Genomic DNA, 57,671 nt, shown 5'->3' with positions numbered 1-57,671 from the left:
AATGACCGAAAGAAGGCCCCCCATGGAAAGGCCTACCAGAACATCGCAATCGATTTTTTGAACGGCCAAAATCCAATCTTCAGCCCTATATTTGATCAGGTCTTGGAGGTGAGTCGCATGGCCAGGAAGAACGAGGCTCTCGCAAGGGTACCCCGCCGCCTCAAAAGCTTGATGCAAAGGCATCAAATCAGCGGGATGTCCCGTGAATCCATGAACCAAAGCGATTCGCATCAATGGATCACTTCAGAGCCAAATTCGTTTGGCATTTCGATGTAACGACGCGTCCCAAAACCTTCTTCCACAGGGTGCCAATAACAAACATTTTCATCTCCGGATTGCCAGCACAGATAGATGAGTTGTTTATGGCGTTCCGATAAAAAATCCAGCCGGGCCGGAAAAACGCTTTTCACAATCGCCCCATATTGTTGCATCTCGAGGATTTCGCTGCGAATGTGATCTTCGATGCTTTCGAGGCCTGATTTCAGAGATTTGGCCTCCTCTGGAGGGTAGGACTGTCCCGATGTGTCGACTTGTTCGCCCTGAACCGCAATTTTTGAATGGATCAGCTGGCCTTCCGCGACAAGAGTCTGTATTCTGGAAAAGTGCTCTTTTAGGATTGGCAGGAAGACGTTGGCTTCCTGAAGTGTAATCGATCGAAAGATCATGCCCTTATTCTAAGCGCCTGACCGTCTAAGGCAAGGAAAGTTTTCATGAGTGAAACGCAAAAAAAGGCTGAATCGATCGGATACCCCACACTAGAATCCTTGATCGAGCAAGTGAATCCAGACTTTTCAGAGATGAGGGAACACCAACGAACTCTTCTCAAGTTAAGCAAAAGCGCGCAGTCGGCCAAGGAGAAGGCTTCGGCGAGCCAAGCGGCACTGGCTTATCAACGATTTTTCGAGCTTTTTGATAAAATATTAGAAATAAAAAATAAAATAATGAACGAAAAATAAAATAACAAGATAAACTGTATGAATGGTAAGCAGAATGAGTGACCCAATCATTGGTTCTTTGAAATTAGATACAACCTCTCAAGGCTCGGTGAAAACCAGTAGCAATTTGAGCCGTGGTCAAAAATTTGCTCAGGCTCTCGATGAAGGAGCCAACGCTTTGTCATCGGTTGCGGGCGGCCTTTCTGGGATCTTCCCGGGAACCGGAGGCGCGGTACTTTCTGCGGTGGCCAGTGGCTTGAGCAGCGTGACAAGTTCCGGCCCTTTTGGGGCCTCTTCTTCCGGATTAAATGGGCTTTTAGGAGGAGGGAACGGCTTTGCGGGAGCGATGGGAGGCGGTGGGTCCGAACTCGGAGGGGGCTCGGGTGTTTTGGGGATCGGAAACTTATCGGCCAGCACAGCGGCTGGGAGTACCAGTAGCGCAAGCTCTGGATACCAACAACAACTGAGTTTACTTCAGATGCAGCAAACCATGCAGAACCAAAGCATGATGATCAACCTAATCTCTTCGATCTTAAATATTCAGCATCAGACCGCCATGTCTATTATCCAAAACATTCATTAAACAACGCGGGGGAATATGCAATCAGCAACAGATCGCCAAAAGCAAACCATTCACGGCCTACTGGACATGCCGCGATGGGAAGCGGTCGCGCTCTTAGAAGCGGGCTACTTTTTCATGCAGCTCGGAAAAAAGCGTGAGGCACGCGAGATATTTACGGGAGTCGCAGCCTTATTTCCACACAGCGATGTCCCCTGTGTCGCGCTCGGAAACTTTTACCTATCGGAAGGAAAGCCGGATTCAGCCATTCAGGAACTACTTCGAGCCCTTCAAAGAGTGCCCCAGAGCGCTACGGCCCAGGCTCATCTCGGAGAAGCTTTGCTTTTTGCAAAACGAATTCAAGAAGGCGTTGAGGCTTTAAAAAAAGCGATTGAACTCGATCCAAAGGGTTTCGCTGCAAAATTGGCCCATGAGCTCTTGCGTGCAAACGATTTGCATGTTTTTGATGGCCCATAGGTTTTTTGGCTTATCGAGGAACAAATCATGCGTATTGGACCCCATTCACGGACTGCATTCCAAAACATTTCTCGCTCTTCCTCCAACAACCCGAGCTCGAGTACGTTCCAGAATGTCTTGAAATCTCAAAAAGCCCCCATGCTTCAGGCACTCAAAGAAGATCTTCAGAAACTCTCGCAGGAACTTAAATCGGGCAAGATATCTGCAGAAGAAGCGAGTAAGCAGTTCGTCGATTTGGTGATTGCGAAAAAAAATGAATTTGGCTTGAACGCAAAAGACATGAAGCGAGTCCAAAGCGCTGTATCGGAAATAGTGAGCCAAGATCCCTTATTTTCGATCAAGTTGGAAAAAGAACTAAAAAGAATTTGAATCAACCCACTTGCTAAATCGTTTCATCTAGGTACTCTTCCCCGGTCTTAAGTCCCCGTCGTCTAGAGGCCTAGGACATTGCCCTTTCACGGCAGTAACACGGGTTCGAATCCCGTCGGGGACACCATCTCGATCCATTTCGGAGCGTAGCGCAGCTTGGTAGCGCACTAGACTGGGGGTCTAGGGGTCGCAGGTTCAAATCCTGTCGCTCCGACCATTAAATCAAGCATTTACCTGCGCCGAAAACGAGCTCGCATACCCAATCTCATGTGAGTTCAGGCTCTACTTTACGCTGCCGCTAGCGCTATACTAGCAGGTCTCACACCGATGATCAGGCCAAACGGCTGTAAAAGACGGTTTAAGGTCTGTTGAGTAGGATTATACCGCGGATTGATCGAACGAATCACATTGGGACTCGCCATATTTGCCAGTTTGGCGAATTCAATGACGCCATAAAGACGGATGACTTTTGTCAAAGCTTCTTGAATCGTGGCACCTTCTTCGATGGAAGCCATAATGAACTCTGCGGCAAAATCCAAATCTCGCAGTTCTTTTGCAAGACTTTCATTCCAATCTTTGCTTCTATTAGCCATCATTTTTCTCCAAGCAGGTATTCTTTAAAGCTGCATTAGTCTCATTATTGATAATTATCAAAACAGATATTTACTGTCAAGGCTATTTCGCTCCGTAGCGATAGGCACAAACCGACCATCCTGCTCAAAGTCTCATCAACTGATACGCTAAAAAATTCAAAAACCTTTGCAAACTTGAGCGGCTTTCCCATTCAGGCAGACGTATTTCTCGAGAGGCTTTGACATCTACTTGAAACTGGGATTCCAACTGCTCTGTTAAGTTGGGATCCACCATGCTCACATTCACCTCTAAATTGCGCCGCGCAGACCAGTGGTCCAAGTTATAAGATCCGATGGAAGCATACACTCCATCGATCGCAGCGGTTTTAGCATGCAATGTGGAACCAAAATATTCGTAAATTCGAATGCCAGCTTTCAGAAATTGAGCATAGACATGATGGCTTGCAAATCGCATTAAAGGCACATCGGATAGACCTGCCGTTAAAATTCGCACATCTACACCGCGCTGTGCTGCTTCAATCATGGCTCGACGCAAAGAGTCGTAAGGTAGAAAATACGGCGTGGTAAAAAAACAATAATCCTTGGCTTTTTTTAAGATCAACTCCATCGACTTTTGGATAGAAACCAATTTGCGACGTTGATTTGAACCGAGAACCTGGACCACAACGCCCTGCTCAAAATTGTGAAGTGGAAAGCAGACTCGATTCGATTCACCGGTTGTCTCGAAAAGAGAGTCTAAAAAAATACCTTTTAGATCAGCCACAGCCGGCCCCTGGATTCGAACAACCGTGTCTCGAAATCGGGATTGAGCAATGTTGTAACTGCCACAAAATCCAATTCGATCGTCTATAATCACAATTTTTCGGTGATCTCGAAACAGCAAAGGACCCTTTCGTCTCCAGGGCCAAATCGGATTAAAGTCGATAGCTCTGGCCCCAGACTGAATCAGCGGCTCTAGAAACCCGGTGCTAAGCCCGCTCGAGCCAAAGTGATCGTACAGCAAAATAACCTCGCAACCTCGTTGCGCTGCTGCGCACAACGCATCACGAACTTGCAGACCCACCGCATCGGGTTCAAAGATGTATGTCTCCATCCAAATCCGATTTTGAGCTTGCCGAATGGAGTGCAGAATCTCTTCTTCGATCTCTGTGGTTTCCGTAAATACCCGAATTTGGTTCCCACTGGACATCCCTCCCAGAGGCAGAAGCCTTTGAAATACCCTTTCAAATGTGTGCAAACGCCGGCGCCAGTTTGGATCGGAGATGCGTTCTAAGAGTTCGCTAAAATAGGACATATTTTCACGCGTTCAATCTTTGTGTCAGCAAACACTCGCGTGAGCAGCAACACGCAAAAGCAAAATAAAAGAATCATCCATCGACTGTGTCAAACCCTATCGTTTCTGACTAGACCTGTGTTTGCAGGGTCGTTTTTATCGCAGAACTCGCCTGCTCCACCAGTTTGCTCATAGTCTGTAGCTCAAAGGTCACTTGGTACGTAGCATGCTGCAACAAAAGAAGTTGAGAAGGCGTGAAATTTTGTCCACTCATCGCCACTTTCATGATTTTGGACATCGAACTCTGGTCCTTAGACCAATGGTCAAACAACGATTTTAAGGCAGAAGGCGTTTTCTGAAGCTTAGAAGCAGGAAGAGCCAAGCTCCCATTCGGCTGAGAGAGGACTTTTAATTCCCCTTGCTTTTTCAATACGGACGAAAATGTTTGAGTCCCTACCTCTGGATACGATGATTTGGACAAATTTTTTACCAATTCAGTCGTTTGTTGAACACCAGGAATCACTGGGGAAATCGGCATAGAGAACACCTCTCTTCAATTATAGCTTAAATACATAAAAAACAAATTTCAAATAAGTTTTTATTTCTAAAATAATGCGGTTGTCGCTTAAACAGATTGAACCCTAAGAGCGCGAATCAAGCTTCCAGCACTTTGTGCCACGTGCTCAGGCACTTTGTGCCTTCATCAATGCACTCAGTCTCTCAATCACCTGAGCGTGCTTGCGGCAGGTCCAAGATTTGGATACTCCTATTTTTTTCCCAACTTCTTCCAAGCTCAGATTCTGGAAATAGTACATTTGAATGAGCTCCAGATCGGCTCGAGGCAATTTCTTCAAAGCCTTCTGTAAATTAGCGCGCAACTCAAGGTCGAGCAATCGATCGTCTTGCTTCGGTTGTCGATGATCTTCAAATTCCTGTCTCTCCAGGCCTTCCAGCGAAGTGACAAAAATGGTTACCAGATTATTCACTTGATTCGCCAAATCTTCTAGGTTGTCTGTCTTGGAAATCGAGTTTTGCTCAAGCAAAGCCGTTGCCTGCTCTTCAAATCGAATTTTTTGATACTCGGTTCGATTGACCCAGCCCATCCCTCTTAAGCCATCGTACATCGCGCCTTTAATTCGATAGTAGCTAAAAGTCGTAAAGCTCACGCCTTGCTTTTGGTCAAACCGCTCAGCAGCCTCTAAAAGACCCGCCATTCCGTATTGAATCAAATCATCGAGCTCAACTCGAAAAGATACATTTTTTTTAATCTGCCGCGCAATCGAACGGACATAAGAGCCGTACTGTTCAACAACTTGGCGATTCTCCATAACGAAGGAAACAGCGCACTCTCAATGCCTATTTCGACAGCTTTAGCAAGAATTCAAGATTATTATCCTGCTTCGAAAAGTATTGAAGAAGCCAGTCGTCTAGCTGAGAAGTGGTTCGGATTTCAATCGGAACCACCATGATATAAGACCGCTCTCGATGGATTCGGACATGTCCGCGATCGGCCGCAACCGCAAAATAAAGCCACAAATATTGCCGGGGAGTCAACAAGGGTCTTTGAACCTGATTTCGCTGTGTTGGCCATTCTATTTTTTTGAGAACCACGCGTGTTCCGAAGGGGATTGTTTCATCGGAAGCTGGAGGAACAATCCGATCGCCTGAAATCGAGTGAACGTAAGACGTTTCATCCAGAGGGATGGGGCTCATCATCCCATAGCGATCATCATCGTAGAATACGCCTGCAAATAATTTCTTCTTGACCCACAGAAGGGTCGAAGGAGCAGAAGCCTCCAAAGACTCGCTTTTCATGTGGGCACAATTGACACTTAAAACCAAAAACAAAACCGATGTCCATTTGCCAAGCCTCATTCCTTCTCCTAATGCCGCTCAGCATAGGACAAAAACGGCGTTTTTCAAATACCAAGGCCCCAGAGAAAAATAACGATTCACTTAGCCAATGGAAAGCTCTATGTTTCACCGATCCGGCTTGCCAAGTTTTTGAAAGTGAGGTGCTGATCGATGAATGTTTTTGGAGAACTTGACAAACGAGATCATGAACAAGTCGTCTTTTGCAACGACCGCGAAAGCGGCCTCAAAGCAATCATAGCCATTCACAATACCACTCTAGGCCCCGCATTGGGCGGTTGTCGAATATGGCCTTACTCAAGCGAAGAAGATGCTCTCAGAGACGCTTTAAGACTTTCACGCGGAATGACTTATAAATCCGCCGCTGCAGGCCTCAACCTGGGCGGAGGAAAAGCCGTCATTATCGGTGATCCAAAGACTCTCAAAACGGAACAACTGTTCCGAGTATTCGGCCGCTTTGTGCAATCCCTTGGCGGACGCTACATCACAGCTGAAGACGTTGGAACAACGGTTCAAGATATGGATTGGATCTGGCTGGAAACCGATTATGTCACTGGAATCAGCCGTACCCGCGGAGGTTCTGGCGATCCAAGCCCCGTCACCGCTTACGGAGTCTTTCAAGGCATCAAAGCAGCCCTCAAATATCAGACGGATTCGGACTCAATCAAGGGTCAAACGGTAGCGCTCCAAGGTGTCGGCCAAGTCGGTTACCACCTGTTGCACCACCTAGTTGCTGCGGGTGCGAAGGTGGTTGCAAGCGATGTCAACCCTGCGAACCTTCAACGAGCTCAATCCAAATTTTCGGATATCGAGTTTGTTGCGGCCGAAGAAATCCTTGACGTTCCGGCTTCCATTTTTATACCTTGCGCTTTGGGAGGCGTTGTCAATGACGAAACCCTGAATCGCTTTCAGTGTCCAATCATTTGCGGGAGCGCAAACAACGTTTTACAAGACGAAGAGAAACACAGTGCGGAGCTCCACAAGCGAAATATTCTGTACATTCCTGACTTCATTGTGAATGCAGGCGGGCTTATTAACGTTGCCAACGAGCTCGTTCGTTATGAACGTCGTCAAGCCATGCAGCAAACCAGTAGAATTTACGACGTTGTCTTGCAGGTCTTGAAGACTGCCGAGGAAAAGCGAATCACAACCCTTCAAGCTTCTAAAATCTTGGCAGAGCGTAGGATCCATAACGTTGGCCGAATCAAACATACTTACGTAGGCACTGCTTTAGCACGGCCGAGAACCCTCCGAGGTCTCAATTGACCCATCAGCTTCTCGTCAATACAACTTCTTTTGAGACACGAGTCGCCCTGCTCGAAAATGGACAACTAGTCGAGCTGTTGTACGAACGCAAAGTCGATCGTGGCCTGGTTGGAAATATCTATCACGGCCGCATTCAACGTGTGTTGCCGGGAATGCAGGCTGCTTTTGTCGATATCGGCCAGGATAAATCGGCTTTCCTCTTTGCAGGGGACATTCTGCCCCGCGAACCTTTCGATGGGACCTCCGAATCTGAAAGCTCAGCGGCTGCCGCACTGGTGCCCATTCAGGAGTTGATCAAGCCGGGCCAAACTTTATTGGTCCAAGTGGTCAAAGATGCCATTAGCACCAAAGGACCTCGAGTCAACTGCAATCCTTCCCTGCCCGGACACTACGTCGTTTTTGTCCCAACTTCGCCCCACATTGGGATTAGTCGAAAAATTGTCGATGAAGCGGAGCGAGAGCGACTCCGATCAATTCTTCAAAGCTGCTCTCCACCTGGCACTGGATTCATTGCGCGCACCATTGCTCAACATGTTCCCATCGAAGTGCTGGAAGAAAACTGCCGTTTTCTCGTATCTCTTTGGAACGATATCCAGCACCGCGCCAAACTTCTGCCCGCTCCCTCGCTCGTGCAACCCGAACTCGGCTTAGTGGCAAAATGTGCTCGGGACATGACCAACGAGCATCTGGAAAAAATCATTATTGATAGCGAAGAAGTCACCCAACACATCCAGCAATTCGTTGGGCTCGTAGATCCCAAACTAGTCCATAAGATTGAGCACTATAAAAGCTCGATTCCGCTCTTCTCGCACTATGGAATCGAAAACGAAATCACGCGAGCGATGAGCCGTCGTGTATGGCTTCGTTCAGGCGGCTACTTGGTCATCGACCAAGCAGAAGCTCTGACGGTCATTGATGTGAACACCGGTCGTTTTGTGGGGCGGAAAAATTTTGATGAAACGATTCTAAAAACAAACTTAGAAGCGGTTCGTGAGGTCGCCTTTCAACTTCGATTACGGAACATCGGGGGAATGATCATCATCGATTTTATCGACATGGAAAGTCAGGCAGATCGCGACAAAGTGGTTCACGTGTTCGAAGAGCTCCTTAAGAAAGATAGAGCGCGATGCAACGTCGTCAAAATCAGCGAACTCGGCCTGGTCGAAATGACCCGTGAGAGAAAACGCGAAAGTCTCGAAAATTATCTGCGAGAACCCTGTTCCTATTGCCATGGAAAAGGGAGCCTCAAGTCGAAGCAAACAGTTTGCTACGAAGTATTCCGAGAAATCAGCGAACGTTCCTGGAACGCCTCAGAGCCCTTTCTTCACATCCATGCGCACCCAGAAGTGATCGATTACATTCAAGGGCATGAGCAAGATAATTTGCTGGTGCTTGAATCAAAGACTGGAAAAAAGATAACGCTTCAACCACGAGGTTCTTTTCATCAAGAACAATTCGATGCATTCGCGTCTTCAACACCATGAATGTTGCAGAGCTCACCCGGACACTTGGCTGTATTCCTCTCGCCACAAAAGAGCATGTACTCAGGAGTTCAATTTGATGTATGCTCTCCTTTTGTTGAACTTTCTCTGGGCCATTAGCTGCCAGTCTCCATTAACCCTCGATCCATCCAAAGCGACCCCTGCCCTCACCCATCCTGTTCTTTACGCACGCTACGAAAATCTGCCACCCTTATACCGTGAAAGACAGGGTGCTTGTTCCCAAGCAAAAGGCTATCAAGGCAACGGCCGCATGTTCCACTCACCCGTTGATCTTTGCGGCCCCGACCTACGCAAACAAGACACCTTGAAGGCTCCTTGGACGCTTCCTTCAGGGGTTAAAAGCATTCTTTGGGAACAAGACCTCAAAACAGCTAGCACCCCTCAAATAGAGGTGATTGGGCACCAAGGGCTTCCTCTGCCAAGCACAAGCCAAATGAGCCAACTGGGCTCTCGAGCGCTTTTGGAACTGAAACCTAAGCTTCTTCTCAAAAACACGCTTTACACGCTAGTTGTTTCGGAGATTTCAGCGACTGGAACTCGGACGCAGACCTGGCGGATTCCGTTTCGCATCCAAGATGGTTAAGGGCTCAGAAACCCTCTCAGGGAACCAAGTTATTGGTGGGAGAAGTTAAGGTCCTCGGACGCAGCGAACGCGTAATGGAGAATTAGCAAGAACCCATGCAGTAACAGCTCCAGCATTGAAATCCACGTACCACGGGTTCGAAAAACTACTCGCCCACGTCGATGGCCAAAACGCATCCTGCGGAGTGCTCGGAAAAGCAGTTTGGTTAATAGTCGATCCGGGATTTACTCCCCTTTCGTCAAGCAATGTCGAGAGTTCCTTCAGGGTTGGAACACGCCAAGAAAAACCATCCAAGGTGAGATTAAAGCAGTAGAATTGAGCAGCACTCCAATTGTAAAGACCTGTCACGGCTCGTTGCCATATCAATCCCGTAACTAGGTCTCTTACCTGTGTGCTTTCCGGTGTTAATCCATCCCCGGCCTGATCTCGATATCGATCCACTGTATTTTTAGCACTTCCCGGGCGAACGCATCGAACATAACCTAGCATAGGAACGTTGGCGCACCCTCCACCAAAACCTTGACTGCAAATGAGGCCTCCAAACTGACTTGAAAGACTGTCATTATTGCCAAAGCTGACGTACCACCATCCATTTCCAAATTGGCTGGATACGGGAGTGGAGGTCCAGAAATAGCTGCTAGGCGTATTGGGAAAGGTACTCGCATCTAAGGTCGGACCTCTCCAATCAAGCGTGTAGTCCACAAGACTCTGCAACTCGATCAACGTGGGAAGCCTCCAGTCTCCATATCCGCTCTTAAACAAGTTGCTACAATGAGCAGAAGCATCGGCCCAAGTCACTTCACCAATATCGCTTTGTTGTTCCCATTGTAACCCAGTGAACGTGTCTTTCATAACACCAGGTCGACCCTCAACATAACGCCCAGTTTGATTCGTAGCATCTTGGTAAACGCCAATTGAAGCGTTCCAGTTGGCCCAATCGGGGTTCATAACAACATCCGACGAGCGGACACAGCGAGCATAGTATGAATCAGTAATGAGTACACCACCGCTGACAATATAACCGGAGTTAAAATTGATGTTCCATGCGTTGGAAGAACGGCAACTATAGGAGCTCGATGTCCAAAAAACACTTTGCGTGCCTGGAAATGCCGTTGTGTTGATCGTGGGACCTGGAAGAGCTATACTAACGTCAAGAAGTGTTGATAGTTCCTTAACTGTTGGAAGTCGCCAAACAAACCCATCAAGGTTCAAGCTGCTACAATAAGCTTGAGCAGAGCCTGGCAGCCCTATTTCACTCCAATAATAAGTTCCAGATACAATTCGTTGCCAAATTAAACTCGTCATAACGTCAATCACCTGGGTGCTGCTGACTACATAACGATCGTTCAAACTCATAGCTGATAATGGGCGCACGCAACGAGCAAAACCCGTGACAAATGGTCTCGCACACCCACTATAACCCTGACTGCACACTAGCCCTCCATATATTCCACCCGTACCAAAACCAACCCACCAGGCATATCCAGGGTATCCTATCAAAGGATCGGAAGACCAATAATAACTTGTTGTATCCGTATCGGAGAAGAAACCTTGGTTGAGTGAAGGGCCAGCACAATCAAGCGTGTAATCGACCAGCATTTGTAGTTCCACATGCGTCGGCAACCTCCAATTCGCATATCCCGACAATACAAGGTCATCGCAATATGCCTGAGCCTGAGTCCAGTTCATGGTTTGTTGACTCGCATACTGCTGCCATTTTAGTCCGGTCATTCCATCGGCCACGATGTTCGGCTCTGTTACAGCATACCGATTGGTTTGGTTGGTTTGGTCTTCGTAAACTCCAGTGGTCACATCCCAATTCGCCCAGTCGGGGTTGTAAATAACTGGAGTACGAACGCACCGAGCAATGCCATCTGTTGCACCGATTCCTTGTAAACCAACTCGGCCAATATCAAAGCCAGTACGCCAAGCAGACATCGAATCTACCGCAGCCACTGTCGAGCTCCAAAACTGTCCTAAGCCAGTGTACGAAAACACTGTTGCATTGAGCGTTGGACCAGGAGATGCAATTGAAACATCGATTAGCGTAGCCAATTCCTTAATCGTTGGTAAACGCCAAGCATAAGGGTTGGCGATACTTTGATCCAAAGTAAGATTTTGACAATAAGCGACTGCTTCAGACCAATTGCTCGAAAGAGAAACCCCTCTCTGCCAAGTCAATCCCGTCACTAAATCTTGAACCTGAGTGCTCCCGGGTACAAGTGGGTAACCAGATTCATCTCGATAGCGATCGACCAACGAAACCCTTGCCAAAGGCCTTACGCAACGAACGTATCCTTGACTATTGACAGCGTCACATGCTCCAACAAATGCTTGACTGCAAATGAGTCCTGAATAGTACGCTTCTTGCCCAAAACTGACATACCAAGCCTGACTAGGATGGCCTGGCACAGACACGGAACTCCAGTAGTAGTTGTTTGCAGAATTCGGAAACGCAGTCTGGTCTATCGCAGACCCACTTCCTGAAATCGCATAGTCCAATATGGATTGCAATTCGATATGGGTCGGCAATCTCCAATCGGCGTAACCCCCTAGAATCAGTTCCTCACAATAAATTTGCGCAGCCGTCCAATTATAAGTATTTTGGGGAGTCTGTTTTTGCCACTGTAGCCCAGTTGCGGTATCACCGACAACAACACCTGGAACCTGATCGACGAATCGACCTGTTTGATTGGTAGCATCTTCATAGACTCCCATCGATTGATCCCAGTTGGCCCATTCAGGGTCAGGAATAGTTGCATCGCGAACACAGCGGCAATAAAAACTGTCGTTGATATTGTGCACAAAGCCAATACTACCATCCGCAAAATCCAGCCCCCATCGATACGTAGAATCACAGCTGTAAGATGTTGAAGACCAAAATCCGTACTGCGGTGTATCTGGAAATGCTACTGTATCAATCGTTGGGCCAGGTTGGGGTATTGCCGTATTTAAGAGAGTAGATGATTCTTTGACACTTGGAAGACGCCAAGCTTGACCACCTAGACCTAATGCCTTGCAATAAGCTTCAGCAGTTAACCAGTTATAAACTCCGGAAAAGGCTCGCTGCCAGATTAGTCCCGTTTTTACATCTTTTACTTGCACACTCCCCGTTGCCAATGGATTACCGACTTCATCTGTATAGCGAATCAATGGCTGGATTGTGGATAGTGGACGGACACAGCGAAGATAGCCTTTGTCAGCAATATCAGTACGCCACGCAAAGCCAACATAGGTAGCATCTCCACCAAAACTTACATACCATTGATATCCCAAATCTCCTGCTGATGATGTTGAAGTCCAAAAATAACTGGGGGGAGTCTCAGGAAATATTGAAGTATTGAGACCTGGCCCAGTACAACCTACAGTATAATCCACTAAATTTTGCAACTCAATCCTCGTTGGCAATCTCCAATCTCCAAATCCTGATTGGAACAAGTTGCCGCAATAGTCTGCAGCTGCTGTCCAGTTGTAAGTGGCACCACTAACCGTTTTTTGCCACTGCAACCCATTCAGCGTATCTGTTAAGACTTCTGCTACTGCCTCAATATACCTCGCAGTCTGATTCGTCGCATCCTTGTAGACTCCGAGCGATTGGTCCCAGTTCGCCCAATCTGGGTTGACAACAACGGGAGATCTGACACAGCGAACGCTATGGGGTGCCTGGATACCTTGTCGAAAATCAACGACCGAAGCCCAAAACACAACATACCATGCCGTTGTGGCATCCATATTCAGCGTAGAAGACCAAAACACCGTTGCTGGGGTATCAGGAAAAGAAGTTGTGTTAATTGTTGGATTAGACCAAGGGATTGAAATATCGAATAGCGTTGATAACTCTTTAATAGTGGGAAGCCTCCATACATACTTCCCCAGATTAAGATTATTGCAGTAAGATATCGCATCACTCCAGTTATAGGCTCCAGCTACAAAACGCTGCCATACTAAGTTTGTAACTTTATCTTGAACCTGTAAGCTAGAATTTGTTAAAATTTCGCCATTCTCATCGAAATATCGGTCAATAGCTTGATTCGCCCGCGCAGGGCGTACACAACGTGAATAGGCAAATAATGACACGTACGGCACAGAGCAAGGTGCTGTACCTTGAGTACAAGCCAAACCACCGCATTGCCCATCATGAGAACCAAAGCTCACATAGTAGTGCAAACTGCTATTGTTTGGGTAAGCATCTGAGGCCCAAAATAAAGTATTAGGAGTATCTGGAAATGCTGTGCTATCAATGGTGGGTCCGATGCAATGAATTGTGTAGTCAACAAGAGTTTGCAATTCAATAACTGTTGGTAACCGCCAATCCGCATGTCCTCCAAGCATCAGACTTTCGCAGTACTGTGTCGCATTTGTCCAGTCGCACACCCCAGAAGCGGTCGCTTTTTGCCACTGCAACCCTGTTCTCGAATCGGTTACAATACCAGGAATGCTCTCATTGTATCGCCCTGTTTGATTTGTCGCATCTCGATAGGCACCCGTGGCTACATCCCAATTAGCCCACTCAGGGTTCCAAACCACGGGAGAACTGGGACTCAGGCTTGTACTGAACGATGGGTACTGGGTAGAACTCAAAGTTTGAGAATGAGACAGAGATTCTGTTCCAACTGAATGGCTTGGAGCCAATGATGGAGTAACCGTTGGGCTAAACGACACGCTCCTGCTCGACAACAAACTCTCTGTGAGACTACTTGGGCTAACAGAACCTGTGGTGCTATTCATCGGGCTTGCGGAATCTGTGTCGGTTTGAGCGCTATGGCCACTTATGGAATTTGACTGTGTTACAGATTGTGAAAGCGTCGGTGGCAATTTATCATACAACCAATACATCGCCTGTGGATGTTGCACAGGCGCCAGACCCACGACAATGCGCGTCTGGAGAATATTGCTCTTGTGTAACTGCGCCAAATAACCCACTGGAAACCGTTGCTCGGCTTCGCAAGATGTCGAAATTGCTTGAACCTCTTCAAATTGCGCATCACACACAACCTGATCAATTTCGGCATCGAAAAACACAGAGCAGTTTGAACTAAAAGGCTTCTTACAACAACCCGGTAAGGCTTCAAGATGAGGCCCAATGAGAAACCATAATCCTCTCATCGCATTTTGTGTGACGAGTTCTTTGGATAAAGAGCTCGTTTGATTCTTCAGCTGAGTCAGATTTGAAAACTGTTGACTCAGAACTTCAGAGAAGCCATCCCGGAGCACAAAACCGGCTTGAACCGGTAAAGACAGCAATAACAGCCAGGAACCCAAACATCGATTCATCGTTCACACCCCTTCTCGTGGACGTGAAATTGAATCAAATGTATATTATACTTAAATTCAAATATGATACAATTAAAATGATCACTTACCCCGCACCCACCCGACGTGGGCAGGAGTGCAAACGAAAGCTCAGATCTGAAGCAGCTTTCTCGATACACTCTAAGTGCTCTCCCTAAACGCGACAACAACCATTTCATTCAATGACTCACACTTAGAACCTGCTGGCATGGCTGGCAAGACATTTTTGTACCGGATCATACACCAAAAATACTCTGGATCTGCTGCTGTGACAAGGTTCGAACGCATGTGAGACTGGCGGAATAAAAAAAGAAGCTCTATTAGGAAGTTATGAACACAAGCCCAAAGGAGCCTCTTTTAGGCAGATGAAGTACCTACACGGTTACCAGACCTATCCGATAAACAAGCTTCGCATAAGCCCTCTTGATCCAGTAGCTCTCAATCAGGAACTGCGACCGGTGTTGAATGATTTTACCAAGAGCTATCATTGGGACCGACCTCATGATGGGATTGGTTTACAAACACCCCCAACATTTTCTAGAAGGCCTACCGATTAGATTACCAAAAGATCGAAGCACTCAGGACTTGTTGAGGGAGTTATTTGGATCATTTGAAACGTGCGAATGCGAGAAGACTGACGGAACAATTGATTGCTCATCATCTGATTTGGAAAAAGTACTTGCTATCTAAAGTAGGAGGCGTATTGAAAGCATAGGCATTTGAATTTGAATTTTTTCTACTTCGATGAAAATGCATAGAAATTTAGATAGGAGTTAAAAGTGAAAAACAATTTTATTTTAGCGCGTCTTTTTTTTGTATTTTTGATTGCCAATTCTTTATTTGTTTCATCAGAAGCAAAAGCTGGTGAGGTATGTTGGCCTGCTTGCTGCATCGCATGTACAGCAGTGGGCGCTTCTTCGTTTGCAAAGCAATATGGTCTTGTTTATGATATTCAAGGGTGTGCTCCTATGTGCATGGTTGCTTGTGCTGCTACCATATTTATTCCAGCTGCTTGTTTCTCAAAAAAAACACAAATAAAAGTTCTTCACAACAAAGAAATAGTGGAAAATAAAATAGAAAATATTACTTCAGGAGACATGGTTTTGACTGTAAAAAATAAAAAACCATCTTGGACAAAAGTTTTGAGAAATATTAGGACAGAAGGTCAATTCGAGTTCATCCGGATTACACTTCAAGGTATTGGAAATGATAATCACAGTGAAGTTATGGTTACACCAGAACACGGCTTAATATTAGTCCAGGATAATGGCGATACAAGTATCGATTCTGCAGAAAATCTAGTTATTGGAGATAAAATGATTGGCTCAAGTGGCGAGATTTTTCTAGTGATGAATTTGGCTAGAATCGTTCTAAATGAAAAATACACCTTAGAAACCATTGACGGGACTGTTTTGGCCTCTGACTTATTTATCACAACGCTCTGCAGTAACGAAGTTGTAGGTGGGGAACGTCCTTTTGAGTCTACCATGAAGGACTGGCGTTTAAAACACAACTTTTCTGAAACTTAATTGATGATTTCGTCCGAACAGAGGGCGGCAGTAACCAGGGGAACTGCCGCTCAGTCACAAAGCGAAACGATATTGTGGCTGAAGGAACTTCTGGCTTGTGTGATTTAGACGACTCTCGATAAGAAGCACGCTTTAAGCAGAAGATTGGTTGGACTGCGATGGCGCATCTGTTCAACCAGCATCTCATCTTTGAACCGTTTCGATCAGAAATCGTTGGAGCATGATTTTATCCCACAAGGGCATCCGTTTATTCTTCCTATTCTTTTTTATCGAGGTAATCAAACGTGATTCCCACCTTCGCCAGCTATCCACATGGGTTGGAAATTCTGAACACACATGTCGACAAAAATAGTCCAAGTAGCAGTTGCAAAAATCGTCAACAATACAAAATAGTTCTGTCATCCCATTTTCTCCTGTGTTGTCGGCTTTTACTCAGCTGCAAACACCATAGCATTTGGACAACCCTTGGACCCCAAAAACGGTTTAGCCTTCCTGCGACATCAAGTTACGTGCTGAACTGTCTAGATGTTTAGCCCCAGACTATGTGGCTTGTTTTAACAAATTTTGACCCAATAATGAATTTTTCACTAGCGCCTTATTATGGCCGGGCAACAATAATGATTCCATCTCCACCAAAATCGCAGCCTAAAAATTTGTTTGACGGGTCGTCTATGAATGTTTCAATTGTTGTTAACTGTGGAGCCCCTGACATGTTGGTCAATGTTGAGCTGTTGATTCCGCAAGATCCTTGAGTTCTCCAGAATATCTGATTTCTAAATAACGCTATACCCTCGAAACACTCGAAGAAACACACGTTGCTGCAATCCGTAATATTTACTGGATTTCTCGAGTTAATCGTACATGCATAGTTGATATTTCCACTCAATTGAGATATGTATATTTTATTATTCAAAGAGTCCATGGAAATCTGTTCAAGATTCACACAGCCAGATGTTGCATTTAACAGAGTTCTATCTTCTCCAAGCACCATAGAACTACCGAAATCAAACTTCGTTACATTCAAATAGCAAGTTGATCCTGTACCGCCCCATCCCCAGTAATAGAGATATCCATTTACTACATCAGCGAAGACCCCATATATGGGTTTGCTATGGCTAGTTAAAACGGTTTCAAAGCTTGTCGGTGGTACTGGATCAAAGTAAGAATTCAACCTACCCGACACGATCGAAGAACCCTTTGCGCAGTAAAGGACGCTATTAATTGTATCTATTGAAAATGACTCGCAGAAAAAAGAGCTCGACGGCACTAAAATACGACTCCACGTTACGGTTCTGTTGGCGCCTTCTACATAGGTCCAGGAAATATTGCCGTTTAAATCCATAAAATAGAGCTGAAGCATCGGGATCAGAGAAAAGGACAGTGTATTAGTCTCAGAACCCTGCACAGCACTAGTGAGCATAGACTCTGTTTGTTTACTGTTAGTTATCGATTTACTATTTTTCACGCTCGAAGATTCAAAGCCGGTTGGAGTTGAACTCGCAGAGGTTGATGCGTACGAATCGGTTGGTTTCAAGGTTTCCGAATGAGCTTTACTCGTACTTAGAGATCGGATTAGGCTATTACCACTAGACACGGTCTTAGTTTGTGCGTTGGAAATCGATTCACTCGTGCTACCTATATCTGCGATGAATTCACTTTTTGTTGCGGAATGGGATGTCGTTTCCGGCAACTGAAAATACAACCAATACTGTACCTGGGGATGCTGAAACGATTCATCTCCAACTGCCAGTCGAGCTTGTAGCACATGACTTTTACGCAACAGCTCGGGCAGCCCATTGGATCCGAATAAGCTTGGTACACACGTGGTGGGTTCATCAAGCCACTCGTGTCGTCCAAATGCCACATCACACATCACTTGCCGAATAATCTCTTGAAATAAAACCGTGCAATTCAGTTCAAACGGCCTTCTAAAATCAGGCTGTCGTTGAATGACTGGTGCAGTAAGATTCAAGAGGCTTTGCAAAACTTTTTTGACCTGAAACCCTTCTTCCGAAGAGTATAGCCGATTCTTGAACTGCGTGAGATTTCCTATTTGTTCGCTCAAGATTTCCGAGAAATCACCATCCCAAAGCAAGCTCGCTGATGCTGGGCTTGTAAGTAGAACAAGAATTAAAGTGATTTTCACTGACCACCCTCAGCTCCAGCACATCGCTTTGTGTGTGCCAATTATTCTCCTGCTCATTGAGTCCCCTAAGACCCCTACACCAGCCTGAACAGTTTTATTCAAACTCCAAAAGCAATACTCCTATCTACGCTCATTATTCATTACATAAGTCTTCCCAGCTTCCTGTTCGGCTCATCGCTGCCAGGCGGCCTGTTCTAACTCGTTCGCTCTTCAGCTCTCTCACAAAAAGAATAATTCCTCTGTATCCAAGGTACCGGGAACAAAGACCTCCATTTAGCAAATTAAGGCGCCATTTGTCTCCCATGACCGCGACACCATCGATCAAAGTACTTGACCAAGCAAAATTTAAATCTACTTGAAAATCAGCGCTTCGTCCTTCCAAGAATAGATTCTCTAACTCCCAGATGGTTGGCAAACGCCACCCTGCATTGGCTACACTCCCCGCCACCGCATCTACTTCTGCACTTTCGATGATAGGTACTTGCCTGGAATCTTCAATTCTATCACCTCGGTATACTCGCCACTCTAAACCTCTAAGTTGTTTAAACCCAGCAATAGATTGCTCTTTATGGGCCAACGACACGTTGCGTGGAGGGGTTCGCACCATTTTTGCTGCTTTTAGACGAACACTTAATTCTTCAAACTCCTGCCCTTCCAGACTGGATCGATATCTTTGCTCTTCTAAAGCGACAGATTCACGCAACAGCTGGTTTTCATCAGAAAGCAACGAAGCTGCTCTTTCTATAAAGCCAGAAATCAATAAATGTCTATCGGTAGATTCTTCCATCTCTAAATTTTTACACTCTTGCCTCTCTAATGCTGGAAAATTTTGGGCTCTCATATTCAAATCCTGAAGTTCTTTTTGAAAACGCTCAACAACCGTGTGTTTGAGACACTTATAAGACTCAGAATATGCGTCTTTCACGGCTTGTACATCGGACATACCACCTTCAATAATAGATCGAACTTTGTTTTCTTCATTCATAAACCACTGCCCGGTAACCATCTTACTATGCAAGAAATTGATAATCTGTTCGTATTCCGGAAGCGCTAATCCGATCAGGACTTGCTTTAGGCTATGCGGGTCTAATTCCAAAAATTTTTTGAAACTACATAGACTAGAAATTGGCCTAGATTGGACGTGTAAAAACTCATCCAGGTAGTGTTGCAGATTGCTTTCCAATTGGGTAAGCCGGTGGCCCATGGTTTCACTTTGACGTTTAATTTCCTCAGATACATGACTGAGCTCTTCCTGAAAACTGGATTTAATCTCGTCCAAACTAGGGGCTTGCATACGATTTTTTTGATCCACCGTTAAAGCAAACTGACGATCATTCATAATCATAGTTAAGTCGTTGTGAATCGAATTAAACTGATCCGCTGTCGAACAGGAGTATTGTTGCCAAGTAGCCTGGACGCGTTCCACAAAGGTCCTATTTGAGTCCTGCTGGAATTTTTCAAGCAGCTTAATGGCATCCTCAAACACTTTTTTGAGATCATTGGCTGCACGCTGAGCCAAAGGAGTGTCTCCTTCTTTCAGCAGTTTCATCATGGCCATATTAATCCGAGAGATACGGGCAGCAAGTCTTTCGCTTTCGGCTCTGTTGCTTGCTGCTGTTTGAGCCAAAGAAACCACATTTTGAGCCATAGAAACCACGCTATCGAAAGGAGCAGGAACCATAGAACTTAAACTATTCAGTACTGTTCCAGCAGCACTCAAAATCGTGTCTCGGGTCGATGTATTCACATTAGCTTGTTGCTCAAACTCACTCACCAGCTCTTGAACACGCTCCGCTTGTGGACGCACTTGCTGAGTCTTTCGATATTTTTCTACACAACTTCCACATGCTTTCTTAGAATCCGGATAACCCAGAGTAGGGATGCTAGCTACTAAACAATCCGAACAGACTATCTCTCCGCAGGCACGGCAATTGTATTTTCGTTTAAAGAAGCTAAATTTCTTATGACACTCATGACAATCCGAAGCCAAATCCTGGGGCTGCAATGGAGTTGCGAGCGAACTAGTAGGCGAAGAGCTTGAACTGGCAGACTGACCTGGGGCCAGGCGCACGCCTGGTACCAAATGCTCGCGCCCATCCCCAAACAAAAACAACTTTCCCGGAGCTGCCTCCATAACGTCCAGATTCAGTTGCGAAGCTTCTTCTTGTTGAAGCCCCTCTGGCAGTGCTCCCAACTCGATGAGTTCCAAAAGTTCTTCTTCAGCTTCCAAAGCCTCCGAAGCTTTTCCCTGCTGCCGCTTGCTCAGAGCTTCTCGGCGCAGTGCATTGATACGCTTATACCGCTCGTTGATCTGTTCATGGTAGTTTGCGCCAATACGGCCCAGGGGAGTCAAGGCCGATCCCAGAGAAAAGAATTTCACTTCTCGCAGGCTTTCTCGGATTTGTTGACCGATTCGAGCAGTCTCGGCCAAAGCGTCATGAAGCCAAACAGGACGCTCTCTAACAAGGCCCCAGGCCATTAGGTTCGTAGACGAAACAGAAACAAGCAAAACAACAGAAAAGATTCGATTCATAGAACGAGTAAGCTCCTCTCATTAACGAGGTGATTTAAACACCAATCTAATCTGCTTCTATACCGTTGACTTAGGACTGTAAATACTTTGTGTCTGGATTCAAAGCATTTGAGACTGGAACGTGTTAGCTACACAGGATTTACAAAGAACCGAAACGTCAGCTGTCGGGATCTGAGAGCAAACTTAGCTTAAAGCGAAGCTTCTGAGCTAACCCATTTGCCAAAAATAATGTTCTAAATAGCAAACGCCAAGGCTTCGAATCGATCTGCTGCATTATTCATACAATCAATCGAATTGCAGTCTCCAATGAACCCGAATCAGCGAGACCAGTCCCGACGAGTTCATCGGCCGTTCCATGCGCCGGGCTCGTTCTCGGAATCCGAAGACCCCAAGTCACATTGGCGGCTTTTCCTGCCGCTAAGAGCTTATAAGGCCCTAAGCCTTGATCGTGATACATCGAAAACACAGCATCGTACTGGCCTTGATGATGAAGCCAGAATCCATCCGCAGACAAAGGCCCCCGTACTCGGTAACCGCTGTTTTGAAACTCGGCGACCACAGGTTCGATCACTTCGATTTCCTCTGTTCCCAGCAGGCCAGACTCGCCCGCATGAGGGTTGAGCCCTAGAATCGCCACGCGGACTTCTTGAGGCGGTTTTTTAAAATACTCTGAAGAGCCTTTCAGCAGCCGATGCAATTTTGCTCTTAAAAGTGGCTTGGTCAAAGCATCTGAAACTTTTGAGATCGGCAGATGTACAGTTGCAAGACCCAATACAAAAGGCCCTCCTATGAATACCATGAGAGGAGGCTCTTCATCGACGCCTAAATAAGCATGCAAAAATTCTGTTTGACCGGCGTAAGATTGGCCGTCTAATTTTTGAAGAGAAGCTTTGTGGACGGGTCCCGTGACAAGCCCCTGAATCTCTCCTCTTTGAGCTCGATTCACCGCCTCCATCAAATTGGAACATCGCTTAAAAGACACAGAAGAAGGAATATCGAGTTCTCGAAAGACCCGAGCGAAAAGTTCCGGCCCCACTCCTTCTCCTTCGGTGTAACCAATCACTCTCTTCACAAGGTATCTCCGATTGAAAAGTGCAACTGCAAAAGACTCCAAACATCTGAATAGTTGATCGGATGCGCATCCAGAACACGGACCCCTAAATCCAGGCTTAGAGGCCCAATCGGTGTTTCGTAGCGCACACCCAAACCGGTTCCAACGGACAGAGATTGAAGCGAGAAATGTCGAATATCTTTGAGCAATTCTCCTGCATCCATGAACAAACCCCCACGCCAATCCCCTTGGATGGGAAACTGAAGTTCATTCCGCCATAAAGCAAAATAGTTAGCGCCCAAACTCACTCCAGAGGTATTGGAAGCATCAGCAGGAAAAATTTGATTTTCTGCGAATCCTCGAACACTGGAAGTCCCGCCTAAATAAAACCGTTTGAAAATTGGAACGTAGTTTCCCTGATTCAGATTCCAAATCCCTCCCCCGCGCAGGTGACTCACCCAAGTCCAAGACGAGACAATCGGTACGTAAGTACTGCCTGCCAACAGAGTTTTAAAATACGAAATACCGACCGTTGCATCTTTAAGACCAAACCCATAATCTGCTTCCAGTTGAATGGAGTATCCTTTTCGAGGCAACAAAGCGCTATCTCGACCGTCCCAAAACCCTATCCATCTTGGGGTTGCCTGAAGCACCACTCCTTCATCCGCTCGAATATTTTGATTTGACTCTCCCAACGCACACGCAGAACAGGTAAAATTTGAGTATTCGATCTCCATTTGGCCGGTTAGCCTCAAATTTTTAAGAACTTGAGAATGGAGTGAGCCGTTGCTGGAAGCGCTATTCAGAATGTAAGCTGGTTTTAAGTCTCTTAAATACCCTGCGTCCCAGCTTGCGCTTAAATCAAATGGCACCCCAAGCACTTGAGGATAAGTTAGACCCATATTCGCTTTCCCAGCCAAGTAGTTGGATGTTTGACTCTTCAATGCCTCTTGGACTGGAAGAGGGTAGAAGACAGGCAGGAGATAAAAAGCAGCAGGATAATTAAGTTGCCCTCGAATCCGAAATCCCAGTCCTTTTCCCAAGAGATTGCGATACTGCCAGAGTCCCGACACCCGAGGCCCATCTACCAGCGAAGCCCCCACGCCCAGTTCCAATGAATTCCGTTCTCGTTCTTTCAGCGTTACCATCAGCGTACGCCCTTCTAAGGACAGCTCGACTTCCGAAAAGAGATCCAACTGCAAAAGACTGGATCGGCTCTCCATCCATCTCTCCCATGAGAACCAATCGCCCGGCTTCATTTTAAGGTAATACTCAATCAAAGGCCTTTGGGTCACCTGATTGCCTTGGATACGAATTTCTTCGATTTGAACGCGTTCTCCCGTTTGAATTTTAAAAATCAGTTTGGAGTCCTCGATTTTCTGTTCGATCGTTGCATCTGGATACCCCTCGTTCCAGAAATGCTCGATGAGTTGAACTCGAAGTTGTTCGACCTTCTCAGAACTTAATGGGTCACCCACGCGTATGGCTGAATCCTTTAAATGGACCGAAGCTCCGCGGTATTCAATGGCTCGGATTCGAGTCTGCACTCCTTCATCGATTCGAAATTGCAAATCGATCCAATGATCATTTTCAATTTCACTTTCCTTGGGACCGTAGATTTGGACATCCAGGAAACCACTTTGAATGTAAAGCTCCTCGAGCTCTGCTTTGGCTTTCAAAAATAAGCTTTTATCAAAGGGCATAAAGCCATATTCAAAAAAAACAGGCGATGGCTGTTTCTGATTCGCCAGAGTTGGGTTTAAGAGTTGATCAATTTGAGCTCGATCGACTACGGCAATATCGTATCCAGAAGCATTTTCTAAGACAAAGGCTCGCACTCGGTCTCGAATCCGCTTTGCTGAGAAATAAGTAGACCCTTGAACCTCAATATTTCGAACGAGAATTTGCTTGCCTTCGCGGATGCGGCAAAGCAACTGAGTACCAGAAACCCTGGAAAGATCGACTTTAGCAAAAATAAAGCCGAGCTTTCGGTAATGATTAACGATTTCGGACTGAATTTGCTCAAACAACCGACCATTGCCCTGAGTGCGAGAAGTTAATTTTTTTTGAATCAGCCGGTCAAGATAATGGGACTGAATGGACTTCGCACCTTCAATACGAAGGGTTTGCTTTCCCGAAACAGCCCAGCAAAAAAATAAGGTACAGTAAAAAAAGTATTTCATCGCAAACTAAAAATCCCATCGAACCCGAAAGTCGCCACCCGCATCGCCCCAATTCGTGACGCCTTCAGAATCCCAATTTAATCGCCATCGCCAACGACGGCTCATGTATTTTTCAAGCTCGATTCGCTTTTCTCGATTACCCAAATTATTCTGAACCAGTGAAGTCTGTAAGCGCAGACGCAGGTTTCCAAACACCTGCATGCCCAAAACGACGGAGGGGGTGATCCCGCCCATTTGATTGTACAAAGTCCCTAAACGCAGCTCATCAAAACTGCCTTCTGGCATTAATTTCAAAAATTTATCTCCGAGACCCGATGCCATCGAAATCGCTTCAAGACCAGCACTGCGTGCAACTCCCAAATGATCTTGATAGTTTCTTCCGACAAATCCAAAAAGGACTAAATTCATCAACTCGTTTTGAGCTAAAGAAGGCTTGGAGGAAAGAATGAGCCTCGGGTGTGCCAAGTCTCCTTGCGCGCGCACGGTCACATCGTAGTCCAATATCTGACTGCTCGCTTCAACGTCTATTTTGGGATTGATCCGAAAAGGATTATCGAAACTCGCCCGAGCCTTGTGAATTTGGAAATGGTGGCTTCGGAAATAAGCCTCTCCAGAGAGCACGTTTAACTCTCCTTCCAGGCTAGGAGAACTGGTATTACCCAGCAATTTTAGCCGACCGCTCAGCTCTCCATTAAACGTTCGACTCTCATACCGGATGACATCCTTAAGACCTAAATTCACGTCCAGTGGAATGGATTGACGCTTTAAACTCGATCGCGTTGGGCGAAAAGAGAGGGAATCCAGCTCTTGAGTCAGCAACATATCCGAGAACTGAAGATCACCGGATAAAGTCGGCTCCGTCCATAAACCCCCGAGCCTAAGGTATCCATTCGCGTTTCCGGTCAAAAAAGTGCTGTAGTAAACCGGAACATCTGCGAGTATGAAGCGCAAATCTTCAAAAGACCTCTTCGCTAAGTCGATCTTGCCTGCCAATTGAAGCAAGCCTTGATCTGCTTGCCCGGCTAAAGCAATTTGCGCTTCGTCTCCCATAAATTGAATTTCGCCTCCAACATGGGTTAAGCCTGGTGGGTAGTCTCGCAAAGAAAGGTAAGAATCCGGAGCTATCGAAGCCTTACCGTGCAGCAAGGGGTTTTTCCAGGTCCCAGCCATCGCCAAATCCATTTTAAAATCGCCGTAAGCGCCTTCAATCCGATCATCTAATTGGGCCAACGCCCCTAAATCGGCCTGCACGTTCAAGTCAATCTGTGGACCTGTGCGATCAACGGTTCCTTTGACTGTCACCCTATCCCCCTGTGCACTCGAAAATTGGACCTCGGATAGCTTCAGACTCCCCTGATCGTAATGAGCTTCAATCGGTCGACTGGCGATCATTTTAAGATTTTCCAAATAGAATAAGGCTGGGTAAAGGGATAATTCAGCACGGCTATCTTGCGGTCGCTGCAAGCTCCCGGCTGCACTCAATTTAAGACCGGCTTTGGGTTCTAAGCGTTGGAGTACAGGCGGCAGGTCTAAGAACGCATCCAAAGAACCAAAGGGTTTATGGATGCGAACACGGTATTGAAGCGTGTCATACAGATCAAGCGACAGTTCCGTTTGAGCTTGGGAAGGGGTCATAAAACCTTTGGCCGTTAAGCGATCGTTCTGAATCTGAATGCGCAAAAGCGAACGGTCCAAAACACCCTGCTCAATTTTGAAGTCTCCTGCGCCCTTCAACAAATTGAGACTCCACAGCGTCTGCGTCGCTCCTTGTGCAACAACCCAGTCCGACTGAATCGAGATTTCAGAAAGAGATCCTTTCTCAAGCGGTCCCTCAAATCGAGCTTTTCCAGTCAACTCGCCCGGCACAGAAAGCTCCAGCAAATCGGCCACTAAACCTTTATGAACCTGAACATCAGCCGCCACACGAGTCGGTCCATTGAGAGAAATTTTGAGATCCCCTGTATAGCGCACCGACTTCTTTTGCGCCTCTACCTTGCTGATTCGAATAGCATTGTCTTGATATTGAAAATCGCCACTTAAATTCCCTAAAGAAATCCCTTCAAAACGAAAATCAGCCATTTGGAAAGGCGATTGGATGAAGAGATTCTGGTAAAGCCCTTGGATGGACACATGAGCCGACCCACTTCCGTGATAAGTGTTGGATGCCACTCGATTGTGTATGGAATCCAATTGTAGCCGAGGGATATCCGCGTTGAGCCGTATACCCTTTTTGTTAAAAAAAAGATCGCAATCGATCCGTGCCTGAGTTCTACCGTCTCGCAAGCGCACATTCCAAAAATGAAAAGCTTCGCGGTCTGCTCCGAGATCCAATTCATACTGAATGGGATAAGCGGTATTGAAAATATTCGCTTTGGGACTTTGAACTTTTAAATCACGCGCGAGGCCTTTGGCATGCCCTTCAAGGATAAAAAAGGGCTTGACTTGCCCTCGAACGAAACCGACCGTTCCAAACTTTAATTCTGCCCAACTTTTTTGAATCCCCAAATCTTCCAATAAGTCGTAGAGCGAAGCATTTTGAGCATTCACTTGTGCAGAGAATTGCCAATTTTGGTCAAACTTTAACTGGGCGGCAAGCCCCAACTCCGTTCCTGCAAACTCAACTTTCGCGTTATTGAGTTCCAGTCTTTCCTGGTTCACAAATGCCAAGCCCTTGAGCGAAGCAATCTTGACATCGTCGATTCGAATGCCCATGGCTTTAAGCTCCCCCATGAATTCGAATCCTCGTTCAATGGAGGGATAGCGAAGATGGCCCAAAATCCCGACTTCGCCATTCAGTGGCATATTCAGTCGACGAATCTCAGGGACTTCTTCAAGCTTGCCGGACACACGAATCCGAACATCACTGCCAAGCCCTGGATATTGCTTGTGATGGTATCGAACATTGCCAACGGCATCGATTTTGAGCTCTGGAAACTCAATCGCTAAGTGATTCAAAGCTACGTTTCGAGGAGTCAGAGCCAGATTGGTATCCAAATCGACGATCCGAACCATCTGCCCATTCAGGTTAATCTCAGCCCTACCTCGTTTAATAATCAATTCGCTAATTGAGAATGGAGGGTGAGCCAATGCCACTTTAGAGCGTTTCTGATCGAAGTTTATCTTGGCCATCACTTCCGGCGTATCAATCTCAATTCGGCTAACAGGATTACCATCTATTAAATATTTCAAAGGAGCCAATCGAAAGGACACGCTTTTGGCTTGAACGAATAAGCCGATGTCTTCTTTGATCAGGCGAAAATGATCGACTCGAGCTGTTAAAAAACCTTCGATAGCAATGTCCTGAAAATCCAGTTGAATACCCTGTTTCAGCTTTAAATCAGCGACTAATTCAGCAATCGTGATTCGCACAACTTCGGGCGTTTTTCCCGCAAGATACCCGAGACCCGAAACCATACACACAACCAACACCAAAGCAATAAGCTTACGATATGAAATAGGGCTGAGCATAAAGGTAGGCCGAAATTACTCGCTTTTTAACTTCTTCGCAACCGTGTGATCGTAAAGCGATCCCAAGGTCCAGGTGAGAGGAGTGCCTTCGATATTTTTGGTCGCCATGAGTTCACGATTTCTGTGAAACCCAATCTTTTCCAGAACGACGGACATGTAAGCGGTATCAAAACAGATTTTTGAAAGGTAGTAGTCAGACTCCAAAGGCAACTCTTTTTTAAGGCTGGCCAATGATTTTCGGCATATCGAGGGTCCCAGTTTGTCCAATTTACCGGAAGAGATGGTTCTGAGTTTCAATAAAGAAGCGAGTTGCTCAAAATTATCCACCAGATAAAACTCGCCTTTGAGCTTGGGTTGGCGAATTTCTTGAAGCTTGCTGGCAATAAAGCGTCTGCACTGAACATAGCTCAAGGGTATCTCCTTGCAAGCTTCTTCTCCCAAACGTTTCCAAGCGCTGGACTCACCAAAGCCATCGTAACTGACCGAATAAAGCTGCGAATCCAGTGACTCCGTTTGAACGAGTTCGTTTTTTAAGAAAGTCACTTGCAAAGATGCCCCTCCCATTTCGATCAATCCTGCGCTTTTTCGTTTCTTTTGGATCTGACGATTGGGCCCCAGAGTCTTTCGCAGGTAATTCAAAGCGATCCATTGATAAATTCCTTCTTGCTCTCCCGTAATCACTTCCGCAACAGGACGGTCAAAACCTGACCGCTCCAAGGCTTTCTGAGCTGACTGAATCACGGATTCTTGCTCTGCCTTGGACAAAGCTCGAACCCCTCCCGTCGCTTGAAGCTTAATCGAAACTTGAGAAAGCTCGGTCAACGGTGAGAGCCTTTCTTGAGCAAATTGAATCAAAGGCAAAAGATAGTTCTGAACCCCTTCCGGGTTCGTAGAGAATGTCGAGATACCGGGTTTGATCCGGCGTTTTTCCAAAAGCCGAATCGCGCCCCCACTTCGTTCATAGATGTATAGCCGTGTGCCAGTACTTCCAGCATCGAGCATCACCCCGTATTCTTGTCCCTTAATGATATTTGAAACGAACAGGGCAGGGATTAGCCAAAACAAAATTCTCATGGTAACTCCGGGTAACATGGTTTGGCGCTCACTCAAGTGGACGGTCTCAGGACTCATCGTTTTCATCCTCGTTTTTATTTCGTGGCCCAAATACGAGCTATTCCAGTGCCGATCCAAACAAAGCGAAGCCAAGGCTTGGCTCAGTCACCTCTACCAGGCTGAGAAATTCTACTACGCTCACCATCAACACTATGTAAGCTTAGAGACTTTGATCGAGCAAAGTCTCGTAAAGTCAAACGATCTGAATTACACCTATAAGACCGTTTTTGCGAATGGGCACGCATTTGAGCTGCAAGCCATCGCAAAAAATCTTGACGAAGATACCTGGACCGTCAACCAATCTGGAAAGCTTGTAGCCCGTTTTGATGCTTGCTCTGTCCGATAAAGTGGTTCAACGCTGGAAAATTCCAGATTCTTTAAGCGGAATCCGTGCCGATCATTACCTGGTTTACCACATCGGTCGAATTTCCCGTTCCAAAGCCCAAAAGGTGATTGCATCGGGGGATTTTCGGCTAGAACAACAGCTCCTCAAACCATCGCGTCGCCTCAAAGCAGGCGATTGGGTCGAGCTTTGGCGAGTCCCACCCGATTCTTCCGACATCGAGCATCTTACCATTCCGATCCTCTACCAGGATGAACGCATCCTGGCTCTGAACAAACCAGGCAATATCGCCATACATCCAAGTGCTCGATACCTGTATCAGACTGTCACCCACTGGCTCAAAACCCATTTTCCAGGAAAACCCATTCACCCTTGCCACCGCTTGGATCGCGAGACCAGTGGCATTTTACTTTGCAGTCAAAATCGAGCGACTGACTCCGCTTTGAAGCAAGCCTTCATGAAGGGTCAAGTCGAAAAAACCTATTGGGCCTTCGTCGAAGGGCACCTTGATCGGGAAATCGATTGTGCTCGGCCTCTTTGTTTACAGGGCGGACGCGGCAAAGTTGCCATTAAAATGATCGAAGACTCTTCAGGATTTGCTTCTCAGACCTATTTTCGCCCTCTGCGTTACGACCCTATGACCGATTGGACGCTGGTCGAATGCAAACCCAAAACCGGCCGCCAACACCAAATACGAGCCCATCTAGCCTTAGAAGGATTCCCCATTGTAGGCGATAAACTGTATTCGATGGGAGAAGATTTTTTCGATGCTTATACGCGAGGCGTCGCGGACCTATCTCAGCTGCCACTGCCCAGGCAGGCCTTACACGCTCGTTCCATTCGTTTTGAACTGCAGTCTCAGATTTATTCTTTGGAATGCAGCCATCCTTTTTTTGACGCTTTTTTGACTCCAAACCCAGACGAACCAAGCACGCAGCTTGTCATGGATGCCTTGCCTGGCCTTGCAGAGACGGATGGACTGAGCTAGCAGCTACCTATGGATTTTTCATTCGAAGATATGCAAAAGCTTGCTCGGCTATCGCGGCTGGCCCTCAGTGAAGCGGAGTTGAACGATCGCAAAAAAGATTTGGAACAAATCCTAAGCCATATCACCAGCCTTCAGAATCTGTCGGTCGAGAATATCGAACCCATGACTCATGCTGTTCCCATCGAACTTTTTCAACGTTCCGACGTCGCAATGACCGGAATTGGCCGACAAGGGCTCTGCGGCTCTGCCGGCTTTGAAGAAGGTCTGATCAAAGTTCCCAAAATTATTGAGTAGCACACGATGAAAACACTTTCTGAAGCCATAAACGATTTAAACGAAAAAAAAGCCTCCAGTGTCGAACTCACGAAGGCGTGTTTGAGCCAGATTCGCACTCACGATGAGCAGTTGGGTTGTTACTTGCACGTTGCCGAAGCATCGGCCCTGAAAAGTGCTCAAGAATCCGATGCACGAAGAGCTCAGGGACAGACTCTGGGTGCCTTAGACGGGATCCCTCTGGGGATTAAAGACATGATCTTTTGCCAAGGCATGCCTGTCACAGCCGCATCGAAAATTCTTGAGAACTATGTGGCGCCCTACGATGCCACCGTCATCCAGAAACTGAAGAAACAAGGCGCTATTCTACTCGGAAAGCTGAACCAAGATGAATTCGCCATGGGGTCTTCTGGGGAGAACAGCGCTTATCGAATTTGCCGAAACCCTCTTAAGCCCACCCATACGCCGGGCGGTTCTTCCAGTGGTTCGGCAGCGGCCGTTGTGGCAAATATGGGCTACGGAACTCTCGGAACCGATACCGGTGGTTCCGTTCGACAGCCCGCTTCCTACTGTGGGATCGTCGGCCTCAAGCCGACTTACGGAAGGGTTTCTCGTTACGGTGTGATTGCGTACGCTAGCTCCTTGGATCAAGTGGGTGTTTTGGGGCACGGTGTTCGAGATGCCGCTCACCTCTTGCAGGGCATCGCCGGCCACGATCCCTCGGATTCCACCAGCGTTGATCTCCCGGTGCCCGACTATGCCAGCTTGCTGACAGACAGCATGCAAGGTCTGAAAATCGGAGTCCCCAAAGAATTCTTTGTTGAAGGTCTAGCCCCAGAAGTTCGTTCAGTTCTCGAGGATACGATCGCTCGCCTAGAGAAATCCGGTGCGAGCCTTCAAGAGATTTCTCTGCCGAACACGCAGCACGCTTTGGCCAGTTATTACATCATTGCGACGGCCGAAGCGTCTTCAAATCTTTCCCGTTACGATGGAATTCGTTACGGCCCACGACTGGGCGAAGAAGGCGGGCTTCGATCCGTCTACGAAGAAACCCGTGGGCAACTCTTTGGCACGGAAGTCAAGCGGCGCATTTTATTGGGCAGCTACGTGTTAAGCGCCGGATATTACGATGCTTACTACGTTCGAGCGCAAAAAGTTCGCCGTTTAATTGCCGAAGATTTTCGCCAAGCCTTTCAAAAGGTCGATGTCATTTTAGGTCCTACTGCTCCAACACCGGCCTTTAAGCTCGGTGAAAAAGCCTTAGACCCACTTCAGATGTATTTGGCAGATATTTTCACGATTCCTGTCAACTTAGCGGGGCTACCCGGCATCTCGATCCCTGGAGGCCGGTCTTATGAAGGTCTTCCCATCGGCGTGCAACTGATTGGCAAACCCTTCCAGGAAAGCGACTTGCTAAACGCCGCTTATGCCCTTGAAAGGTTATTGGCATGAGCGATTGCCTGTTCTGCCAAATCGTTTCTGGCAATGTTTCGGCTCAAATTGTCGCTCAAACCGATTCGCTGATTGCATTTCAAGACATCCACCCTCAGGCACCCAAGCATGTCTTGATTATCCCGAAGGAACACATTGAATCGGCCAAAACGATTTCCCAAACTCAAAGCGCTTTGATCGGTCAGATGGTTCTGCTCGCACAAGAGCTCAACCCAGAACGTGACTTTCGTCTCACCATCAATGCCGGTGTCGAAGCGGGGCAGAGCGTATTCCACCTGCATATGCACGTGCTTTCAGGGCGCTCATTTTCTTGGCCACCCGGTTGATATTTACTAACAAAGCCCTAGTGTCTTTGTTCTATGTCTCGTGCTTTTTCGATCGCAGTCGTGGGTGCAACCGGCCTGGTTGGCTCTGAGTTAATTTCAATTCTTGAAGAGCGCTGTTTTCCAGTAAGCCAGTGGACCTTGCTGACCTGTAAGGAATCTGCGGGTGAGCGCGTTCAAGTCAACGGCCAATCTCTTACCATTCAAACCCTCCAGGCTGAGGCGTTGAAGGACGTGGATATCGCTTTTATTGCAGCCGAAGCATCGATCGCTGAACAAGTAGCCGAATGGATCCAAGGAACGAAAACAATCTTAATTGATCAAAGCAATGCGTTTCGATGGGACGAAAAAGTTCCACTCGTGGTCGCTGAAGTCAACCCTGAAGACATTGCTCAGTTCAAAATCAAAAACGTGATTGCTTGTCCGAATGCCAATACCGTTCCGATCGTCCAATTGCTCGCGCCGCTCGACCATCAAGCCGACTTAAGTCGCGTGGTGGTGGCTTCTTATCAAGCCGTTTCCGGGGTTGGTCGAGAAGGCATGGAAGAGCTCGAGTCCCAGACGCGTGACTTGTTTTCCATGCGAGAGATAAAGCCTAAACACTTTGCTCACCGAATTGCCTTCAACATCTTGCCCCATATTCCTGGGGAAGAAGAAGGGTTGTTGCTGGAAACACGTCGGATTCTCAAAAAACCAGATCTGAAAATGGCTACCACTTGCGCTCAGGTGCCGGTCTTTAACGGATACAGCGCCGCGGTTCATATGGAATTTCGAAAACCTATCACCGAAGACACAGCTCGGCCTATTTTGGAAGCCACAAAGGGCTTGCAAATTGTCGACGATGTGAGCGAGGATCTCTACCCAACTCCCGCAGAAGCATCCGGAGGAGATGCGACTTTGGTAGGACGAATTCGAAATGACGACTCCGTTGAACACGGCTTAGCGGCTTGGTATTCGTGTGATAATTTACGAACCGGCTCTGCGCTAAACGCGGTCAAGATTGCTGAAATTTTAGCCAAGGAATATCTTCGATGAAAATATGGATCCTACTCCACACTCTATTCGGTTTGACACTTTTTGCTCAAGGCACAACCATCGTTGGTTTTTCAGGGATAGCACAGCCGTTTCTGAATGATTGTAGCCTTCGTTCGCCTCTTCAAGTTTTACTCAGCGGAGTCCCCAACGGGTCGAATTTGATTGGCCGAGTCATGAGCGATCCTAATTTTCAAAATGCCTGCCCCTCTTCATCGGATACCAATGCTCCGGGAGCGATTATCCCCAATTTTGCTCAAAGCCTCTCCAATGGGCTTGCAAACGTTGCTCCTCAGGACTTATTGAACGGTCTTGGAGCTTGCCAAAGCCCTGCTTCAGGAAAAGCTGCTCTGTGTATCTACGCAGTTGATGCAGAGCCTTTCAAAGCCCAATTCACCTACGACACTTTTCCCGATGCGGTCTCCATCGAAGAGATTGTAGCCGGATCCAAACGACTTTCTATGACTTTGAAAGATCCGAAATCCGCTCACCAAGATTATGCTCCGACTTATGAAGTCTGTTTCGGAACCGATTCTGCACTCATCGGCGCTTTAACCCATACATCGGCTGCGTGCCCCAGTGAGTTGACCACGACTTCAGCAACCCACATCACGTTAAACGATTTAGAAAACTTCCAAGAGTACACGCTGGTCGCCCGAGTCCAGAGATCGCAAAATTTGTGGAGCCCAAGCCTCACGGGAACCCCCATCGACAGCGCTGGTTTCTCGAAAATCTACGACGGCGCCAGCAACCCGCTCTCCTGGAGCTGCACACAGACCCCTTCTGCCCCAGAGTCGTGGGCACTCTTTCTTTTGTTGCTGATTTTAATCGCTCCGATTCGCATTCGCTTCTTAGGCGCTCTTTGCCTCTTATCCGTGCCTCTGTGGGCACACTTGGGTTCGATCAATGTCGGACTTACCGGTTCACCCTATCGCCCCAGTCTGGATACCAGTACTCAAATCAATGGCCGTGCCATACGTCCGTTTTATGGTCCTATGTTCGACCATAAACTCTTGCCTTTGATGGGGCTCGAAGTGGACATTCACCTCTGGGACCAGTTTGGAAGTTTGCAACTTGGAGGAGCTCTTTCCTACACCTATGCGGGAGGCAAAGCTCTTGCGATGGATCCAAGCACACAAGCCATTACCGCCCATCAATCCAGTGATTCTGTCGGTCTACACCTGTTGCACTTTCGACCTCAGCTTACCTATGCTTTGGATCACTGGGTCGACCGAGTGCCATTGGTTCCTTATGTGCGAGGCGGTATCGTCTGTGCAGGCTACCTATTCACGTATCAAAATGGCGTTGACCAAGAAGGCGGAGCGAATCCCATGGGTTTTGTTTTTGGCTACGAGGCTGCAGCCGGGCTTATGTTGGCCTTAGACTCACTGGAGCCAAGCGTCTCCCGAAACGCTCGAGCCAATGGCGTGTACGATCACGTCTATTTGAAAGCGGAAGCCGCCTACATGCCAATTGATAACTTTCATCAAAAGGGTCTTAATTTCTCGCCGCGTTGGCCAGCCGCTGATTTTCCACTCATGCTGACTTTGGGACTTGTTTTTGAGTTTAAGTGAAGCCAAGATTATCTCGGTCATCAAAGAGCAGCTTAAACCTATCCTAGCGCCTGGAGCGCAGGAGCTGTTGGACGATTGCGCGCTTTTACCACCCGTTTTACCAGGCTTTCATCGCGTGATTAGCCAAGATGCCTTTCAAGAAAAAAACGACTTTCAAATAGGGCTGGGACCCTTGGAATCCGCTGGCTATCGAGCGATTATTCAAAATCTTTCGGATATTGCTGCAGCCGGAGGGACTCCAATCGGATTTCTATGGTCTTTAGAGATTCCAGAATCTTGGTTTCAGAATGACTTGGCCTTTTTGACCGCGTTTTTGAAAGGCGCGGTGGCGGCAAGCCAATCTCACGGAGTTCAGTTCTACGGAGGTGACCTGAGCCGGTCTGCTTTGCATTTTAGCTGCTCCATCACGATCTTTGGAGATGTTAAGGGCAAGCCTTTGGGACGGCAAGGAGCGCGCCCTGGGGATCGAATCTACGTGAGTCGCCCGCTCGGCGCTTCGGCTGCCGGCTTGAAAAATCTATTGGATGGCATCGATGGGCCAGCCAATCCCATCCACCTCTATCCGACCGCCGAGCTTGAACTAGGGCCTAAGCTCGTTGACATTGCCACAGCTTGCATGGATCTCTCGGACGGATTATCCAAAGATCTCCATACGCTTTGCTCTGCGTCAAAAGTGGGGGCTCGCGTACACACGCTTCCCAAGCACTCGCTCGCTTCTGCCGATCAGGCGCTGTTGGGAGGCGAAGACTATGCTTTGCTTTTCACGGCTCAAGATTCTCCTTATGGCATTGAAATCGGTGAGATCGTTGCAGATACCAATGAGATGCCCTGGAGTAACTGTGGATACGATCACTTTCGTTAAGTTCGATGGTCAATGCCGAATCTGTCGCATCGCCTCGAACACAGAAACGGCCGCACATTGAGCGAGATTCAGTGATCGGACTGGACCGGGTTGTGGCAGCGTGAGGATTCGATCGGGATACTGCTTTTGAACCGAATCTTGAATGCTGGCGGTTTCAGGGCCTAACACCACCACATCGCCAGCTTCAAACGAAGCCTCCCAAGGTGTCTTAGAGCCCCCTACCTCTACCAACCAAGGCGACCTTCCAAGCAAACTCAAGCAACGTTCCAGATTGAGATGAAAATGAACCCGAGCCCCCGCAAAATAGTCTAAGCCCGCGCGCCATTTGGTTTTGTCGTTTTGTTCAAATACCAGCGGGCCGCAAATATGCAAAGCCACCTCTGAGCCCGCCGCAAGACGGACGATCGAAGCCACATTCGCAATAATGCGGGGGCGATCCAGAACCAAGTGCAACCAAGGATCGGTGAGCAGATTCATGCTAATCGGCTTCCGAGACGGAATTAGCCAACCTGGCTTTGTGCAAAAAACCAGGCAATTTCCGTTGCAGCCGTCTCAGGAGCATCCGAGCCATGTACCGTATTCTCACCAATGGAAAGAGCATACAGCTTACGCAAGGTATTTTCAGCTGCTTGAGCAGGATTCGTTGCCCCCATGATCTCACGATTCTTAGCAACGGCATTGGCACCTTCCAAGACCATCAACAAAACCGGACCTGAAGTCATCGATTCCACCAATTCGCCAAAAAACGGTCTTTCTTTATGAACCGCGTAAAAGCCTTCGGCTTCATGCAGACTCAGGCGCCTCATCTGAGCCGCTATCACTCGAAGGCCTTCTTCTTCGAAGCGGCCAATGATTTTGCCTATGAGATTGCGACGCACACCGTCGGGTTTAATAATCGAAAAAGTTCTTTGCATCATTTCTTTAATTCTCCTAAAGCCGCTCGAAGACGCGTTCTACAGCGCTCTCGTCCTAGCACAGCCAGCGTTTCAAACAAGGGCGGGGTTGCTTTTTTTCCCGTCGCCATAAGGCGTACAGGCATGAACACATCTTTGGGTTTGAGCTGATGTTGTTCGCAAAAAGTTCGCAAAGCGCTTTCCAGGCTTGGTGCATCAAAAGGCCTTAAGACCTCGATTTGCTCAATGAGTTCTTCGTAAAGTTCAATCAGCTTTTTTCGATCTTCGACGCCTTTAATGAGATAGTTCTCAGGCTCTACCAACACAGATGCTTTAAAAAAGAAGTCCGCGTATTCGATAAAATCTTCGGATTTCTCGACTCGTTCTTTGACCAATGGAACGATCTGGTTCAAGTACGCGGTCGAAAACAATCGGTCTTGCAAATAAGCAACGACTTGCTCACCGTTTCGATTTTCGCGTAAATAACGACCGTTTAGCCAGAGCAATTTTTTCAAATCAAACACGGGACCTCCCAAGGAGATGCGTTCCAATTTAAAATTTTGCACAAAGTCTGAGAGCGAAAAGATTTCGCGACCTTCTTCGAATGAAAAGGCCATCAGACCCAAAAAATTCAGCAATGCATCCGGTAAGTATCCGGCTTCTCGGAAGTACTCGAGCGAAACAGGATTTTTACGTTTCGAAACTTTGCTTTTATCGGCGTTTCTCAGCAGAGGCAGATGCGCAAACTGAGGGGGTTCCCAACCAAAAAATCGATAGAGTAAAATATGTTTAGGGGTCGAACTGATCCATTCCTCACCTCGGATCACGTGTGTGATGCGCATGAGGTGGTCGTCGACTACATTCGCTAAGTGGTACGTTGGAAACCCATCGCTCTTGAATAGCACTTGGTCATCGATTTCCGAATTGCCAATCGAAATTTCGCCGCGCAACAGGTCCCGAAACACGGTTTCGCCCTCTTGAGGCGTTTTGAGTCGAATGACTAATCCTTCGCTGAGATTTAAGGCTCGACAATGGCCATCGTAACCCGTGGGCTGTTTGAGCGCGAGCTGCCTTTTTCGAACTTCCGCCAAACGTTCGGGGGTGCAGCTGCACCAATAAGCATGACCCTTTGAAATGAGTTTTTCCACGTGCTCTTTGTAAATGGGCAAACGTTCGCTTTGACGATATGGACCGCACGGACCTCCGATATCCGGCCCTTCATCCCACTGAATGCCTAACCACTTAATGGAAGAGAGGATGGCTTGTTCGCTTTCGGGCGTCGAGCGCTTCTGGTCGGTGTCTTCAATCCGCAGAATAAATTTGCCACCCTGCTGTTTGGCAAAAGCATAGTTAAACAAGGATACATAGCCCGTCCCAACATGAGGGTCTCCCGTCGGAGATGGGCCGATACGAACGCGTATTTCCATCCCGAGTCCTTAGATTTTTAGACAAGAAAAATCAAGACCCTGCCTGGTTTCAACAGCCATTCCCGCGAACTTAGAGCGGTTAGAGATGGATTTGAGGAAGAGTATGAAAAGACATCGTGGCGAGCAACTCTTGGGCTTGCGCCAAGAAGCGCGTCTGACCCAAATAGAGCTTGCTAAAAAAGTTGGAACCACGGGTTCAGCCATTAGCCGTTATGAGAATTTTGCTTGCAACCGCTATGAGTTAAACACAATTCATAAAATCGTCAAAGCTTGCGGGGGTAAGATGCGGCTTGTATTTGAGAAATCACAAGATGCCTAAGGTTGATCAATCAAAAAGGCCTTAAGAATCGCCCTGGGTTTCAAGTCAGTCCCAAAGAGATGAGTATCCAAATATAGCCCTGCCTATTGAAACTCTGCTTTCTGAGTGTCCGTGAGAGGGGGTCGGTTGCGACTCAAGAACGATTGTGTCAAAAAATCTCATGCCCAAGAAGCATCTCTTTCTCTGCAGCGATCAAAGAAATCCAAAATGTTGCTCTCACGAAGAAGGCATGCGTTCCTGGAACTACTTGAAGAAGCGAATCACCGAACTGGGCTTGAAAACAAAGGTCCGACGTTCAAAAACACACTGCTTGCAAGTGTGCGAGAAAGGACCTGTGATGGTGATTTATCCAGAAGAAACCTGGCATCTTGGCTGCACTCCGGAGAAGATCGAGCAGATTTTACAAGAGCTCCAATCCCCACCCGAAGAATCGATCTAATCGCGTTTCAGGTTTCAAGGCAGGCTCAATCAATCTGTTTTTCTATTCGGGATCATCTGTTGAACCCGGACAGCTGCTTGATGGAAACCTCAAATTATGAGACACTTCAAATGCATGCGCTTCGCAATTGGTTTGGATGATTTTAAAAAATTAAGAACTTTGGTCGATTCTGAAGGAAGACACAATTTTTATTGCGATAAGTCTTTGCTGATCAAAGACGTTATTGACGATGGCTCTGAAATTATTCTCTTGCCAAGACCTAGACGCTTTGGAAAATCGTTAAATCTTTCTATGTTGAAGTACTTCTTTGGAACCGAAGAACCTTTATTTGAAGGTTTAGCGATTAGTCAGCACCAAAATATTTTAGAGGGCTGGCGAGGAAAATTTCCTGTGATCTTCATGGGATTGAAGAATTTAAAAGCTCAGGACCTGGAAACATTGACCAGTTCGCTGAAAATCAAGATCAGCGATGTTTACAAAGAATATGAATATTTGCTGACTTCGGAAAAGCTAACCGTTTTAAACAAGAAGACCATTGAGCCATATTTTGAACCTCATTTTACAGACAGCTACCTGACCAATTCTTTCTTGTACTTGACCCAAATGCTGGAAATCCATCACGGCCAGAAGGTTTGGGTGTTGATTGATGAGTACGATACACCTTTGCAAGAAGCCTATCTCAAAGGATTTTTTCCGGAGTCTGTTGCACTCTTCAAAAATATTCTAGGAGCCTTATTAAAATCAAATAATGCTTTATATAAAGGCGTTGTTACAGGCATTACTCGGATCGCCAAAGAAAGCCTCTTTTCAGACTTAAACAACGTCGGAACTTACGATATTACCTGCAACGAGTATGCTGAGCATTTCGGCTTCACAGAAAAAGAAATAGAGAGAATGTGCCCAAAAGACCATATTTCAGCTTTGAAATCTTGGTATAACGGATACCGTTTTGGTGATGGTCTAACAATCTATAATCCCTGGTCAATTCTGCATTTTTTGAAAAAGGGATACAAGTTAGCACCTTATTGGATTAATACGTCTTCGAATGATCTGATTCAAGAATGCATCACTGCAGATAAACTCAGGGACATTCATGCTTTGATCGATGGAAAGAGCCTGGATATTAAAGTAGAGCCCTACACGGTCATGAATAATCTGAAAGAAAACCCCTCTTCTTTTTGGAATCTGCTCTTTATTTCCGGCTACCTGACTTTAGACACGGATGGAAGAATGACGATTCCAAACTTGGAGGTTCACGATTTCTTTGAAAAGATCGTGCTGAAATGGTTTGGAGGGAAACAGGGCGAAACCTTTCTCACGGATTTGTTAGAAGACTTGATTTTAGGCCATGTTCTAGAACTTCAATCCAAGCTACAGAGGCTGATTCTAGAAACGATGAGTTTTCATGACGTAACGGAACGAAAACAAGAATCTTTTTATCATGGATTTCTGCTGGGCATGACACTCGGCTTACGAGATCGTTATGTTATTAAATCTAATCGAGAAAGTGGCTACGGTCGCTATGATTTGGCTTTATATCCCAAAGACACACAAAAAGACCCTGGTATTCTCATCGAAGTGAAGATGGGTCTGAAAGCCAAGGCTGGTTTGCAGCAGATCGAAAAGAAGACGTATTATCAAGACTTACAAACTCATGGTTGTAGCGAAATAAACCGTTATTCGATCGCTTTTGATGGAAAGGCTGTCGGTTTAGAGTCCAATTCCGATATCACTACTGTTTAGCATATTGACGAAACAGATTTTGCGAGAGCTTCAATTAGCTGCGCTTCAGGCCTGCAGGCTTACTTGAAGCACGAAGCCCTCGATTTCCAGCGAAATTTTATTTTTTGCATCTTCCCCCCAAGTGATCGATGTGGCTAAAACCTCCGACTGAATCATCGCGTCAAATTGCACCAGAGCGGCTTTTAAATCGTCCGAGTCGGTTTCAAAAAACAGCTGAATGCGATCGGTGACTTGAAGTCCCTGATCTTTTCGAAGTTTTTGCAACTGACTGACCGTCTCACGCATCCATCCCTCCTGAATCAGCTCAAGAGTCAAATCTGTTTCCAAACCTACCGTCAGCTCTCCTGCGGATTCCAAGACCAGATCCCCCTGAGTCACTCGAGTCACCAACACGTCTTCCAAGCCAATCGACTGATCCAAAACTTTCAAATTTTGACCCGCTTGCAGAGCTGCAAACTCCGAACGGCCCCATTGAGCGATGACTTCGCTGGCTTCACGCATCTGGGCTCCCAGGCGCTTGCCCAGCGTCTTAAAATTCGCTTTGATCAAAAGCACGCACAAAGCCGAGTCGTCTGCTTGATAAACCACTCGTTTCACATTCAGCTCTTGTTGAATCAACTCTGCGTGACTCACCAGAGCTGCTTGTGCGATCGGGTCGTGTGTGGCCACGACGACTGCTTGCAAAGGCTGGCGTGTTTTCAGCTTGTGTTTTTCACGCAAAGCGCGTCCTAGGCGCACCACTTGTCGAACCACTTCAACCTCGCGTTCGAGTTCTAAATCAATCTGAGATTCATCGGCGATTGGGTAGTCTTGCCAGTGAACGCTTTCTCCAGATTCAAAAGTCAAATTCTGATAAAGCGTTTCCGAAATAAAGGGTAATACAGGCGCCAGGAGCTTGCTAAAGGTCACCAGCACTTCGTAAAGCGTTGCGTAAGCGGCCTGCTTGTCGTCCTCAGCGCCTGGTTCCGTCGCATTTCTCCAAAAACGTCTTCGACTTCTTCGAATATACCAGTTGGTCAGGTCGTCAATAAAGCCCAGCATCGGAGGGATCACTTTGTAGAGAGAGTAGCTTTCCATCTGCTCATTCACTTGCGCAATAAGCGATTGAAGCCTGGACAATACCCAACGATCGATTTCTGGTCTGTGCTGAGAAACCTTCAAACTACGAGGGTCCCAAGCATCGATGTTGGCGTATTGTACAAAAAAGGACCAGGCATGAAAGAGAGGAAGCATGACACTGCGAACAATTTCTTTCACACCCTTTTCGTTGAAGAGCAGAGGCTCTGCCCGAACAATGGGCGAATTAATCAAATAGGCACGAAGCGCATCGGCTCCGTACTCGTTCATGACCAAACTGGGGTCTGGGTAGTTTTTCTTGGATTTGCTCATTTTTGAGCCATCGGAAGCCAAAACCAGCCCATTCACGACGACGTTTTTAAAGGGTGGTTGATCAAACAAAGCCGTCGATAGTACCAAAAGCGTGTAAAACCATCCGCGTGTTTGATCCAAACCTTCGGCAATAAAGTCTGCCGGGAAATCGGTTTGAAAAGCCTCTGAGTTCTCAAACGGGTAATGATTTTGTGCGTAAGGCATCGAACCGGATTCGAACCAGCAATCAAAGACTTCCGGAATGCGCTTCATTTTCTCTCCGCACTCACAATCCATCGTTAAGGCATCGATGCAATGCGAATGCAAATCGCTGAGAGATTCTTGCGCTAATTTCTCGAGCTCAGATTTGGATCCCACGCAGCGCTGCTGGTTGCAACGAGGGCAAATCCAAATCGGAATTGGGCACCCCCAGAAACGATTTCGGGAAATGCACCAGTCCTGTGCATCGCTTAACCAATTAGCAAACCGCTTCTCGCCTACGCTCTCAGGGACCCAATGAATGCGAGCGTTATTTTGCAAAAGGCGTTCTCGAATCGCCGACACTTTGATTTGCCAAACGGGCAATGCTTTATAAATCAGCGGAGTTCCACTGCGCCAACAATAAGGGTAACTGTGCTGAATCGTATCTTGACGAAACAGCTTTCCTGCTTCTTTGAGCTTACGAATTAAGATGGGATCGGCTTCTTTGATGTGCACACCCAATGAGACAAGACGGCCTTCTTCATCGACCGAGTCGTGCCCGAACAAAGGTATCCCTGCTTTTTTGCAAGCTTCAAAATCCTCTTGCCCAAAAGCAGGTGCCATGTGCACCAAACCCGTTCCGTCGGTTGTCGTCACATGAGCGCTGGGCAAAACCTGGAATAGGTTCGGCGCTTGCCCTACATAATCTTCAAAAAGGGGTTCGTAGAACTGACCCACAAGCTTGTCACCTTGGAGTTCTTCGATGATCTCGGCCTCTTTACCCAGAACGGCTTCGAGTCGATCGCGAGCCAGCAGGTAAACCGTTGGGTCTTCTTTGCGGCGCGCTCGAACATAGCAAATCTCATTTCCGACTGCGACGGCCAAATTAGAGGGCAAAGTCCAGGGCGTTGTCGTCCAGACCAACAGATAAGCATCCTGGTCTCGAAGTTTAAGCCGAACAGTAATGGCGGGATCTTGAACGTCACGATAATCAAGATTGGCTTCAAAATTGGAAAGCGGCGTTGATAAACGCCAGCTGTAAGGCATCACTCGAAAATCTTGTTCAACGAAACCTTTGTTCCACAGTTGCTGAAACACCCACCACACCGATTCCATGAAATCCACATCCATGGTCTTGTAATGATTTTTAAAATCGACCCACCGTCCCAAACGTCCAATGATTTTTTCCCATTCACCTGTGTATTTGAGCACACCTTCTCGACACGCTTCGTTAAAACGATCAATCCCATAGGCTTTGATTTCCGTTGGACCGGATAGACCCAACGTTTTTTCGGTTTCCATCTCAATCGGAAGGCCATGGGTATCCCACCCAAATCGTCTTTCGACGTATTTGCCACGCATCGTCCAATAGCGCGGAACCACGTCTTTCAGGGTGGAAGCCACAAAATGCCCGTAATGAGGCAGCCCGGTAGCAAAAGGAGGGCCATCGTAAAATGTATACCGATTGGTTCCATCGCCCTTGCGTCGCTCGAGGCTTTCTTGAAACGCAGAGATTCGCTCCCAAAACGCCAGGATGGCTTGTTCTTGTTCAGGAAAAGAGAACGCCTCTGGGATCGGCTTAAAGATAGGCATGATGCCGTTTAAATGGTTTTTTTAATGCCGTCAAATAGGTTGTAGCGGCCAAGAGCCACGACAGGAGATACAATGACAGAGGTCTGCTAGTTGGCTAAAAACTGCTTAGCGCTTTTGGGGCACGTGAATTTGCAATTAATTTCTGGAAGGTATACAGCTGACAGCACGATGGTTTCGAATCGCGCTTTGATGGAGCTTCGAGAGCTGATTGGAGTCGCGAATCTAGACTGGAGCGATTAAATGCTGAAGTTTTGTTTGATTCTTGGTTTATGCTCAGGCGCCTTGGCTCAATTTTCGATGACTGCGGGTTCTGGGGATCCTCTTCACGGGTATTTTCAAAACCTTTCGACACGCAGTCAAGCTCAAGAAGCCATTCGAGCCGTCTTAAATCGAACGGCAAGCTATCTAAAGTCTTATGCCGGATACCGTATGCCTTTTGAACTAAATTGTTCGGTGTTCTTCGATGCGGTCGTCGAGAATGTCGACTGTTGGCCGGGTTTTGAGTCTGTATTGACTTTGAGCAACCAGTGCGAACATTTGCCAGAGCGCGTGAACTTGAGACATTACCACCTTCTCCAGGTGCGCATGGTGGTGGGGTGGTCGCAGACTCAAATGCTCCAAGCGTGCTATCGAATTCTGCCAAAAAACACGGCTACGCTGAGTCAGAGTTTGCCCAATACCGACACAGCCTCTTTGCAGACAAAGCACAGCTTCGAGAATAGCGCCACACCGAGCCAAGAAGCAAGCTTGAGCCATACATTTGCTTGTGCTGCAACGACGCAGTCCATGAACGGGCTTTTAGCTGCCTGGAATCACAGCACAGGCGTCTACCACGACGCGGTGAACCAAACAGGTCGTTACGTGATCTCGAATGGAGTGGTCCTCGATACGCTCACGAATATGCAGTGGGAGCAAATCGCTGGCACAACGCCGATGGTTTTTTCATCGCTTACGAATTACTGTTCCGGCCGAAACACGGGGGGATTCTCAGATTGGAGAGCACCGAACATTTTGGAATTGGGTACTTTAATCGATTACTCAAACGGCATAGCCCCCTTTACGAATACCACGGCCTTTCCCGAAGCGCCGGTTTCGAATTATTGGTCGGGTTCATTGAATATTGGGCAGGATGGCTCCTCTTGGTATCTCGAAAGCGCATTCGACCCTCCTTTCTCTGACCGCCAAAGTAGGGATACGAGCAATGTGGTTCGTTGCGTGCGTTCCTGCTATGCAGCCCCTTTTAGTTCTCGCTATACGGTTGGAGTCCGTGGATCCATCCCCACGGTGATCGACAACGTAACCGGTTTGGTCTGGCAGAAAATGTCAACTACATATTACACCCAATCGGGAGCGTTAGACTATTGCAATAACTTGAATGTGGGAAGTTCTGCAGGCGGAACGTGGCGCTTGCCGAGCGTTCGCGAACTGCAAACACTGGTAGATTATAGCAAGAGCTCGGGTGCGCTGATGATGGACACGACGGTGTTTTCTGGGGAACCGATTAGTGGGTTTTGGTCATCGTCGCTGACAGTGGGCCTTTCTGGAGGCGGGTGGAATGTCTTCTTTAACAACGGCGCTTTGGGAGGCAATGTTGCCTCTCTCCAATACTACGCGCGTTGTCTTTGGGAACCGCCGCTCTCACATTTTTGAGATAGCTCGACACCACCCTCACTAAGCTGAGCAGGGGCAATCGCAAAGTCTGATTCACACATGCAGCCAGGCTTGATCAACAATATTCTTGGCTTCCGGATCGAAGGCCAAACCTAGCACCACGATGGATTTGCCGGAAAGTTCGTATTTTTGAGCGTATTGTTTTTGCTGGATTTGCTGCAGCGCTTCTTGGGCGGATGTCCCCATTTTGAGCTCGACAATATAGACGTGGGTGGACGTCTGGAAAACCGCATCGATTCGGCCAATATTGGTCTTTTCCTCGGTTATCGTCTCGGCTCCCATAAACTTGACCAACAGATAGAACACGGTTTGGTAATAGCGTTCAAGCGGAATATGCAAATCATAGGGAATGTCGGCAAAGAACGGTTTCAGAAGTTCACAGAACACTTTAACGTTGCTCGTACGCAAAGCGCTTCTGAGATCAGCGGCCAGCGCTTGCCAAGGAGCGAACGATTTCTGCCTCGTGATAATAGGCGCTAACATGCGCATCATCGACTGGGTGATTTCTCGATTGGGATACGACAGCCGATAGAGTGCCGATTCAGGGTCGTAATCTTGAATGGTCAGATAACCTGTCTGAAATAATAGGGTGGAAAGGTGAATTTGATCGATGTCGAAAGTTCCTAGATCTTCTGCCGATAATCTCAAATTTTCTAGATCGAGAACAGGATAATCTCTTTCTTTTATGAGCTTGACCAAAAAACCTGGAGTACCCGTTTGAGACCAGTAATTTTCAAATTGACCTCGATTGAGAGCCTTTAAAACCGAGCAAGGGTTGTAGACTTTTTCTTCTGAATAAGGAGAAAAGCGATAGCCGTTGTACCATTCTTGCAAAAGCTGACAAACCTCCTCAGAGGTCTTCGTGCCTTGGTCTGCTACCACTTGGATATGTTTCGAAAAATCACGAATGAGTTCTTCGAAGGTGACTCCCAGTAAAGAGGAAGCCCGTTTATCGAGGGTCAGATCGTCTAAGTTGTTGATGCCGGAAAAAATGGAAGTTTTGTTAAACTTGGTCACACCGGTGATAAAAACAAATCTCAAAGAAGCATCCAAATCTTTGATAACACCGTAAAATGATTTTAATTTGGTTCGTATGATCTCGGCAGAGGGTGGGTTGTTCAAATGAGCCAAAATTGGAGCATCGTACTCATCGATGAGAAGTGCGACTAGACCCTTTTGAGAAAGTCCTTGAATCAGAATCTTGAGACAGGCAGTAGGAGTCTCAGCATTTTGTAAATCGATACCAAACTCATCGGCTTTTCGGTTCAGACACAATAGGAGATCTTTCTCAAATCTCTCAGGCGTTTCTAAGTCCATCCCTGCCAGACTGATGCGAAGCACTGGATGCTTTGACCAAGCGTAATCACTTTGGTTAATCCAAAGACCCCTGAAGAGCTCTCGATGACCTAAGAAAATCTGCTCAAGGACGGAAATGAGAAGCGTTTTGCCAAAACGTCTGGGCCTTGATAGAAAAAATTTTTGAGGCGAACCCGTGAGCAAATCATAGATGTGCTTTGTTTTGTCTATATACACATAGTTGTGTTCGATCAATTTTTTAAAGTCATCGATCGTGTCCGGCAGCCGCTTCATGCCTGTAGTCTACCAGAACACCACTTGCCTGAAAACCTCCGTTTGTTTTCGAAGCTCCTGAAATTTGTTTAAAGAAAGCCAGGCTCTTTAATGGACCTGGCTTGTGCTGCTTCAAATGGGCCACAAAGATGGCTGCCATACGAGCCAGATCGGTTTCAGACGATTCTGCTTCGCTCAACAGCCCACAGGCATCTAAAAGATCGTATTCGAAGCGTCGAATCGATTCTGTGCTCATTTCTTCATCGGCACAACGAGCCAAAAACGTATCTAATAACGCAAAGATATCTTCGTGAGGTTCTAATTCGGGAACCAACACTTCAACGAGTTCGCAAGCGTAAGATGCCAATGCAAACCCACGTAAGCAAGTTGAAATTCGCGGGGTATAAAGCCCTAAATCAATCTCGAGCAATCGGCTCATACCATGAGGATTCGGCCGATACGCCAAACTTCCTCTCGCCGGAACCTGCACCATACTCCCTCGCTTCTTCGAAGGCTTGAAAGCGCTTCGACAAAAAAGCGTCATACGGCCATCAAATTGCGTTAAAACCCGGACAATGGCCTCCGCCTCTCCGTAACGAACCATGGAAGTGAGAATGGCTTGAGTATGAAGCGTATTCATGCTCCCTCAAGGTAGTTGAGGTCCTTTCCAAAAGTTTCCGGGAGAGCGAGCAGGGCTAAAAACGCAGCCCCAATCACAATGCCACCGAGAATCGCAGTGCTTTGGACCAAGGAGCCATATTGGCGCAAAAATTGCACCCCTAAGGTCATTAGAACAACGGCTCCACGCATACCATTCGTCGTCATGATGACAGCTGCTCCTCGGAGATTGGTTCCAAAATTTTCCGAGACCGTCGTGATGTAAACCGCCCAATAACCTCCGAAAAATCCAAGAACGACACAAAGGACTTCAAATGAACGAAGGGTTTCGATGGATGCACTGAGATAGATCGACACCATCATCGCTAAGCCCAGCAAGGCACCCGCAATCACTTTTTTTCGATTTCGCAAAAGATGGCTGACCATGCCCGTTACTAAATCGCCCAGGCAAAAACCCACATAACAAAGCAAAATCGCTCGGCCCGTTGAAATAGGCTCAAGCAGACCTCTTTCCTTCATGATTTCGGGAGAGAAGCTGACTAAAATACCCACTACATACCAAATCGGGACGCCCAGCAGCACACAAGATACAAATCGCACAAAGCGCTGGCGAGTCCGAAATAAGAAATCGGGACGAGCTAAACGCGAAGCGTTTGAGTCGGTAAACAGCGATGATTCCGCAACCCGCAGACGCAGAACAAGCAGCCCAAGACCCATGCCGCCGCCCAGTAAATAGGCTGCCTTCCAGTGGAGCCAGTCCCCCACGATTCCAGCAGCGACGGCTCCCATCAACCCAAAACAGGTCAATAAAGTCGTCCACAAAGTTCGATTCGTTTGCTGGCTGCTTTCGCTGATCAAAGTCACAGCGGCGCCGACTTCTCCTGCAAGACCCAATCCCGCTAAAAACCTTAGCATGGCATAAACTGAAACAGACCCAACGAAAGCATTGGCAAGGTTGGCGAGTGAGTATAGCAAGATCGATGCCATCATGACGGTGGTTCGACCTTTTCGATCTGCAAGATAACCCCAGAAGAGCCCTCCCACCAACATCCCGATCATTTGGCAGTCCATCAACCACATGCCATCGGATAAAAGGCGTTCTTCGGGCACTCCAATGGCTTTCAAACTCTCGATCCGAACAACTCCAAACAAAACCAGATCGTAAACGTCCACAAAGTAGCCGAGTGCAGCCACCAAAAACGTACTGAAAAATGGACTCATGATTAGGCGCCTGTGGATCCAAATCCGCCGAAATTGCGTTCGGTTTCATTTAAAGAATCCACCCTCGACCATTCGGGCGCAAGAACCGCCGCGATCACCATTTGGGCGATTCGCATGCCAGGTTGAACCTCAAATGCCTCTTGCCCCAGATTGATTAAGATGACTTTAATCTCTCCGCGGTAGTCGGCATCGATGGTGCCTGGGCTGTTCAAAACCGTGATCCCATGTTTTAGCGCAAGGCCTGAACGTGGGCGGATCTGCGCTTCAAAACCAGCTGGCAGCGCAATTGAAACTCCGGTGGGAACAAGCGCGCGTTCTCCAGGAAGCATCACTCGAGTTTCCGAAACATCTGCGAAAAGATCATAACCAGCAGCCAACTGACTGCCACGAAGCGGAATGAGGGACTCTTTACGAGCGGTGATTTCAATTTTCAAACAGGGCCTCCGTAAATGCTTTAGGGTCAAATACTTTCAAATCTTCGGCTGTCTCACCCACTCCAACGAACCGAATCGGAATCTTCAGTTCTCGTGTAATCGCAACAATCATGCCCCCTTTAGCGGTTCCATCCATCTTAGTCAAAATGATCCCGGTCACTGGGGTTGATTGAGCGAATTCGCGTGCTTGCGAAAGGGCATTCTGCCCCGTTGTTCCATCGAGCACCAAAAACACCTCGTGAGGGGCACCCGGTAAAGCTTTGCCCAGAACCCGATGGATTTTCTTAAGTTCTTCCATCAAGTTGTCTTTGGTGTGAAGACGTCCGGCTGTGTCGCACAAAACATAGTCACAGCCCTCTTTTTGGGCGCGCACGACGGCATCAAATAAAACCGATGCCGGATCTCCATTCGGCCTTGAAACAAAGAGGCTATCCGTCCGTTTGGCCCAAATCTCAAGCTGTTCTCCCGCAGCAGCTCGAAAGGTATCTCCGGCTCCTAAAACGACTTTTTTGCCCTTCGCTTTCAATTGAGCCGCCATTTTACCGATGCTGGTGGTTTTTCCCACTCCATTGACTCCAACGAATAAGATCACCGTTGGTGCATCGTTCAAGCTAAGGCCTAGAGGAGAAGCGATCGAGAGCATCTTCTCGACCTGTTTTTTAATCTCCTCTGAGCTTTGAGCCTGTTCTAACAAAGCTTGAGTCGTTCCAAGGCCCAAATCCGCTTTCAGCAACGTGACTTCCAATTCAGACGGCTTACTTTTCAAAAGGCGAATCTTTCGAAAACGATGCCAGCCAATCGCCAACAATACTGCCATTCCCATCGCAATCAAGAGTAAAGTCATAAGCCTTGCTTATGAAAGACTTGAACGGATTTTCAAAGAGGGTTTCTCTCGCGAGACCGTTTCGAATTTGAGAAGGCTCGCTCTTGACTGGGTCTTACGACTGCTTTAGAAGAAGAGAACTATGGCAAAAAAGAGCAATCGAGAGCTTGTCAAGCTGGAGTCCACAGCCGGCACCGGTTTTTTCTACGTCACTCAGAAAAACAAAAATAACACCAAAGATAAGTTGCTCCTGAAAAAATACGATCCCAAAGTTCAAAAACACGTTGATTTCAAAGAAGTGAAGCTGAAATAGGCATGGCCTACACGCACGACTTGGTGGTTTTGGGGGCAGGTCCGGGCGGTTACGTGGCAGCAGCTCGAGCCTCCACCTTGGGAATGCGGGTTGCTTTGATTGAAAAAGACGCTCATCTCGGAGGCACTTGTCTTCATCGCGGCTGCATTCCGACCAAAGCCTTGTTGCATGCGGCGGATGTTTACTCTGAGCTGCAATATGCACCTCAGATTGGCATTTCGGTAGAGGGCGTTCGTGTTGAATGGGAAAAGATTCAAAAATACAAATCGAGAGTGATTAACGCGAACGCAGGTGGCGTTGCACAGCTCATGAAGTCCCGGAAAGTCGATGTGATCACAGGGATGGGACGTCTCAAGGGTGCTCACGAAGTAGCGGTCGGCGATCGCATCGTCCGTGGCGCTCACATTCTCTTGGCCGTTGGCTCAACGCCTCGTGCTTTAGCGTTGGCTCTGGACTCAAATCCTCGAATTCTCAATTCCGATACAGCCCTGGATTTGAAAGAAATACCGGGTTCGTTGGTGATTATTGGCGGGGGAGTCATTGGAATCGAGTTTGCTTCGATTTTTAGTCGCTTAGGCACCAAAGTCACTATTCTAGAGGCTTTACCGAGGGTACTGGCTTCCTCGGATCCCGATTGCTCCGAAGAATTGGTGACCCAATTTAAGAGCAAGGGGGTTTGTTTTCACACCGATGTTTCCGTCACTCAGGTGCTAGCAAACAGCGACTCGGTCAAGACTCTTTATACTCAACAAGACGGCGAGCAGGTTGAGATTCATTCCGATTACGTTTTAGTCAGCGTGGGCCGTATGCCTCTGACAAGCGATATCGGTATCGAGAATACCCAGATTCAACTGGATCAAGGTTTTATTCGAGTGAATGAATGGATGCAGTCAGACGAACCCAGCATTTACGCCATTGGAGACTGCGTGAATACCCCTTGGCTCGCTCATATTGCTTCGTCTGAAGGTATTTTAGCCGTTTCTCATATGGCTGGTCAGTCGGCGGTGCCGCTTAATTATGACCACACGCCTGTTTGCGTTTACTCCGATCCTCCTGTTGCTTGGTCTGGACTTAGCGAAGAAGAAGCCAAAAAACGTGGCTACGAAGTGAAGATCGGCCGTTTTGATATGGCTCGCAATGCGAAGGCCGGAATCTTAGGCAAAAAACGTGGTTTCATTAAGTTTGTCACGGATGCGAAATACGGCGAAATACTCGGAGTGCACATTGTTGGCCCGGGTGCGACTGAACTATTGGCTGAACCTGCCTTTGCTATGCAGATGGAAGCGACGATTGAAGACATTGCGAATACGGTTCATGCGCATCCAACCTTGTACGAGGCCATTTACGAAGCTGCGGTCATAACGCAAGAAGCGTGATCTCGCTGCTTCTACAAATGCGAGTCAAATGCTGAATTTGGCCTCATAGGGTTGCGTCATGAACTTCATACCGCTCTCTCAAATTCACTGCCCAGCTTGATTGGAACCGCAAGTTATGAAATACTTTAGGCTCTATGCGCTTTTCAATTGGTGAAGATGATTTTGAACAACTTCGCACTTCTTCGAGTCCTACTGGGGTCCTGAGTTATTATTGCGACAAATCTCTGCTCATCAAAGATATCCTAGAGGATGGTTCTAAAATTATCTTACTGCCAAGGCCTAGACGCTTTGGAAAATCTTTGAACCTTTCTATGTTGAAATACTTCTTCGGAACCAATAAACCCTTATTCGAAGACTTGGCTATCAGTCAACATCAAAATATCTTAGATGGCTGGCAGGGAAAGTTTCCGGTTATTTTTGTTGGTTTTAAAGGACTTAAAGCAGATAATTACGAAAACTTGTTAAGTTCCTTGAAAATCTGCATTCGAGATTGTTACCGACAGTATGCTTATTTGCGCCATTCCGAAAAGTTAGATGGGTTGGATCGACAAACAATCGCCCCTTATTTTGAAACGGATTTCTCAGATGAACTACTCAAGAACTCGTTTCGCTATCTCACGGAAGCACTTGAGAAGCACCATGGGCAAAAAGTTTGGGTCCTGATTGACGAATATGACACACCTTTGCAACAGGCTTATCTCAATGGATTCTTTCCAAAGGCCATTGCCCTGTTTAAAGGCTTTTTAGGTGAAGTTTTAAAAAGTAATCCCTCTCTCTATAAAGGCGTCATGACAGGTATTACGCGCATTAGCAAAGAAAGCCTTTTCTCAGACCTCAACAACATTCAGACTTATGACATTACCCGCAATCAATACGCGCAGTATTTTGGTTTTACAGAATCCGAAGTTGAGGCGATATGCCCACAAGAACATGTATCAGACCTCAAGTCTTGGTATAATGGCTATCGTTTTGGAGATGGGCTGACCATTTACAATCCCTGGTCCATTCTGCATTTTCTCAGTAACCAGTACAAACTAGAACCCTACTGGATCAATACCTCTTCAAACGATTTAATTAGGGAATGTTTGACCGCGGATAAATTAAAAGATGCTCGTAGGTTGATTGAAGGCAAAAATTTAGGTGTTGAGATAGAGCCTTACACGGTCATGAATAATCTGAAAGAAAACCCTTCTTCTTTCTGGAATCTATTGTTTATTTCTGGCTACCTGACTTTAGACGCTGACAGAAAAATGATCCTTCCCAATCTGGAAGTGCGCCATTTTTTCAAGAAAATTCTTCTGGCTTGGTTTGGAGGCAAGCAAGGTGATTCATTTATGCCAGCTTTGTTGGAAGATCTAGTTCTAGGCAATACCGTTAATCTTCAGAAGAAACTTCAGCAGTTGATTTTAGAATCCATGAGTTTTCACGATGTGAGCGAAACGAACCAAGAATCTTTTTATCATGGGTTTTTGCTAGGCATTACCTTAGGTCTCAGAGGACGTTACACGGTGAGGTCGAACCGAGAAAGTGGATATGGACGCTATGATTTGGCCTTATATCCCAATGAACCTCACCAAGATCCCGGAATTGTGATCGAAGTAAAAATGGGCCCAAAAGTTGAAGCAGGTCTGCAGCAAATAGAACAAAAAGCCTACTATCAAGACTTGCAAACTCATGGTTGCAGCCAGATCAACGGTTATTCGATTGCTTTCGACGGAAAAACCGTTAGTCTCAAGTCCACTTTAGGGGAACAAATCACGGCAAACGATTTTTTCTAATCATCCGCGACGCCAAATTAAACCGAGATCCTGATTCCCTTCTAGCAATGATTCAGGAAACCCTCCAAATTCAAATAAGCGATTAAAGGCTTCTAAAGCTTTGTTCGAAAGAAGCTCTCCTACACTAAACGGATGAAGCCGAAAGTGGAGATAACGCCCCAAGAGACTGTCTCCACCTTTTCGGCATACATTGAGACGAGCACTTTCGGTCACCAGAATTTGAGCGAGTTTTGGCTGTCTTGAGCGAGAATGGTTTTCTTAGGACTCTTTGTCCAAAGGCGTCTAAATTCAATATCGTCTCAAGTATAATACTGACCTTGCCCAAACGATTTGAGTAGATTTTTAGCCAGGGTTGTTTTCCCTGCTTGTCTGGGTCCAGGTAAAAACGCCATTTTTCCTCGTTGCAGTGCTAATGATTGCAGAAAATCGGTTAGGTAACGTTTTTCGATTGAATCATCCACTCGACCAAATTATCGAGTGCCGCTGAAATGGTCAAACAAAAATCCGACCAAAGTTTCGATTAACGATAAAATGGTCTTCTTTTTTTACCTTGGATTTGAGTTTGATGACGATTGAGCACCATAACATCCCTTCTGATGCATGTCATCTGTCAAGGGGGGTGTCTGAATCGTTGGAATCCAAATCAAGGCTGAAAAGCACGGTGTATCCAAGTGGGCATGTAATATAAAAATGTGCACAATGGAACAAAAGCAGCAATGCTTAAGCTTGGGATCCAGCCACTGTTAACATAGCGAAAAATCAGACCATTGAGCAAAAGCGAGGTTGAACTGGTAGCTAACAATAGAGACAAAACTGCGTGCTGTTTTGACTGAGGAGAATACCATCCGTTCAAAGCGTAGAGACCAACTTGTAGTGGAACGAACAAATGCCCGTAATGTTGCATTAAACTGATTGCTTTGAACACCGGGCTTTCTAAATGGGAAGCAATCGTTTGAAGAGTTTCAGGAACCAGCCTCCAATAATAGAGTCCAAGTGGAGTCATAAGCTTGAGACAAGTCTTTAATTCAAGAAGCGGAGGATTCAAAGGACGCTGTTGGGTCAAAAGAAGCAAACAAACTGTTGGGGAAATAGCCAAACCTAAACCTCCTATACAACAGTTTTCTTGTTTAGATTCAAATGGCTGTGAATTTTCTTTTGAAATAAGATAAGGATCCACTTTGGCATCAAAACAAGCTTCTTGTAAACGCAAAGCATTCAGAGTCAGAACAGCCTCTCGACATCCCCCACGGTCACCTTGCTCTATATGATCACAAACGATAAACGCCGGGTGAATGCCTTCTTGCTGATAGCACTGATCGCTACGGGTTTTAATAAAATTCGGATTATTGACTTCATTGAAGCTGCATTCAGCATTTTCGTGAGAAGTCACATGAAAGTGATTCATTACCAATAAAGTTGATGTTTTATCTGTATTTCGATCATCCAAACGCATTTCGCATTTTCTGAAGTCACTGAGGTCATATTCCGTCTCACGATAAGCTGTCGTATGAAAAAAACCATCGTGCTTATTATCAGAAAAAATGACCAATCGTTTATTACTTTTCCTCATTTCTCCCAATGTTGGCCATGGATCGGAAAGATTTTTAGAATAGATGAAATTCAATAAGTTTGCCGATGTTAACAATTCGATTAATATTTGATTACCAGTGGTTCCAGTAGAGCTTTCCAAGTGCAAGGTGACAATAGCCATTGAATTCGCATCGAGCCATCGTTTGAGTTTAGACAAAAAGCTTTCGAAAGCGGGTATGTTGAACTTGTTTTCAGCATTTCGCTGAATAGGAGAGCTATCACATGAGCGTAGGTACTTGTGATTTAGTGGATTACGATAATCATACTCGTTAAGACTTTTCTTGTGCTCATGCGCCATCGCGAGATAAAGTTCATCATTCTTGTTTCTACACCAGTGAAGATCAATAAAAAACGCTCGAACTCCGTATTCAAACTGAGCATCAAATCCCAAAGTTTGTTGGCCAGATGGAAAAACTGCTTTTGGACTCCAGCCATCCTCAACATTCGTAAAAGCGTTGTGAGCTGCTAACCAGGTTACTTGGTCATAGATGGCATCATCGGCATAGAAATCCTCAACAGATTGAGACGAAAACTCTTGACACTTCTCAGCCTGCAATTCTACCGAAAGCAAGATCAAAATCACATAAAACAGGCTGGAAAGCAAGCTTGGGTGCACTTAATTCCCTTTTTGAGCTCTTAAAACTTCTGCAATACATTTTGCTTGAGGGGTTGCATAATTGGATTTCGGATACTCCGCAGATCCTATTGTGCTATCCGCAGCATCTTTAAATAAAACATCCATCGTGTATCTACTATCTTCATTCAGAGCTTGATATTCAGGCGTTCCAGGCCAAAAATACGCCATGAGCTTGGCAAGAAATAGGGTCCCCTCTGTGTCACAAGGATCGTTCTGCCACATCACAGTGGCAGCTCCGCCGATGCTATCTTGAGCACGCTTAGAAAGCGGACTGATCCCAGATTTAAGACCTTCATAGTCTGGTTCATTTCCAACCCTTTTCATAAGTTCTTGACCAACCGGTGGTCTGTCATAGCGAGTTTTCTCTTGCTTTACTTTGGAACAAGGCACAAAACACACTTCAGGGACCTCAGAAAGCGTATACTGAGCGCTATTAACCTGCCAAGCTGTCAGAAAAAATATCGAAAAGACAAATAAAAGTTTTTTCATAAATTAGACTCCTGTCGACACCTTTACACCTGCCTATCTTACAGGGCAATAGCCAGGGTGTGTCCTCAATGTGAGTTTGGCTAAAATTGGGGGTAAGTTTCGTATCCGTTCGAAATATCGTGCAAGAACCCCGATCGACAAAGGTTTAAGACCCTGTATGGAAATTCGAAGATTTCTACATGGCTCGTCGATTTTTAACCGATGCAACCTGAGATCAATTACAAACCGTTCTCAAAGAAAAAGGTTGTTATCAATCTAAAAATGGACGCAATGTCATGGAAGCTTCGAACGGAGGGGCCTTGGCGCGATGTCCCTCAAGAATTTTGCGCCTGGAAAACCGCATTTAACCGATTCAATCGATGGAAGTGACATCCGCACTCACCAGCATGCGAGCGGAGCTCAGCACGGTGCCGAACGAGCGATTGGACTTTCGAGAGGAGGACTTACCACAAAGATTCAGTTGGCCACCGATGCGCATGGAAATCCAATCGATTTTGAAATCACAGGGAGTGAAGTACAGGATGCAACCGTCGCCCATAAAATCATCAACCAGGCCCATAGAGCCGAGAACGTAATTGCTGATAAGGGCTATGATTCAGATGAAATTCAGCGACACATCCGAAATCGAAGTGCAATACCGATCATTCCGCGTGGTTCGAACAATATGAGACCAAATTCAAAATTTGACTCCCATTTGTACAAACACCGGCATCTTGTTGAAAATTGATTCGCGAGACTGAAGCACTTGAGAGGTATTGCGACTCGGTTTGAGAATTTAGCTCGAAACTACCGGGCAATTGCATATTGGCCTGTTCGATGGTTTGGTTGAAGTTAGGAAAATGCAATAAGGACACACCCTAGTCTACTTTTGTTCCATGAAACTAAGGCGTGTCCTCAGCCTGATCGTAACGCCTAGCTGAGTCCACACCCGCAGCCTTCCATCTGTTTTGCACATCCATGATCGCATTCGATGCGATTTTAAGGCGACCATCGCTCTCCCAACGTTCCTGTTACCAGGCTCCGCCTGGTGCGCGAACCTTCGGTCGCGCAAGAAAAAAGTCTAAAGGACCAAAAGTCAAAGCGTCAACATCCCATCCTCAACGCGCGCAACGCACATAGAAAGTATAGCTCAGACCATAGTAGTTGACGAGGCCATAATAGAAATGGACGAGCCACGCGAGATCATATTCACCGTCAACCGGAGTGCCAGACCAATACCAATCCTCATCTTCTTCTCCTAACACACCTCGTTGTTGATACAGCGCCTCTAATTCCCAAATCGTTGGCAGCCGCCATCCTTCCGACGAACGACTCGCTGCATAAGCTTTGGCTTCTTCAAAAGTCATTGCCTCAGGACTCTTACGGTCCCATTCCAAAGCAGGGACGTCTTGGGCATAACGAGGGCCTCGATACCCAGCATCAGCTCGCCTGAGCGGATCCACTCGCATCGCTTGGGTACGGGCAACTCCAGGCGCATGAATAGGAGTCACACTTGAGGCCGCCTGCAAAACCTGAGCAGGGGTAACTACCAGCGCATGGGCAGGAGTCACACTAGCGATCGCCTGTGAAGCTTGAGCA

52 protein-coding genes, 2 tRNA genes and 1 pseudogene (1 of these 55 running past the window's edge) are annotated in these 57,671 nt (G+C 46.8%); 27 read left to right on the top strand and 28 right to left on the bottom strand.

Translation table 11 applies throughout. The features are described 5' to 3' along the window. Together I8H75_06135 and I8H75_06130 are read right to left on the bottom strand one after the other, a co-directional pair. Window positions 1–231, bottom strand: partial view of an alpha/beta fold hydrolase gene (locus I8H75_06135; GenBank protein MBH2006893.1) — the start only. 429 nt of this gene lie to the left of the window's left edge; the window shows 231 of its 660 coding nt (coding positions 1–231); its start codon is at window positions 229–231; the stop codon falls past the left edge of the window. Beyond that, window positions 231–665 (bottom strand): DUF2203 domain-containing protein, encoded by a 435-nt coding sequence (locus I8H75_06130; protein MBH2006892.1) that lies wholly within the window; start codon window positions 663–665, stop codon window positions 231–233. Before I8H75_06130 ends, I8H75_06135 begins: the two co-directional genes overlap by 1 nt. A 45-nt stretch (window positions 666–710) precedes the next feature. On the opposite strand from I8H75_06130, the gene I8H75_06125 reads away from it, so the two are divergent. The 6 genes from I8H75_06125 to I8H75_06100 all read left to right on the top strand — a co-directional run bounded on the left by I8H75_06125 (window position 711) and on the right by I8H75_06100 (window position 2,557). Next, complete coding sequence (locus I8H75_06125) at window positions 711–956, top strand: hypothetical protein (GenBank protein MBH2006891.1); 246 nt, start codon at window positions 711–713, stop codon at window positions 954–956. A 34-nt stretch (window positions 957–990) separates the two neighbouring features. Next, complete coding sequence (locus I8H75_06120) at window positions 991–1,518, top strand: hypothetical protein (protein ID MBH2006890.1); 528 nt, start codon at window positions 991–993, stop codon at window positions 1,516–1,518. Window positions 1,519–1,533: 15 nt separating this feature from the next. Beyond that, the gene (locus tag I8H75_06115) at window positions 1,534–1,971 is read left to right on the top strand and encodes a tetratricopeptide repeat protein (GenBank protein MBH2006889.1); all 438 of its coding nucleotides are present in this window, start codon (window positions 1,534–1,536) and stop codon (window positions 1,969–1,971) included. A gap of 117 nt (window positions 1,972–2,088) precedes the next feature. Further along, window positions 2,089–2,340, top strand: a complete 252-nt coding sequence (locus I8H75_06110; protein ID MBH2006888.1) for a hypothetical protein — start codon at window positions 2,089–2,091, stop codon at window positions 2,338–2,340. A gap of 51 nt (window positions 2,341–2,391) precedes the next feature. Then, a tRNA-Glu gene (locus I8H75_06105) sits at window positions 2,392–2,467 on the top strand. Between the two features lie 13 nt (window positions 2,468–2,480). Beyond that, window positions 2,481–2,557: transfer RNA gene (locus tag I8H75_06100), tRNA-Pro, on the top strand. A gap of 70 nt (window positions 2,558–2,627) precedes the next feature. On the opposite strand, the gene I8H75_06095 is transcribed toward I8H75_06100, so the two are convergent. From I8H75_06095 to I8H75_06075, 5 genes are all read right to left on the bottom strand, one after another. Beyond that, window positions 2,628–2,936, bottom strand: coding sequence for a hypothetical protein (locus I8H75_06095; GenBank protein MBH2006887.1), 309 nt, complete (start codon window positions 2,934–2,936; stop codon window positions 2,628–2,630). A gap of 121 nt (window positions 2,937–3,057) precedes the next feature. Beyond that, window positions 3,058–4,227 (bottom strand): hypothetical protein, encoded by a 1,170-nt coding sequence (locus tag I8H75_06090; GenBank protein ID MBH2006886.1) that lies wholly within the window; start codon window positions 4,225–4,227, stop codon window positions 3,058–3,060. 109 nt (window positions 4,228–4,336) lie between these two features. Beyond that, window positions 4,337–4,744 (bottom strand): hypothetical protein, encoded by a 408-nt coding sequence (locus I8H75_06085; GenBank protein MBH2006885.1) that lies wholly within the window; start codon window positions 4,742–4,744, stop codon window positions 4,337–4,339. A 145-nt stretch (window positions 4,745–4,889) separates the two neighbouring features. Further along, the gene (locus I8H75_06080; GenBank protein MBH2006884.1) at window positions 4,890–5,534 is read right to left on the bottom strand and encodes a sigma-70 family RNA polymerase sigma factor; all 645 of its coding nucleotides are present in this window, start codon (window positions 5,532–5,534) and stop codon (window positions 4,890–4,892) included. Window positions 5,535–5,562: 28 nt separating this feature from the next. Beyond that, window positions 5,563–6,081, bottom strand: a complete 519-nt coding sequence (locus tag I8H75_06075) for a hypothetical protein (GenBank protein ID MBH2006883.1) — start codon at window positions 6,079–6,081, stop codon at window positions 5,563–5,565. A 150-nt stretch (window positions 6,082–6,231) separates the two neighbouring features. Between I8H75_06075 and I8H75_06070 the strand changes: the two genes are divergently transcribed. From I8H75_06070 to I8H75_06060, 3 genes are all read left to right on the top strand, one after another. Next, complete coding sequence (locus I8H75_06070; GenBank protein ID MBH2006882.1) at window positions 6,232–7,344, top strand: Glu/Leu/Phe/Val dehydrogenase; 1,113 nt, start codon at window positions 6,232–6,234, stop codon at window positions 7,342–7,344. Then, window positions 7,341–8,828, top strand: a complete 1,488-nt coding sequence (locus I8H75_06065) for an Rne/Rng family ribonuclease (GenBank protein MBH2006881.1) — start codon at window positions 7,341–7,343, stop codon at window positions 8,826–8,828. Before I8H75_06070 ends, I8H75_06065 begins: the two co-directional genes overlap by 4 nt. Before the next feature lie 76 nt (window positions 8,829–8,904). Beyond that, window positions 8,905–9,429, top strand: a complete 525-nt coding sequence (locus tag I8H75_06060) for a hypothetical protein (GenBank protein MBH2006880.1) — start codon at window positions 8,905–8,907, stop codon at window positions 9,427–9,429. Between the two features lie 45 nt (window positions 9,430–9,474). On the opposite strand, the gene I8H75_06055 is transcribed toward I8H75_06060, so the two are convergent. Then, entirely contained in the window at window positions 9,475–14,703 is a 5,229-nt protein-coding gene (locus I8H75_06055) for a DUF1566 domain-containing protein (protein MBH2006879.1), read from the bottom strand. A gap of 383 nt (window positions 14,704–15,086) precedes the next feature. On the opposite strand from I8H75_06055, the gene I8H75_06050 reads away from it, so the two are divergent. Further along, complete coding sequence (locus I8H75_06050; GenBank protein MBH2006878.1) at window positions 15,087–15,278, top strand: hypothetical protein; 192 nt, start codon at window positions 15,087–15,089, stop codon at window positions 15,276–15,278. A 222-nt stretch (window positions 15,279–15,500) separates the two neighbouring features. Beyond that, complete coding sequence (locus tag I8H75_06045) at window positions 15,501–16,250, top strand: hypothetical protein (GenBank protein MBH2006877.1); 750 nt, start codon at window positions 15,501–15,503, stop codon at window positions 16,248–16,250. Window positions 16,251–16,848: 598 nt separating this feature from the next. Here the strand turns inward: I8H75_06045 and I8H75_06040 are convergent. The 6 genes from I8H75_06040 to I8H75_06015 form a co-directional block, all read right to left on the bottom strand. Beyond that, the gene (locus tag I8H75_06040) at window positions 16,849–18,396 is read right to left on the bottom strand and encodes a hypothetical protein (GenBank protein MBH2006876.1); all 1,548 of its coding nucleotides are present in this window, start codon (window positions 18,394–18,396) and stop codon (window positions 16,849–16,851) included. A 133-nt stretch (window positions 18,397–18,529) separates the two neighbouring features. Continuing rightward, the gene (locus I8H75_06035) at window positions 18,530–20,929 is read right to left on the bottom strand and encodes an FYVE zinc finger domain-containing protein (protein MBH2006875.1); all 2,400 of its coding nucleotides are present in this window, start codon (window positions 20,927–20,929) and stop codon (window positions 18,530–18,532) included. A 277-nt stretch (window positions 20,930–21,206) separates the two neighbouring features. Further along, a complete protein-coding gene (locus I8H75_06030) occupies window positions 21,207–22,001 on the bottom strand; it encodes a 4-hydroxythreonine-4-phosphate dehydrogenase PdxA (protein ID MBH2006874.1) in 795 nt (264 codons plus the stop codon). Beyond that, window positions 21,998–24,163, bottom strand: a complete 2,166-nt coding sequence (locus I8H75_06025) for a BamA/TamA family outer membrane protein (GenBank protein ID MBH2006873.1) — start codon at window positions 24,161–24,163, stop codon at window positions 21,998–22,000. Before I8H75_06025 ends, I8H75_06030 begins: the two co-directional genes overlap by 4 nt. A 6-nt stretch (window positions 24,164–24,169) precedes the next feature. Continuing rightward, window positions 24,170–27,577 carry a translocation/assembly module TamB domain-containing protein gene (locus tag I8H75_06020; protein MBH2006872.1) on the bottom strand — a complete coding sequence of 1,136 codons (3,408 nt, stop codon included), beginning with the start codon at window positions 27,575–27,577 and terminating at the stop codon, window positions 24,170–24,172. Between the two features lie 69 nt (window positions 27,578–27,646). Next, on the bottom strand, window positions 27,647–28,705 hold the full coding sequence (locus tag I8H75_06015; GenBank protein ID MBH2006871.1) for a hypothetical protein: 1,059 nt from the start codon (window positions 28,703–28,705) through the stop codon (window positions 27,647–27,649). A gap of 16 nt (window positions 28,706–28,721) precedes the next feature. On the opposite strand from I8H75_06015, the gene I8H75_06010 reads away from it, so the two are divergent. From I8H75_06010 to I8H75_05975, 8 genes are read left to right on the top strand one after another with little or no spacing between them, the layout of a single operon-like run. Further along, the gene (locus I8H75_06010) at window positions 28,722–29,090 is read left to right on the top strand and encodes a hypothetical protein (GenBank protein MBH2006870.1); all 369 of its coding nucleotides are present in this window, start codon (window positions 28,722–28,724) and stop codon (window positions 29,088–29,090) included. A gap of 1 nt (window position 29,091) precedes the next feature. Then, window positions 29,092–30,075, top strand: coding sequence for an RluA family pseudouridine synthase (locus I8H75_06005; protein ID MBH2006869.1), 984 nt, complete (start codon window positions 29,092–29,094; stop codon window positions 30,073–30,075). A gap of 9 nt (window positions 30,076–30,084) precedes the next feature. Further along, complete coding sequence (gene gatC, locus I8H75_06000) at window positions 30,085–30,369, top strand: Asp-tRNA(Asn)/Glu-tRNA(Gln) amidotransferase subunit GatC (GenBank protein MBH2006868.1); 285 nt, start codon at window positions 30,085–30,087, stop codon at window positions 30,367–30,369. Between the two features lie 6 nt (window positions 30,370–30,375). Beyond that, on the top strand, window positions 30,376–31,800 hold the full coding sequence (gatA, locus tag I8H75_05995; GenBank protein MBH2006867.1) for an Asp-tRNA(Asn)/Glu-tRNA(Gln) amidotransferase subunit GatA: 1,425 nt from the start codon (window positions 30,376–30,378) through the stop codon (window positions 31,798–31,800). Next, on the top strand, window positions 31,797–32,126 hold the full coding sequence (locus tag I8H75_05990; GenBank protein ID MBH2006866.1) for an HIT domain-containing protein: 330 nt from the start codon (window positions 31,797–31,799) through the stop codon (window positions 32,124–32,126). The genes gatA and I8H75_05990 overlap by 4 nt, the downstream gene beginning before the upstream one ends. A gap of 33 nt (window positions 32,127–32,159) precedes the next feature. Further along, complete coding sequence (locus I8H75_05985; GenBank protein ID MBH2006865.1) at window positions 32,160–33,158, top strand: aspartate-semialdehyde dehydrogenase; 999 nt, start codon at window positions 32,160–32,162, stop codon at window positions 33,156–33,158. After that, window positions 33,155–34,729, top strand: a complete 1,575-nt coding sequence (locus tag I8H75_05980; protein MBH2006864.1) for a hypothetical protein — start codon at window positions 33,155–33,157, stop codon at window positions 34,727–34,729. The genes I8H75_05985 and I8H75_05980 overlap by 4 nt, the downstream gene beginning before the upstream one ends. Next, a complete protein-coding gene (locus tag I8H75_05975) occupies window positions 34,716–35,591 on the top strand; it encodes a hypothetical protein (GenBank protein ID MBH2006863.1) in 876 nt (291 codons plus the stop codon). The genes I8H75_05980 and I8H75_05975 overlap by 14 nt, the downstream gene beginning before the upstream one ends. Window positions 35,592–35,600: 9 nt before the next feature. Here I8H75_05975 and I8H75_05970 read toward each other — a convergent pair whose 3' ends face one another. The 3 genes from I8H75_05970 to I8H75_05960 are packed head-to-tail and all read right to left on the bottom strand — an operon-like array spanning window position 35,601 to window position 37,911. Continuing rightward, a complete protein-coding gene (locus tag I8H75_05970; protein MBH2006862.1) occupies window positions 35,601–36,068 on the bottom strand; it encodes a hypothetical protein in 468 nt (155 codons plus the stop codon). A 23-nt stretch (window positions 36,069–36,091) separates the two neighbouring features. Next, entirely contained in the window at window positions 36,092–36,508 is a 417-nt protein-coding gene (gene ndk, locus I8H75_05965) for a nucleoside-diphosphate kinase (protein MBH2006861.1), read from the bottom strand. Then, window positions 36,505–37,911 (bottom strand): glutamate--tRNA ligase, encoded by a 1,407-nt coding sequence (locus tag I8H75_05960; protein MBH2006860.1) that lies wholly within the window; start codon window positions 37,909–37,911, stop codon window positions 36,505–36,507. Before I8H75_05960 ends, ndk begins: the two co-directional genes overlap by 4 nt. A gap of 103 nt (window positions 37,912–38,014) precedes the next feature. Here I8H75_05960 and I8H75_05955 point away from each other — a divergent pair, with 103 nt between their 5' ends. From I8H75_05955 to I8H75_05945, 3 genes are all read left to right on the top strand, one after another. Further along, window positions 38,015–38,230: a helix-turn-helix transcriptional regulator gene (locus I8H75_05955; GenBank protein ID MBH2006859.1), complete on the top strand. Its 216-nt coding sequence runs from the start codon at window positions 38,015–38,017 to the stop codon at window positions 38,228–38,230. 160 nt (window positions 38,231–38,390) lie between these two features. After that, complete coding sequence (locus tag I8H75_05950) at window positions 38,391–38,669, top strand: (2Fe-2S) ferredoxin domain-containing protein (protein ID MBH2006858.1); 279 nt, start codon at window positions 38,391–38,393, stop codon at window positions 38,667–38,669. A gap of 114 nt (window positions 38,670–38,783) precedes the next feature. Next, the gene (locus I8H75_05945) at window positions 38,784–40,412 is read left to right on the top strand and encodes an AAA family ATPase (GenBank protein ID MBH2006857.1); all 1,629 of its coding nucleotides are present in this window, start codon (window positions 38,784–38,786) and stop codon (window positions 40,410–40,412) included. A gap of 45 nt (window positions 40,413–40,457) precedes the next feature. Here the strand turns inward: I8H75_05945 and I8H75_05940 are convergent, their stop codons facing one another. Beyond that, window positions 40,458–43,574, bottom strand: a complete 3,117-nt coding sequence (locus I8H75_05940) for an isoleucine--tRNA ligase (GenBank protein MBH2006856.1) — start codon at window positions 43,572–43,574, stop codon at window positions 40,458–40,460. Window positions 43,575–43,814: 240 nt separating this feature from the next. Between I8H75_05940 and I8H75_05935 the strand changes: the two genes are divergently transcribed. Further along, a complete protein-coding gene (locus tag I8H75_05935) occupies window positions 43,815–45,224 on the top strand; it encodes a DUF1566 domain-containing protein (protein ID MBH2006855.1) in 1,410 nt (469 codons plus the stop codon). Between the two features lie 54 nt (window positions 45,225–45,278). On the opposite strand, the gene I8H75_05930 is transcribed toward I8H75_05935, so the two are convergent. The 5 genes from I8H75_05930 to ftsY are packed head-to-tail and all read right to left on the bottom strand — an operon-like array spanning window position 45,279 to window position 49,931. Continuing rightward, window positions 45,279–46,835: an AAA family ATPase gene (locus tag I8H75_05930; protein MBH2006854.1), complete on the bottom strand. Its 1,557-nt coding sequence runs from the start codon at window positions 46,833–46,835 to the stop codon at window positions 45,279–45,281. Then, the gene (gene recO, locus I8H75_05925) at window positions 46,807–47,454 is read right to left on the bottom strand and encodes a DNA repair protein RecO (GenBank protein ID MBH2006853.1); all 648 of its coding nucleotides are present in this window, start codon (window positions 47,452–47,454) and stop codon (window positions 46,807–46,809) included. The genes I8H75_05930 and recO overlap by 29 nt, the downstream gene beginning before the upstream one ends. Next, window positions 47,451–48,653 carry an MFS transporter gene (locus tag I8H75_05920; GenBank protein MBH2006852.1) on the bottom strand — a complete coding sequence of 401 codons (1,203 nt, stop codon included), beginning with the start codon at window positions 48,651–48,653 and terminating at the stop codon, window positions 47,451–47,453. The genes recO and I8H75_05920 overlap by 4 nt, the downstream gene beginning before the upstream one ends. A gap of 2 nt (window positions 48,654–48,655) precedes the next feature. Beyond that, window positions 48,656–49,087 carry a dUTP diphosphatase gene (gene dut / locus I8H75_05915; GenBank protein ID MBH2006851.1) on the bottom strand — a complete coding sequence of 144 codons (432 nt, stop codon included), beginning with the start codon at window positions 49,085–49,087 and terminating at the stop codon, window positions 48,656–48,658. Then, on the bottom strand, window positions 49,077–49,931 hold the full coding sequence (gene ftsY / locus I8H75_05910) for a signal recognition particle-docking protein FtsY (GenBank protein ID MBH2006850.1): 855 nt from the start codon (window positions 49,929–49,931) through the stop codon (window positions 49,077–49,079). Before ftsY ends, dut begins: the two co-directional genes overlap by 11 nt. Before the next feature lie 121 nt (window positions 49,932–50,052). Here ftsY and rpmG point away from each other — a divergent pair, with 121 nt between their 5' ends. The 3 genes from rpmG to I8H75_05895 all read left to right on the top strand — a co-directional run bounded on the left by rpmG (window position 50,053) and on the right by I8H75_05895 (window position 53,377). Then, window positions 50,053–50,223, top strand: a complete 171-nt coding sequence (gene rpmG, locus I8H75_05905; protein MBH2006849.1) for a 50S ribosomal protein L33 — start codon at window positions 50,053–50,055, stop codon at window positions 50,221–50,223. Between the two features lie 2 nt (window positions 50,224–50,225). Next, complete coding sequence (gene lpdA, locus I8H75_05900) at window positions 50,226–51,599, top strand: dihydrolipoyl dehydrogenase (protein ID MBH2006848.1); 1,374 nt, start codon at window positions 50,226–50,228, stop codon at window positions 51,597–51,599. A 134-nt stretch (window positions 51,600–51,733) separates the two neighbouring features. After that, window positions 51,734–53,377, top strand: a complete 1,644-nt coding sequence (locus I8H75_05895) for an AAA family ATPase (protein ID MBH2006847.1) — start codon at window positions 51,734–51,736, stop codon at window positions 53,375–53,377. Here the strand turns inward: I8H75_05895 and I8H75_05890 are convergent, their stop codons facing one another. From I8H75_05890 to I8H75_05875, 4 genes are all read right to left on the bottom strand, one after another. After that, window positions 53,378–53,590 (bottom strand): ATP-binding protein, encoded by a 213-nt coding sequence (locus I8H75_05890; protein MBH2006846.1) that lies wholly within the window; start codon window positions 53,588–53,590, stop codon window positions 53,378–53,380. An 86-nt stretch (window positions 53,591–53,676) separates the two neighbouring features. Further along, complete coding sequence (locus tag I8H75_05885) at window positions 53,677–53,838, bottom strand: ATP-binding protein (GenBank protein MBH2006845.1); 162 nt, start codon at window positions 53,836–53,838, stop codon at window positions 53,677–53,679. Window positions 53,839–54,020: 182 nt separating this feature from the next. Beyond that, window positions 54,021–55,583 carry a hypothetical protein gene (locus I8H75_05880; GenBank protein ID MBH2006844.1) on the bottom strand — a complete coding sequence of 521 codons (1,563 nt, stop codon included), beginning with the start codon at window positions 55,581–55,583 and terminating at the stop codon, window positions 54,021–54,023. Beyond that, window positions 55,584–56,093 (bottom strand): hypothetical protein, encoded by a 510-nt coding sequence (locus I8H75_05875; GenBank protein ID MBH2006843.1) that lies wholly within the window; start codon window positions 56,091–56,093, stop codon window positions 55,584–55,586. A gap of 179 nt (window positions 56,094–56,272) precedes the next feature. On the opposite strand from I8H75_05875, the pseudogene I8H75_05870 reads away from it, so the two are divergent. Beyond that, window positions 56,273–56,954, top strand: a pseudogene (locus I8H75_05870) (IS5 family transposase). 236 nt (window positions 56,955–57,190) lie between these two features. On the opposite strand, the gene I8H75_05865 reads toward I8H75_05870, so the two are convergent. Continuing rightward, window positions 57,191–57,643 carry a DUF1566 domain-containing protein gene (locus I8H75_05865; GenBank protein MBH2006842.1) on the bottom strand — a complete coding sequence of 151 codons (453 nt, stop codon included), beginning with the start codon at window positions 57,641–57,643 and terminating at the stop codon, window positions 57,191–57,193. Window positions 57,644–57,671: the final 28 nt, after the last annotated feature.

The sequence above is a fragment of the Myxococcaceae bacterium genome (assembly GCA_016000045.1).
Lineage (GTDB): Bacteria > Myxococcota > UBA727 > UBA727 > JABDBI01 > AER2-1.
The sequence above is the reverse complement of the archived record's forward strand: the minus strand, read 5'-3'. Positions and strand labels throughout refer to the sequence as shown.

Excerpts from the sequence above, each read along its gene's own strand:
- I8H75_06130 (MBH2006892.1), bottom strand. The coding sequence starts at position 665 with ATGATCTTTCGATCGATTACACTTCAGGAAGCCAACGTCTTCCTGCCA.
- I8H75_06125 (MBH2006891.1), top strand. The coding sequence starts at position 711 with ATGAGTGAAACGCAAAAAAAGGCTGAATCGATCGGATACCCCACACTA.
- I8H75_06120 (MBH2006890.1), top strand. The coding sequence starts at position 991 with ATGAGTGACCCAATCATTGGTTCTTTGAAATTAGATACAACCTCTCAA.
- I8H75_06115 (MBH2006889.1), top strand. The coding sequence starts at position 1,534 with ATGCAATCAGCAACAGATCGCCAAAAGCAAACCATTCACGGCCTACTG.
- I8H75_06095 (MBH2006887.1), bottom strand. The coding sequence starts at position 2,936 with ATGATGGCTAATAGAAGCAAAGATTGGAATGAAAGTCTTGCAAAAGAA.
- I8H75_06090 (MBH2006886.1), bottom strand. The coding sequence starts at position 4,227 with ATGTCCTATTTTAGCGAACTCTTAGAACGCATCTCCGATCCAAACTGG.
- I8H75_06085 (MBH2006885.1), bottom strand. The coding sequence starts at position 4,744 with ATGCCGATTTCCCCAGTGATTCCTGGTGTTCAACAAACGACTGAATTG.
- I8H75_06080 (MBH2006884.1), bottom strand. The coding sequence starts at position 5,534 with ATGGAGAATCGCCAAGTTGTTGAACAGTACGGCTCTTATGTCCGTTCG.
- I8H75_06075 (MBH2006883.1), bottom strand. The coding sequence starts at position 6,081 with ATGAGGCTTGGCAAATGGACATCGGTTTTGTTTTTGGTTTTAAGTGTC.
- I8H75_06070 (MBH2006882.1), top strand. The coding sequence starts at position 6,232 with ATGAATGTTTTTGGAGAACTTGACAAACGAGATCATGAACAAGTCGTC.
- I8H75_06060 (MBH2006880.1), top strand. The coding sequence starts at position 8,905 with ATGTATGCTCTCCTTTTGTTGAACTTTCTCTGGGCCATTAGCTGCCAG.
- I8H75_06055 (MBH2006879.1), bottom strand. The coding sequence starts at position 14,703 with ATGAATCGATGTTTGGGTTCCTGGCTGTTATTGCTGTCTTTACCGGTT.
- I8H75_06050 (MBH2006878.1), top strand. The coding sequence starts at position 15,087 with ATGAAGTACCTACACGGTTACCAGACCTATCCGATAAACAAGCTTCGC.
- I8H75_06035 (MBH2006875.1), bottom strand. The coding sequence starts at position 20,929 with ATGAATCGAATCTTTTCTGTTGTTTTGCTTGTTTCTGTTTCGTCTACG.
- I8H75_06025 (MBH2006873.1), bottom strand. The coding sequence starts at position 24,163 with ATGAAATACTTTTTTTACTGTACCTTATTTTTTTGCTGGGCTGTTTCG.
- I8H75_06020 (MBH2006872.1), bottom strand. The coding sequence starts at position 27,577 with ATGGTTTCGGGTCTCGGGTATCTTGCGGGAAAAACGCCCGAAGTTGTG.
- I8H75_06015 (MBH2006871.1), bottom strand. The coding sequence starts at position 28,705 with ATGAGAATTTTGTTTTGGCTAATCCCTGCCCTGTTCGTTTCAAATATC.
- I8H75_06010 (MBH2006870.1), top strand. The coding sequence starts at position 28,722 with ATGGTTTGGCGCTCACTCAAGTGGACGGTCTCAGGACTCATCGTTTTC.
- gatC (MBH2006868.1), top strand. The coding sequence starts at position 30,085 with ATGGATTTTTCATTCGAAGATATGCAAAAGCTTGCTCGGCTATCGCGG.
- gatA (MBH2006867.1), top strand. The coding sequence starts at position 30,376 with ATGAAAACACTTTCTGAAGCCATAAACGATTTAAACGAAAAAAAAGCC.
- I8H75_05990 (MBH2006866.1), top strand. The coding sequence starts at position 31,797 with ATGAGCGATTGCCTGTTCTGCCAAATCGTTTCTGGCAATGTTTCGGCT.
- I8H75_05985 (MBH2006865.1), top strand. The coding sequence starts at position 32,160 with ATGTCTCGTGCTTTTTCGATCGCAGTCGTGGGTGCAACCGGCCTGGTT.
- I8H75_05980 (MBH2006864.1), top strand. The coding sequence starts at position 33,155 with ATGAAAATATGGATCCTACTCCACACTCTATTCGGTTTGACACTTTTT.
- I8H75_05970 (MBH2006862.1), bottom strand. The coding sequence starts at position 36,068 with ATGAATCTGCTCACCGATCCTTGGTTGCACTTGGTTCTGGATCGCCCC.
- ndk (MBH2006861.1), bottom strand. The coding sequence starts at position 36,508 with ATGATGCAAAGAACTTTTTCGATTATTAAACCCGACGGTGTGCGTCGC.
- I8H75_05960 (MBH2006860.1), bottom strand. The coding sequence starts at position 37,911 with ATGGAAATACGCGTTCGTATCGGCCCATCTCCGACGGGAGACCCTCAT.
- I8H75_05955 (MBH2006859.1), top strand. The coding sequence starts at position 38,015 with ATGAAAAGACATCGTGGCGAGCAACTCTTGGGCTTGCGCCAAGAAGCG.
- I8H75_05950 (MBH2006858.1), top strand. The coding sequence starts at position 38,391 with ATGCCCAAGAAGCATCTCTTTCTCTGCAGCGATCAAAGAAATCCAAAA.
- I8H75_05945 (MBH2006857.1), top strand. The coding sequence starts at position 38,784 with ATGCGCTTCGCAATTGGTTTGGATGATTTTAAAAAATTAAGAACTTTG.
- I8H75_05940 (MBH2006856.1), bottom strand. The coding sequence starts at position 43,574 with ATGCCTATCTTTAAGCCGATCCCAGAGGCGTTCTCTTTTCCTGAACAA.
- I8H75_05935 (MBH2006855.1), top strand. The coding sequence starts at position 43,815 with ATGCTGAAGTTTTGTTTGATTCTTGGTTTATGCTCAGGCGCCTTGGCT.
- I8H75_05930 (MBH2006854.1), bottom strand. The coding sequence starts at position 46,835 with ATGAAGCGGCTGCCGGACACGATCGATGACTTTAAAAAATTGATCGAA.
- recO (MBH2006853.1), bottom strand. The coding sequence starts at position 47,454 with ATGAATACGCTTCATACTCAAGCCATTCTCACTTCCATGGTTCGTTAC.
- I8H75_05920 (MBH2006852.1), bottom strand. The coding sequence starts at position 48,653 with ATGAGTCCATTTTTCAGTACGTTTTTGGTGGCTGCACTCGGCTACTTT.
- ftsY (MBH2006850.1), bottom strand. The coding sequence starts at position 49,931 with ATGACTTTACTCTTGATTGCGATGGGAATGGCAGTATTGTTGGCGATT.
- rpmG (MBH2006849.1), top strand. The coding sequence starts at position 50,053 with ATGGCAAAAAAGAGCAATCGAGAGCTTGTCAAGCTGGAGTCCACAGCC.
- lpdA (MBH2006848.1), top strand. The coding sequence starts at position 50,226 with ATGGCCTACACGCACGACTTGGTGGTTTTGGGGGCAGGTCCGGGCGGT.
- I8H75_05895 (MBH2006847.1), top strand. The coding sequence starts at position 51,734 with ATGCGCTTTTCAATTGGTGAAGATGATTTTGAACAACTTCGCACTTCT.
- I8H75_05875 (MBH2006843.1), bottom strand. The coding sequence starts at position 56,093 with ATGAAAAAACTTTTATTTGTCTTTTCGATATTTTTTCTGACAGCTTGG.